62 protein-coding genes (2 of these 62 cut by a window edge) are annotated in these 57,671 nt (G+C 37.9%); 24 read left to right on the plus strand and 38 right to left on the minus strand.

Features of this window, described 5'->3' with window-relative positions; genetic code table 11:
- The 5 genes from ACNFU2_RS07765 to ACNFU2_RS07785 form a co-directional block, all read left to right on the plus strand.
- Nucleotides 1–363 carry the 3' portion of an Lrp/AsnC family transcriptional regulator gene (locus ACNFU2_RS07765; protein ID WP_172279344.1) on the plus strand. The gene continues 108 nt to the left of window position 1, outside the view, so only the last 363 of its 471 coding nucleotides appear in the window; its start codon lies beyond the left edge, outside the window; the stop codon is at nucleotides 361–363.
- A 277-nt stretch (nucleotides 364–640) separates the two neighbouring features.
- Complete coding sequence (locus ACNFU2_RS07770) at nucleotides 641–1,408, plus strand: methyltransferase domain-containing protein (RefSeq protein ID WP_418124536.1); 768 nt, start codon at nucleotides 641–643, stop codon at nucleotides 1,406–1,408.
- The gene (locus tag ACNFU2_RS07775) at nucleotides 1,392–1,865 is read left to right on the plus strand and encodes an N-acetyltransferase family protein (RefSeq protein WP_418124538.1); all 474 of its coding nucleotides are present in this window, start codon (nucleotides 1,392–1,394) and stop codon (nucleotides 1,863–1,865) included. Before ACNFU2_RS07770 ends, ACNFU2_RS07775 begins: the two co-directional genes overlap by 17 nt.
- Nucleotides 1,866–2,103: 238 nt before the next feature.
- Nucleotides 2,104–2,445 carry a hypothetical protein gene (locus tag ACNFU2_RS07780; protein WP_273648555.1) on the plus strand — a complete coding sequence of 114 codons (342 nt, stop codon included), beginning with the start codon at nucleotides 2,104–2,106 and terminating at the stop codon, nucleotides 2,443–2,445.
- Between the two features lie 291 nt (nucleotides 2,446–2,736).
- Nucleotides 2,737–3,909, plus strand: coding sequence for a T9SS type A sorting domain-containing protein (locus tag ACNFU2_RS07785; protein WP_273648556.1), 1,173 nt, complete (start codon nucleotides 2,737–2,739; stop codon nucleotides 3,907–3,909).
- 62 nt (nucleotides 3,910–3,971) lie between these two features.
- On the opposite strand, the gene ACNFU2_RS07790 is transcribed toward ACNFU2_RS07785, so the two are convergent.
- The 12 genes from ACNFU2_RS07790 to ACNFU2_RS07845 form a co-directional block, all read right to left on the minus strand.
- Nucleotides 3,972–6,185 (minus strand): DPP IV N-terminal domain-containing protein, encoded by a 2,214-nt coding sequence (locus ACNFU2_RS07790; RefSeq protein WP_418124540.1) that lies wholly within the window; start codon nucleotides 6,183–6,185, stop codon nucleotides 3,972–3,974.
- A gap of 44 nt (nucleotides 6,186–6,229) precedes the next feature.
- The gene (locus ACNFU2_RS07795; RefSeq protein WP_345987501.1) at nucleotides 6,230–6,664 is read right to left on the minus strand and encodes a MarR family winged helix-turn-helix transcriptional regulator; all 435 of its coding nucleotides are present in this window, start codon (nucleotides 6,662–6,664) and stop codon (nucleotides 6,230–6,232) included.
- Nucleotides 6,665–6,801: 137 nt separating this feature from the next.
- The gene (locus ACNFU2_RS07800) at nucleotides 6,802–8,007 is read right to left on the minus strand and encodes an FAD-dependent oxidoreductase (RefSeq protein WP_418124543.1); all 1,206 of its coding nucleotides are present in this window, start codon (nucleotides 8,005–8,007) and stop codon (nucleotides 6,802–6,804) included.
- 85 nt (nucleotides 8,008–8,092) lie between these two features.
- Nucleotides 8,093–8,947 carry a helix-turn-helix domain-containing protein gene (locus tag ACNFU2_RS07805; protein ID WP_418124544.1) on the minus strand — a complete coding sequence of 285 codons (855 nt, stop codon included), beginning with the start codon at nucleotides 8,945–8,947 and terminating at the stop codon, nucleotides 8,093–8,095.
- 74 nt (nucleotides 8,948–9,021) lie between these two features.
- Complete coding sequence (locus ACNFU2_RS07810) at nucleotides 9,022–9,342, minus strand: hypothetical protein (RefSeq protein ID WP_418124546.1); 321 nt, start codon at nucleotides 9,340–9,342, stop codon at nucleotides 9,022–9,024.
- A gap of 42 nt (nucleotides 9,343–9,384) precedes the next feature.
- On the minus strand, nucleotides 9,385–9,897 hold the full coding sequence (locus tag ACNFU2_RS07815) for a hypothetical protein (RefSeq protein WP_418124548.1): 513 nt from the start codon (nucleotides 9,895–9,897) through the stop codon (nucleotides 9,385–9,387).
- Between the two features lie 52 nt (nucleotides 9,898–9,949).
- Nucleotides 9,950–10,801, minus strand: a complete 852-nt coding sequence (locus tag ACNFU2_RS07820; protein ID WP_418124550.1) for a GIY-YIG nuclease family protein — start codon at nucleotides 10,799–10,801, stop codon at nucleotides 9,950–9,952.
- Nucleotides 10,802–10,884: 83 nt separating this feature from the next.
- Nucleotides 10,885–11,250, minus strand: a complete 366-nt coding sequence (locus tag ACNFU2_RS07825; protein WP_418124552.1) for a transcriptional regulator — start codon at nucleotides 11,248–11,250, stop codon at nucleotides 10,885–10,887.
- A gap of 95 nt (nucleotides 11,251–11,345) precedes the next feature.
- On the minus strand, nucleotides 11,346–12,965 hold the full coding sequence (locus ACNFU2_RS07830; protein ID WP_418124554.1) for a type I restriction-modification system subunit M: 1,620 nt from the start codon (nucleotides 12,963–12,965) through the stop codon (nucleotides 11,346–11,348).
- Nucleotides 12,966–12,967: 2 nt separating this feature from the next.
- The gene (locus ACNFU2_RS07835; protein ID WP_418124555.1) at nucleotides 12,968–14,041 is read right to left on the minus strand and encodes an AAA family ATPase; all 1,074 of its coding nucleotides are present in this window, start codon (nucleotides 14,039–14,041) and stop codon (nucleotides 12,968–12,970) included.
- Nucleotide 14,042: 1 nt separating this feature from the next.
- Nucleotides 14,043–15,251, minus strand: coding sequence for a restriction endonuclease subunit S (locus ACNFU2_RS07840; RefSeq protein WP_418124557.1), 1,209 nt, complete (start codon nucleotides 15,249–15,251; stop codon nucleotides 14,043–14,045).
- The gene (locus tag ACNFU2_RS07845) at nucleotides 15,244–18,261 is read right to left on the minus strand and encodes a type I restriction endonuclease subunit R (protein ID WP_418124559.1); all 3,018 of its coding nucleotides are present in this window, start codon (nucleotides 18,259–18,261) and stop codon (nucleotides 15,244–15,246) included. Before ACNFU2_RS07845 ends, ACNFU2_RS07840 begins: the two co-directional genes overlap by 8 nt.
- Nucleotides 18,262–19,061: 800 nt before the next feature.
- Between ACNFU2_RS07845 and ACNFU2_RS07850 the strand changes: the two genes are divergently transcribed.
- From ACNFU2_RS07850 to ACNFU2_RS07865, 4 genes are all read left to right on the plus strand, one after another.
- Nucleotides 19,062–19,766 carry a hypothetical protein gene (locus ACNFU2_RS07850; protein WP_418124561.1) on the plus strand — a complete coding sequence of 235 codons (705 nt, stop codon included), beginning with the start codon at nucleotides 19,062–19,064 and terminating at the stop codon, nucleotides 19,764–19,766.
- Nucleotides 19,753–20,397 carry a hypothetical protein gene (locus ACNFU2_RS07855; protein WP_418124563.1) on the plus strand — a complete coding sequence of 215 codons (645 nt, stop codon included), beginning with the start codon at nucleotides 19,753–19,755 and terminating at the stop codon, nucleotides 20,395–20,397. The genes ACNFU2_RS07850 and ACNFU2_RS07855 overlap by 14 nt, the downstream gene beginning before the upstream one ends.
- Complete coding sequence (locus ACNFU2_RS07860; RefSeq protein WP_418124564.1) at nucleotides 20,367–21,116, plus strand: sensor histidine kinase; 750 nt, start codon at nucleotides 20,367–20,369, stop codon at nucleotides 21,114–21,116. Before ACNFU2_RS07855 ends, ACNFU2_RS07860 begins: the two co-directional genes overlap by 31 nt.
- 267 nt (nucleotides 21,117–21,383) lie before the next feature.
- Nucleotides 21,384–22,064 (plus strand): response regulator, encoded by a 681-nt coding sequence (locus tag ACNFU2_RS07865; protein WP_418124566.1) that lies wholly within the window; start codon nucleotides 21,384–21,386, stop codon nucleotides 22,062–22,064.
- Nucleotides 22,065–22,249: 185 nt separating this feature from the next.
- Here the strand turns inward: ACNFU2_RS07865 and ACNFU2_RS07870 are convergent, their stop codons facing one another.
- The 13 genes from ACNFU2_RS07870 to ACNFU2_RS07930 form a co-directional block, all read right to left on the minus strand.
- The gene (locus ACNFU2_RS07870; protein WP_418124568.1) at nucleotides 22,250–22,936 is read right to left on the minus strand and encodes a hypothetical protein; all 687 of its coding nucleotides are present in this window, start codon (nucleotides 22,934–22,936) and stop codon (nucleotides 22,250–22,252) included.
- Between the two features lie 104 nt (nucleotides 22,937–23,040).
- Entirely contained in the window at nucleotides 23,041–23,307 is a 267-nt protein-coding gene (locus ACNFU2_RS07875) for a RebB family R body protein (RefSeq protein ID WP_034684388.1), read from the minus strand.
- A gap of 84 nt (nucleotides 23,308–23,391) precedes the next feature.
- Entirely contained in the window at nucleotides 23,392–23,661 is a 270-nt protein-coding gene (locus ACNFU2_RS07880; RefSeq protein ID WP_089027138.1) for a RebB family R body protein, read from the minus strand.
- 62 nt (nucleotides 23,662–23,723) lie between these two features.
- Nucleotides 23,724–23,993 (minus strand): RebB family R body protein, encoded by a 270-nt coding sequence (locus ACNFU2_RS07885; protein ID WP_172279382.1) that lies wholly within the window; start codon nucleotides 23,991–23,993, stop codon nucleotides 23,724–23,726.
- Nucleotides 23,994–24,079: 86 nt separating this feature from the next.
- On the minus strand, nucleotides 24,080–24,346 hold the full coding sequence (locus ACNFU2_RS07890) for a RebB family R body protein (RefSeq protein ID WP_172279385.1): 267 nt from the start codon (nucleotides 24,344–24,346) through the stop codon (nucleotides 24,080–24,082).
- An 83-nt stretch (nucleotides 24,347–24,429) separates the two neighbouring features.
- Nucleotides 24,430–24,699 carry a RebB family R body protein gene (locus ACNFU2_RS07895; protein ID WP_034684380.1) on the minus strand — a complete coding sequence of 90 codons (270 nt, stop codon included), beginning with the start codon at nucleotides 24,697–24,699 and terminating at the stop codon, nucleotides 24,430–24,432.
- Between the two features lie 616 nt (nucleotides 24,700–25,315).
- Nucleotides 25,316–25,558 (minus strand): RebB family R body protein, encoded by a 243-nt coding sequence (locus ACNFU2_RS07900; RefSeq protein WP_172279387.1) that lies wholly within the window; start codon nucleotides 25,556–25,558, stop codon nucleotides 25,316–25,318.
- 24 nt (nucleotides 25,559–25,582) lie between these two features.
- The gene (locus tag ACNFU2_RS07905; protein WP_418124572.1) at nucleotides 25,583–26,014 is read right to left on the minus strand and encodes a hypothetical protein; all 432 of its coding nucleotides are present in this window, start codon (nucleotides 26,012–26,014) and stop codon (nucleotides 25,583–25,585) included.
- 54 nt (nucleotides 26,015–26,068) lie between these two features.
- Nucleotides 26,069–26,878, minus strand: a complete 810-nt coding sequence (locus tag ACNFU2_RS07910) for a hypothetical protein (protein ID WP_273648573.1) — start codon at nucleotides 26,876–26,878, stop codon at nucleotides 26,069–26,071.
- Nucleotides 26,862–27,065, minus strand: coding sequence for a hypothetical protein (locus ACNFU2_RS07915; RefSeq protein WP_172279393.1), 204 nt, complete (start codon nucleotides 27,063–27,065; stop codon nucleotides 26,862–26,864). Before ACNFU2_RS07915 ends, ACNFU2_RS07910 begins: the two co-directional genes overlap by 17 nt.
- A 41-nt stretch (nucleotides 27,066–27,106) precedes the next feature.
- A complete protein-coding gene (locus ACNFU2_RS07920; protein WP_418124574.1) occupies nucleotides 27,107–27,634 on the minus strand; it encodes a hypothetical protein in 528 nt (175 codons plus the stop codon).
- Between the two features lie 17 nt (nucleotides 27,635–27,651).
- Nucleotides 27,652–27,867, minus strand: coding sequence for a RebB family R body protein (locus ACNFU2_RS07925; RefSeq protein ID WP_034684366.1), 216 nt, complete (start codon nucleotides 27,865–27,867; stop codon nucleotides 27,652–27,654).
- 336 nt (nucleotides 27,868–28,203) lie between these two features.
- Complete coding sequence (locus ACNFU2_RS07930) at nucleotides 28,204–28,377, minus strand: hypothetical protein (protein ID WP_418124577.1); 174 nt, start codon at nucleotides 28,375–28,377, stop codon at nucleotides 28,204–28,206.
- Nucleotides 28,378–28,417: 40 nt separating this feature from the next.
- Between ACNFU2_RS07930 and ACNFU2_RS07935 the strand changes: the two genes are divergently transcribed.
- The 9 genes from ACNFU2_RS07935 (at nucleotide 28,418) to ACNFU2_RS07975 (ending at nucleotide 36,726) form a co-directional block, all read left to right on the plus strand.
- The gene (locus ACNFU2_RS07935) at nucleotides 28,418–29,722 is read left to right on the plus strand and encodes a spondin domain-containing protein (protein ID WP_418124578.1); all 1,305 of its coding nucleotides are present in this window, start codon (nucleotides 28,418–28,420) and stop codon (nucleotides 29,720–29,722) included.
- Nucleotides 29,723–29,807: 85 nt separating this feature from the next.
- Nucleotides 29,808–30,494 (plus strand): peroxiredoxin-like family protein, encoded by a 687-nt coding sequence (locus ACNFU2_RS07940; protein ID WP_418124580.1) that lies wholly within the window; start codon nucleotides 29,808–29,810, stop codon nucleotides 30,492–30,494.
- Between the two features lie 2 nt (nucleotides 30,495–30,496).
- Nucleotides 30,497–30,958: a thioredoxin family protein gene (locus tag ACNFU2_RS07945; RefSeq protein ID WP_418124581.1), complete on the plus strand. Its 462-nt coding sequence runs from the start codon at nucleotides 30,497–30,499 to the stop codon at nucleotides 30,956–30,958.
- A gap of 63 nt (nucleotides 30,959–31,021) precedes the next feature.
- Nucleotides 31,022–31,861 (plus strand): AraC family transcriptional regulator, encoded by an 840-nt coding sequence (locus tag ACNFU2_RS07950; RefSeq protein WP_273648579.1) that lies wholly within the window; start codon nucleotides 31,022–31,024, stop codon nucleotides 31,859–31,861.
- Nucleotides 31,862–32,231: 370 nt separating this feature from the next.
- The gene (locus tag ACNFU2_RS07955; RefSeq protein ID WP_273648580.1) at nucleotides 32,232–32,642 is read left to right on the plus strand and encodes a hypothetical protein; all 411 of its coding nucleotides are present in this window, start codon (nucleotides 32,232–32,234) and stop codon (nucleotides 32,640–32,642) included.
- Between the two features lie 327 nt (nucleotides 32,643–32,969).
- Nucleotides 32,970–33,608, plus strand: a complete 639-nt coding sequence (locus ACNFU2_RS07960) for a hypothetical protein (protein WP_172279405.1) — start codon at nucleotides 32,970–32,972, stop codon at nucleotides 33,606–33,608.
- Entirely contained in the window at nucleotides 33,605–33,838 is a 234-nt protein-coding gene (locus tag ACNFU2_RS07965; protein WP_418124584.1) for a hypothetical protein, read from the plus strand. Before ACNFU2_RS07960 ends, ACNFU2_RS07965 begins: the two co-directional genes overlap by 4 nt.
- 487 nt (nucleotides 33,839–34,325) lie before the next feature.
- Nucleotides 34,326–35,603, plus strand: coding sequence for a hypothetical protein (locus ACNFU2_RS07970; RefSeq protein ID WP_306614795.1), 1,278 nt, complete (start codon nucleotides 34,326–34,328; stop codon nucleotides 35,601–35,603).
- A 100-nt stretch (nucleotides 35,604–35,703) separates the two neighbouring features.
- Nucleotides 35,704–36,726, plus strand: coding sequence for a hypothetical protein (locus tag ACNFU2_RS07975; protein ID WP_418124586.1), 1,023 nt, complete (start codon nucleotides 35,704–35,706; stop codon nucleotides 36,724–36,726).
- 83 nt (nucleotides 36,727–36,809) lie between these two features.
- Here the strand turns inward: ACNFU2_RS07975 and ACNFU2_RS07980 are convergent, their stop codons facing one another.
- The 9 genes from ACNFU2_RS07980 to ACNFU2_RS08020 all read right to left on the minus strand — a co-directional run bounded on the left by ACNFU2_RS07980 (nucleotide 36,810) and on the right by ACNFU2_RS08020 (nucleotide 46,581).
- Entirely contained in the window at nucleotides 36,810–37,712 is a 903-nt protein-coding gene (locus ACNFU2_RS07980; RefSeq protein ID WP_418124587.1) for a CPBP family intramembrane glutamic endopeptidase, read from the minus strand.
- 185 nt (nucleotides 37,713–37,897) lie between these two features.
- A complete protein-coding gene (gene glsA, locus ACNFU2_RS07985; RefSeq protein ID WP_418124589.1) occupies nucleotides 37,898–38,911 on the minus strand; it encodes a glutaminase A in 1,014 nt (337 codons plus the stop codon).
- Between the two features lie 13 nt (nucleotides 38,912–38,924).
- On the minus strand, nucleotides 38,925–39,470 hold the full coding sequence (locus ACNFU2_RS07990) for a hypothetical protein (RefSeq protein WP_418124591.1): 546 nt from the start codon (nucleotides 39,468–39,470) through the stop codon (nucleotides 38,925–38,927).
- A 249-nt stretch (nucleotides 39,471–39,719) separates the two neighbouring features.
- On the minus strand, nucleotides 39,720–42,515 hold the full coding sequence (locus ACNFU2_RS07995) for a hypothetical protein (RefSeq protein WP_418124592.1): 2,796 nt from the start codon (nucleotides 42,513–42,515) through the stop codon (nucleotides 39,720–39,722).
- Nucleotides 42,516–42,517: 2 nt separating this feature from the next.
- Nucleotides 42,518–43,546, minus strand: coding sequence for a hypothetical protein (locus ACNFU2_RS08000; protein ID WP_418124594.1), 1,029 nt, complete (start codon nucleotides 43,544–43,546; stop codon nucleotides 42,518–42,520).
- Nucleotides 43,536–44,342 carry a molecular chaperone gene (locus ACNFU2_RS08005; protein ID WP_418124596.1) on the minus strand — a complete coding sequence of 269 codons (807 nt, stop codon included), beginning with the start codon at nucleotides 44,340–44,342 and terminating at the stop codon, nucleotides 43,536–43,538. Before ACNFU2_RS08005 ends, ACNFU2_RS08000 begins: the two co-directional genes overlap by 11 nt.
- 77 nt (nucleotides 44,343–44,419) lie before the next feature.
- The gene (locus tag ACNFU2_RS08010; protein WP_172279425.1) at nucleotides 44,420–44,944 is read right to left on the minus strand and encodes a hypothetical protein; all 525 of its coding nucleotides are present in this window, start codon (nucleotides 44,942–44,944) and stop codon (nucleotides 44,420–44,422) included.
- A gap of 307 nt (nucleotides 44,945–45,251) precedes the next feature.
- The gene (locus ACNFU2_RS08015) at nucleotides 45,252–45,671 is read right to left on the minus strand and encodes a hypothetical protein (protein WP_172279427.1); all 420 of its coding nucleotides are present in this window, start codon (nucleotides 45,669–45,671) and stop codon (nucleotides 45,252–45,254) included.
- Nucleotides 45,672–45,750: 79 nt separating this feature from the next.
- A complete protein-coding gene (locus tag ACNFU2_RS08020; RefSeq protein ID WP_172279429.1) occupies nucleotides 45,751–46,581 on the minus strand; it encodes a helix-turn-helix domain-containing protein in 831 nt (276 codons plus the stop codon).
- Nucleotides 46,582–46,998: 417 nt separating this feature from the next.
- On the opposite strand from ACNFU2_RS08020, the gene ACNFU2_RS08025 reads away from it, so the two are divergent.
- On the plus strand, nucleotides 46,999–48,141 hold the full coding sequence (locus ACNFU2_RS08025) for a vWA domain-containing protein (protein ID WP_418124599.1): 1,143 nt from the start codon (nucleotides 46,999–47,001) through the stop codon (nucleotides 48,139–48,141).
- A 103-nt stretch (nucleotides 48,142–48,244) separates the two neighbouring features.
- A complete protein-coding gene (locus ACNFU2_RS08030) occupies nucleotides 48,245–49,699 on the plus strand; it encodes a sigma 54-interacting transcriptional regulator (protein ID WP_418124601.1) in 1,455 nt (484 codons plus the stop codon).
- A 71-nt stretch (nucleotides 49,700–49,770) separates the two neighbouring features.
- On the opposite strand, the gene ACNFU2_RS08035 is transcribed toward ACNFU2_RS08030, so the two are convergent.
- The 4 genes from ACNFU2_RS08035 to ACNFU2_RS08050 form a co-directional block, all read right to left on the minus strand.
- The gene (locus tag ACNFU2_RS08035; protein ID WP_273648595.1) at nucleotides 49,771–50,223 is read right to left on the minus strand and encodes a nuclear transport factor 2 family protein; all 453 of its coding nucleotides are present in this window, start codon (nucleotides 50,221–50,223) and stop codon (nucleotides 49,771–49,773) included.
- A gap of 139 nt (nucleotides 50,224–50,362) precedes the next feature.
- Nucleotides 50,363–53,236 carry a glycosyl hydrolase gene (locus tag ACNFU2_RS08040; RefSeq protein ID WP_418124603.1) on the minus strand — a complete coding sequence of 958 codons (2,874 nt, stop codon included), beginning with the start codon at nucleotides 53,234–53,236 and terminating at the stop codon, nucleotides 50,363–50,365.
- Between the two features lie 227 nt (nucleotides 53,237–53,463).
- On the minus strand, nucleotides 53,464–53,718 hold the full coding sequence (locus ACNFU2_RS08045) for a hypothetical protein (RefSeq protein WP_172279440.1): 255 nt from the start codon (nucleotides 53,716–53,718) through the stop codon (nucleotides 53,464–53,466).
- A 243-nt stretch (nucleotides 53,719–53,961) separates the two neighbouring features.
- The gene (locus ACNFU2_RS08050) at nucleotides 53,962–54,579 is read right to left on the minus strand and encodes a tyrosine-protein phosphatase (protein ID WP_273648597.1); all 618 of its coding nucleotides are present in this window, start codon (nucleotides 54,577–54,579) and stop codon (nucleotides 53,962–53,964) included.
- Nucleotides 54,580–54,875: 296 nt separating this feature from the next.
- Here ACNFU2_RS08050 and ACNFU2_RS08055 point away from each other — a divergent pair, with 296 nt between their 5' ends.
- The 4 genes from ACNFU2_RS08055 to ACNFU2_RS08070 form a co-directional block, all read left to right on the plus strand.
- Nucleotides 54,876–55,292, plus strand: coding sequence for an acyl-CoA thioesterase (locus ACNFU2_RS08055; protein ID WP_273648598.1), 417 nt, complete (start codon nucleotides 54,876–54,878; stop codon nucleotides 55,290–55,292).
- 149 nt (nucleotides 55,293–55,441) lie between these two features.
- Nucleotides 55,442–56,140 (plus strand): DUF1826 domain-containing protein, encoded by a 699-nt coding sequence (locus ACNFU2_RS08060; protein WP_273648599.1) that lies wholly within the window; start codon nucleotides 55,442–55,444, stop codon nucleotides 56,138–56,140.
- Between the two features lie 131 nt (nucleotides 56,141–56,271).
- The gene (locus ACNFU2_RS08065; protein ID WP_172279448.1) at nucleotides 56,272–56,739 is read left to right on the plus strand and encodes a cupin domain-containing protein; all 468 of its coding nucleotides are present in this window, start codon (nucleotides 56,272–56,274) and stop codon (nucleotides 56,737–56,739) included.
- 547 nt (nucleotides 56,740–57,286) lie between these two features.
- Nucleotides 57,287–57,671 carry the 5' portion of a nuclear transport factor 2 family protein gene (locus ACNFU2_RS08070; protein WP_172279450.1) on the plus strand. Its footprint extends 92 nt past the window's final position, so 385 of the gene's 477 nt are visible here — the first part of the coding sequence; the start codon lies at nucleotides 57,287–57,289; the stop codon falls past the right edge of the window.

Here is a 57,671-nt window from a genome sequence, read left to right on the forward strand (position 1 = left end):
AGTCCTACACCCACCCATGAACGGATTAAGCGTATGGAAAAATCAGGAATTATTAAGGAATATACCACTGTTTTAGACCGGAAAAAAGTCAACAAAGGGATGATGGTCATATGTATGATCGCTTTGAACGCCCATAATAAAAAGATGGCTACAAAATTCATCGAAGAGGTCTGCAAATTAAAAGAAGTTGTTGAGTTTTATAACATCAGTGGTGATTTTGATTTTATGCTGAAGATCCTGGCTCCCAATATGGATGAGTTTCATGAGTTTTTTGTGAATAAACTTTCGGAGATTGAAGGGATCGGGCAGACAAAAAGTATTTTTGTGATGAACAGTATTAAAGAAAGCACTCAGATCATTTAAAGTTTTGTAAGTACAAAGACATCCTTTTTTGAAGGTCAGGTTTTAAATTACAAGGTTTCAATCACCGGTACATGTATAGAAAAACACATTTTTTATAAAATACAGATCGCAATTAAAGCCATTCTTTACCACCTTTAAAATCTACACATAAAAATTCTATTTTAAAAAATACTATAATCAACGGTTTCCATTTTAATTTAAGAAAGTTTTAATCAAATTTATCTTCCCATTTAATCAGGAATAGCTAAATTCAGGTGATCAATTAAAAACATTTGTTATGCCTTGGAATCCTGACGTTTACAATCAATTTAAAAATATCCGTTTCAAACCTTTTTTCGACCTTGCGGAACTCATTACCGGGGAAACGCCGATGAAGGCCATAGATTTAGGTTGTGGGACGGGAGAACAAACGGCTATTCTCACAGAAAAATTTCCCCAAGCCGAGTTTATCGGAATCGACTCCTCTCCGGAAATGCTTGAAAAATCCAAGACCCTGGAAAATGACCGGCTTCATTTCAGAATGTCCACCACGGAAGAGATGCTCACGAGTGATGAAACCTGGGACCTTATTTTCAGCAATGCAGCCCTTCAATGGTCTGATGATCACCTTCAGTTATTCCCCAAGCTGATCTCAAAACTTAAAACAAACGGACAGCTCGCCATCCAGATGCCTTACCAACCGGGAAACACCCTGAATAAGATCTTAACGGCTCTTGCCGGAGAAGAACCTTTTAAAAGCTATTTACAGGGATGGAACCGGCCTTCTGCAGTGCTCACGATAGATGAATATGCTCAGATCTTATTCGAGAACGGAATTGAAGAGTTAAATCTTTCTCAAAAAGTGTATCCTATCATTGCGGAAGATCATGATACTTTGTTCAATTTTATTTCCGGTTCAGCTTTAATACCCTATCTGGAAAGGCTGGATGAAGAACAACAAAAAGAATTTACCCACGAGTTTAAAGCCCGCATTGCTACAAGTTTCCCCAAGCTTCCTGCCATTTATGCATTTAAAAGAATCTTACTCTATGGAAGAAAAAAATAACGAGCTCAATTTACGCAAAGTAACATTCGGCGATTTAAAGACGGTTATAGAAATGCTGGCTGATGATGTACTTGGAAAAAACAGAGAAGAAGTTTCGAATCCCCTGAACGAACAATATATCTCAGCCTTCAGAAGCATCGAACAAAACCCTTATCAGGATTTACTGGTTCTGGTCAATCGGGATGATGAGATCTTGGGAACCCTACAGGTCACGTACCTTCAATACCTCAACCACAAAGGAAATAAACGTGCATTAATCGAATCTGTGCGTATCCATTCGTCGATGCGGGGAAAGGGTTTGGGTGAAAAAATGTTTCACCTGGTGATTCAACGGGCTAAAGAAAACGGAGCTGATGTCGTACAGCTGATGTCGGATAAAACAAGAACTGAGGCACTCAGGTTTTATAAAAAGCTTGGATTCACCGCTTCCCACGAAGGCTTTAAAATGAAAATTTAAAATAAATCCGAAACTTTATAATTATCGTATATGCTTATGGGACACCGTATTAAAAAATAAATTAAATCAAAAGACAAAAATATTTTAAAACAGATGCAAGATTTTCGGATTACCGGATTTAAGATATAAACCAACTAATGTTACTTCGAAACCTGCTTTGGTATGGGCTTTGAACAAGAAAACAATATAATAAAAACAAGGTAAAAAACTTAAAATAATAACAAAAAGCTATCATACAATGAAAAAAATACTAGCATTAGCGATTTTAACATTAGGAATATTCAACATGAACAGTTGTACGGCAAAGCCATCCGCACAGTCAGGAGATCAGGAAAAAGATATGACGATCGAAGCAAAAGGAAAGATCACGAAAATTGAAAATGGAAAAGACGGCTATATGGCCACCATTCAGGATGCTGACGGGAAAGAATACGTGGCAACGATCAGTATTGTGAACCTTCAGAAAAGCGGCAGTACCTACAAACGTTATGAAGTAGGTGATTCGATCTATGTAAAAGGCCCTTCCTGGAAAGATGATCAGGGCAAAGTATATATCAAGGCTGAACAGCTTAAACAATAAAGCAACCATTTTTTTAATAATTCTCTATCATGATATCCTTCAAAAAAAATTTGAAGGATATTTTTTGATGATCAGATCCAGGCCAATACGTTCTACATAGTAAATATACAGATAATTAGATGACATAAATAAATAGAATAGATATTAACCATAATCCAACACAACCCTTTCAGTACTAGATTCCAAACACTTACACCTATAAAATACATCCCACAAAAGTGACTAAAATATTATTTATGCCATAATATTTCCTAAATTAGTGACAACTAATAACCATCAAAACTCAAATTTATGAGAACATCACTATTATGCGTGAAAAATAGCATAGCAGCGGCTATGGTATTTCTAACGGGTATGGCTGGCGCCCAACAATGGCTGGTCAATGGAAACAGCGGAATTGCACCCAACAATTACGTAGGCACCGTAGACAGCAGAATTCTGTATCTGAGAACAAACGGCGCCACTTCAAATCCCAATCAGGCACTTCTGAATGAATTCGGTTCGTTTATCGTAGAAACAACGAATAATACCAATGCCTCAAAAGCCAAAGGAAGCATTATTGCGGGAATATCCAATACTTTGGGAGGCCAGGCCGGCAGCAGCATTGTTGGTGGATGGACCAATAACCTCAGTAATGCGGGAGGAGCTAATATCGTAGGCGGACAGGATAATGCTGTTTTGAACAATGCCAGCAAATCGGTTGCACTGGGTTGGAAGAACATCATCAGGAACCATAATGAATTTGCACTCGGAGTGGGAATCGATCTTACCGAAGAGTATTCCGGAGGATTTGGAATCGACCTTGCAGCTACCGGTAACCGTTCATTCGTTATCGGAGCAGGAACCGGCGGAGCCAAGCTTACCAATACCATCCCCTATTCTATTATGCTGGGAATGTCCGGTAATTCAACAATGCTGATCAAAGACCAGAGTGTAGGAATACGGACCAACGCCCCTACAGCTAATTTCCATACCGTAGGAACCGTAAGGCTTCAGGATCTGCCCGTAGGAAGCGGACGCGCATTGGTTGTGGATTCTAACGGCAACGTCATGGTATCCAACTCAATTCTCTCCAGAACGGCCCCTTCTGATGAAACTGTTCAAAAGCTTGAAGACCGTATCAAAACCCTTGAAAATACTGTTGAAGAACTCAAGCAACTTCTTGTAAGCAAAAATACCATCACTGATATTTCCCTTTCGGATACCCCTTTCCTGGGGCAAAATGTCCCTAACCCGGCAAAGAATGAAACAAGTATCCGGTATTTTTTACCTCACCATATAAAAACCGCTTCACTGGACATCTACAATATTTCCGGACAGCTTATTAAATCTGTTCCTCTTCGTGAGAAAGGAAACGGGACGATACGACTTTCCGGGTCAGAACTTCAGTCCGGCACTTATGTGTATAAAATGACAGCAGACGGCAAAGTAACTGATGCCAAAAAGCTTATCATACAGGATTAAATTCTTGATATATTTTTTTCAAAAAAGCGGTCGCTGAGGTCATGCCTTCAACGACCGTTTTTCTATTTCTCTGTATTTTTCAGATTTTCTTCGAAATACCGTCGGATTGCATCATTTACGTAGTCTTCATTTTCTATATCATGTCCTTTTCCGGGAACCAGGATGAGGTCATACCTTTTTCCGGCTTTCGTTAGCGCATCAATCATCCGGATGGTTGTTGAAAGCGGGGCATTTATATCGCTTGTTCCATGTATAAGAAGCAATTTACCTTTAAGGTTTGCGGCATGATGGGTATTCGTTCCCCATTCGTATCCTTCTTTATTATCTTCCGGCAGTCCCATATAAGGTTCATTAATTTCTGCGCCTTCTGTCAGTTCACCCGGTGCCGAAGCAATGCCGACCTTGTACAGGTCAGGCGCCATCTGCATAGCCCGGATGGCAAAATAGCCTCCCCATGAATGGCCGCAAATACCAACACGCTTCATGTCCATATAGGAATATTTTTCCCCAAGCTGCCTGAAAACAGCCACACGATCTGCAATTTCATATCTTCCGATATTCCTGTAAACAGCATCCTGGAAAGCTTTGCTTCTTTCAACCGTTCCTCTTGTGTCCATCATTACTGTGATATATCCCAGCTGAGCCAATGCCTGTGCCTGAACCGAAAGTGATGTTGTAGGCCCGAACCGATGCGGTACAATATTGATAAAAGGGCCGGCATACACCATTTCTACGACAGGATACTTTTTAGATGGATCGAAATCATAAGGTTTGTACATGATTCCATAAAGATCCGTAATTCCGTCAGCTGCCTTAGCTTTAAAAATTTCAGGAGCCCTGAACCCTATATTTTGCAGCTTGGTGATATCAGCCTGATGAACCTGTTGCAACCACTTTCCATCCGTCGTCCTGAGCTCAACGGCGGGAGCTGTATCCGGAGAGGAATGGGTATCCAGAAAATATTTCCCGGAAGGTGAAAACTGGGAATAGGTATGGATCCCGGGAGCGGGCGTTAATCTTTTACCATTTTTTCCGTTAAGACCGACGCGATATACATTGGTAGAATACACTTCTTTTTCGGCATTCGCCGTGAAGTAAATCAGTCCTGATTTTTCATTCGTTCTGATCACTCCGGTGACCGGAAAATTTCCTGATGTCAGCTGGCGGACTAGTTTTCCATCCATACTATACAGGTAAAGATGTCTCCATCCGTCACGTTCCGACATCCATATAAAAGAAGGGCGCTCCTTCAAAAGGGTGACCTGACGTTTCCAGTTGCCGGTCAGGAAATCCAACCCGGATACAAAGGTTTTAGCCTCTTCGCTCAGAATTGTCCTGCCTGCTCCGGTGTCAGGATTCGTGGCCAGAAACTCCAGTTTTTTCCCAAGACGGTCCAGGCGCATAAAAAGAATTTCTGAACCCTCCTGTGTCCATCCTACCGGAAATACATATTGGGGAATGCCGGAACCTTCTTTTATGGTAATGCTGTTTCCGGAATCAATGTCCAGTACATAAAGTTCGGGAATTTCAATAGCCCCGCCTGTCTTTGCATACACAGTGTATGTCACAGATTCCTCAGGTTCCGAATAATCTATGACAGGCAAGTGATGAACCTTCCTGCCATCAGACCTCTTCAACAGCAGCCTTTTACCGTCTTTTGACCAGCACCCATTCTCGACGGTCCAGGGATAATCATCCGTTCCGCCGGTAGTAAGCTGTTGTTCTTTGTGGCCGGAATGGCTAATCAGCCAGATATTGTGATCTTTCATAATAACAGATTGTTTTCCGTCGGGCGACATAATGCCTGCCAATGGCTGTCTTACTTCTTCCTTTCCGTCAATTTTTAAGATCTTGTAATCTCTCAGGTACAGCCTAAACTTTTTATGTTCAACAAAAAATTCCGCAGCATTATCATCCTGTACAAGAACAAAATCACTGAACGGTAACCCCTTATTTTCCGGTTCCTTATCTAACCATGGAGTGAGTGCTTTCCTTAAACGGCCCTGATCAAAAAAAGGACGCTTTGTATTGTGTTCCGGATCCACTTCATAGACCACTGTATTTTCAGGAGTTCCCACCGCAAACCAGAAGCGGCTTCCATCCTTGTACCAATGCGGAATAATGTAGGTATCCCGGATCAGGGAATGGAACTTCAGATAATTCCGGTAACGGCCCTTGCTCGTTATGGTATCACTCACCTGTGCATGAGCAAAGGAAACCAGAAAAACGATCATAAGACCCACCTTCAGGATAGCATGTTTACACGAAATTTTCATGGAATGGATTTTTATGTGGAACCTTACAACTCATCTGTACTGTTTCAGCTTCTGCAATTAGCTGTAATCTTATTAACAAGCTTTCTCAGCAGTTCAATCTCCTCCGGAGAAATGCCTTCAACTGCTTTTTTCCTGTTTGCATTCACAATGGGCTGAATATCGTTTAAAATATCTTTTCCCTCCCCGGTAAGGATGAGGTTAAACCGTCGTCTGTCTTCTTCAAAAGAATCTCTTTTCAAAAAATTCCTTTTCACTAATAGCTCGATAATGCGGGTTACCGAAGCATGATCCTTAAAAGCCCGCCTCGCAATATCTTTCTGGGCAATTCCCGGATTTTCATTAATTATACTCAGGACCAGTCCCTGATCGATCGTAATGTCAAATCCCCTGTCATTGATCTGCTTCTGGGCAAACTGACGATAAGATTTGATCGATTCCTCTATGCTGTAAAAAATAGTATGTTCCGATTGAGCCATCATTAATTATTTAATTGATATAAATATAATTGATATATCAAATATATAAATAAAATGAATACCAGGTAAAAAAATATATAAAAATTTAAAAGCCTGCAGAGGCAGGCTTTATACTGGGTTTATTATTATTCTTTTCGGGATTATTTTTCATTCACCGGGTTTCCATACAATACTTCTCCACCTTCAAGAGACATGATAATGGCTTCGTTGCTGTATATTCTCATTGCATCTTCATAGTTTTCAATCGCTAAGGCAAACTCTGTATTGCCGAAAACGGCTTCACTGATATTCGCGGTCAATAATGCGGCATCCCTGAATGCTGTATTGGCTCCTACTCCGCCGGCGGGGCTCATCGCATGCACGGCATCCCCTAAAGCCGTAACATTCCCGGACACCCATTTTTCTTTAGGCAATGAAGATCTGATCGGGCCCATGACTAAAGACTGCTGATCCCCGAAGTCCAGGAGGGCTTTTAATTGGGGGTGCCAATTATCGGTAACCCTTCGAATATGATTAAAAATCTCCTGTGAAGAAAGCGTATAGAAATCCTGCAAAGGCCATCCAAAAGCAGCCGGCTTTCCGATAAAGGCCCAATAGAAATAATCCTGCAACGGACTTAATGCATCCCATGAACTATTGAGTTTCGAAAAATCAAACTGCATCGCATCGGCAATTAATGAAAACTGATCTCCAAGAATCACAGAAGTCCCGGTCCGCAATTCAGCAGCAATTGCTTCGCGGTTGTCATCCGTTAGGAACGTCCTTCCGTAGATGGTTATATTTCCGGTATTTACTTTTTGGTCTCCGCAACATTCAATCCCGATCCGGGAATTTACGCCATCTGCGGCGATAACGAGATCAGCAGTATAAGTGCTTCCGTCAGCAAAAGAAAGCAATACTTCCCCGCTTTCCAGCTTGCGATAATCTGTTACCGCTTTTCCAAAATGAATCTGCTCTTCCAGGCCCTGGACCAATATTTCCCGTAAAGTCAGCCGGTTGGGCTTCAGATCGGGAACTTCCCGGATGCCGTCACTCCAGGAATCTACCAGGTCTTTTCCTGTTTTTTCAAGATGGGAAGTAAAAACTTTCAGTCCTTTGGTACGCGCGGCACAAGTTTTCATAAATAGCTGATACAGCGATTCCGGAAGACAATCTTCCAGTGCCTGCCTGCCCTGCTCATTGATCCTGATCCGGTATCCCTGGGTTCGTGTGTTCATCGCTTCGTCCTTTTCAAAAAGGACACATTGGATTCCTTTCTTTTTCAGTCCCTGGGCCAGGCATAAACCTCCTAATCCTGCACCTGCAATAGCAATTCGTATTTGCTTCTGTGCCGGTATTCTATTCATTGTATATCCATGATTCATCGTTCTCGTTTTTTGATGATTGACGGATACAAAATTATCGGGTAATAAAGGGGATTCCTATAGAGGATTAATGGTCTTTATGAGACAAATCTTTGTGATGGGACCTGAACTGAAGGGCAGTCATCCCTGTTCCTTTTTTGAAAAACCTAGAAAAATAAACAGGATCATCATAGCCTAATTCAACCGCGATCTGCTTAACGCTCATTTTGGTATAAAACAAAAGCCGGCGGGCTTCCAGCAACACCTCCTGCTGGATCCAGTAGCTGGCAGGATAGCCGGTTACTTCTTTGATCGCTTCGTTCAGATAAAGGGGTGTAATGACAAGGGATTGTGCATATTGCTGTACCTGCTTGATCTTTTTAAAATTTTCTTTCACCAGTTTTTTGAACTGCCGGGTAATGGTATACTTCTGTCCGGTACTGGTCTGCTCCGAAACCTGAAATTTCATGATCTGGGAAACCATCATTCCAATAACCGATTCTACCAAAGACTGTTTCACGGAAACCGTATGCAAGCTATCTGTTTCATCAATCTTTTCGAGTATTGCCGGAATATCAAAGACGACATCCCTTTCACTAACCTCCACCGATTGGCGGATCCACTGATAGGTTTCCAGAACTTCCCGGTAATGCTGAGGAATGGCTCCTATATCTACAAACAAAAACCTACCTTCCGTATCCTGCTGATGCACATACCGGTGAATCTGTCCCGGAGCTACAAAACACAGGAAAGCTCCCTTCAAATCCAAAGTGTTGAAATCTACTTCAAGGGTAAAATCCCCTTTTTGCTGAAGGATAAACATATAATGATCGTCCCGGTGAATTCCGGTTTCCTTTTCAGATAAAACGGACAAAGGCATCAGCTTTATTCCAAAATCCTGCAGCTGGCGGTGATGAAGCGATATGTTGGAGTACTTTTCCAAGGGATCGGGTTGTGAAACTAAAGATAGTAATTATTAGAATAGATCCGGTTTTTTATGAATACAAATATAACAGATCATTCTTTGCTGATCACATGATCAAACAAAAGCTCAGCCACATCTTTATCACTCAACTCCTGAGAATCCCTGATTTCCTTAAGCACATTCAAAAAATAAGGAAACCCAAATAAGCTGTAATACCTTATCCCATCTTTCACAAACTCCAGACTTCCTTCTGTCGTCTCAATTTCGAAAAATGCCAGGTTATTGTTCAGCTCTAAAGGCTGCTCCATATAAACTTCGATTGCTTCGGAAGTCTGATCCAATGATTGTTCCTGACAAAAGTCTTTATAGGATCCTCCCTGGCGGAAGTAGTTGATTAATTCTTGTAGATTCATGTGGTTTCTTTATTTCATTTTCTAAATATTTCTAAATATTATCTACTGGCTACATAATATTGGCCATCCTATATTTGCTCTATGTAACTGTTCTAAATATGTTCTAAAAAGCTTTGAGTTATGATAGTTAGGAATACTAGATGCATACAAATATTCAAACCACCACCTATAGTTTCTTAACTCTTCAAATTCAAAAATATTAAGACATCCTGTTCCTTTACTTCCAATAAAATGTTCTTTGCAACGTTGTCTTAGAAAAGCTTGGTGTCCAGTATAAACAACATATCCGTTCTCTAAATCTTCAGGTATAATTAAGGAACCTAATTCTAGAGATTCTTTTATCTTCTTTTGAAAATTATAATAAGCTTTATCCACTCTTTCGCCAAATTGAGAAAGTATTGAAATTGGCGTGTTGGTTCTTATTTGATAGATTCCCGGAACTCTTCCTATTTCTAGAAGTGTTTCAAAAATAGTATTGAAAAAAATTTCTTTGGAAACCCATTCATTTTCTGCTTTTACTAGTAAGATATCTAGAATTAGTTGATTGTTACTCATTAAATATTTAATTGATAGTAGGGGATATTTAAATCAAATTTCAAAAAATAAATTATAAAGTCTCCAAAGATTTTAATTGAATTCCTTCTTCTGTTTTCCATTCTAAAGGACCACTTGCAGACCTGGCTAATGTAGCTGCCGCAGCTCTTGAAGATGAGGTAAAAATGTAATCTTTCGTTAATTTATAAAAATCACCTTCTATTTGTAGTAATCCTTCCATTAACATATCCCTCCTTTCAGCCGAGATACTATTTGTCAAGGAAGGTTGTTCTGTCATCATCAAAAGAGAATCTTTATACATAATAAAACCTTCTGTTGATGGACTTCCTTTACTATTCGCCCCTGCTCCATTTTTGCAAAAGAAAATTTGAGGTGTAGCTCTTCCCTGTTCAACTGTTTCTTCTAATGATTCAAATATTTTGTATCCTAATGACGCTGTCAACACTTTAATGTTAGATAAGAACTCTTCTAATTCTGCTTGCTCTGCTTCTGACAATTCTGGCCGGGTAGGCGTATTTTGATTAATATTATAACGTCCCGCATTTATAGCTAAATTGTATAAATGATTTTCTAAGTACTTTACACTAGCCTTATTTAGGTATTTATCTTTACTGCCAAAGAAAACTACTTCATTCCAAAAATCAGTAGTAGCAATATGTTGAGATAAACGGCTTGCCATAATTTCAGCTTCACCAATATAAGCAGTGTCTTCATTATTTTCTCCCTTCCCAAGCAATACATATACACCCTGTTTCTGGAATTCCGGGCGATTACTGTATTCTCTTATCTTAATACGTGGTACCTTAATCCCAATACCCGTCCAATTACTAAGTTCTGCAGTAGTAAGTCCATTAGTAGTACCATCTACTAAAAATAGCCGAATGGTTTTGCCAAATGTGTTCATAATTATAGTTTTTATAAATAAAAAATACTGCCTCACTGAGGCAATATTTATTTTTATATTCTATTCTTTAAAATAAGAATAAATTATTTTTCTGATTTTAATTTCTCAACTTCCTGTTTCAAAGTTTCAACCTGTTCTTTCAAGAGTTTAATGTAATCCTGTAGATTATCCATTACCTGATTAGGAACATTATAGTAATTGCAGTGAATATTTGCAGTAGCATTATCACTAAAGTTATCATTATTTTGTACTACTGCTGCAACCCTTTCTTCTTTAATTTCCTCTACCGGAACGTCTAACGCTTTTGCCAACTTCTCCCATTCATCATCAAATATTCTTACATCGCCGCTCTCCTTTCTACAATAATTAGAAACATCCGTAGACAGGATATTAGACATATATTCCTGAGTGTATCCTCTTTTCTTTCTTAGACTTCTTAGTTTTTCCATAATGATGGGGTTGTGTGTTTTTACAAATATAAAGAAAATATGATATTTCATTAAATAATTACAGTGACCTTGGAAATAAAAAATTTTCTAGCTTTTTAAATGAGAGGAAGCCCTAACTCTTTCAAAAACGCATTATGTTTTTCTGTAGCTTCTTTAATCTTTTTGTTGATATCAATTAGATTATCATTTACTTTTTTCAAGTCAATTTTTTCTTCAGCTATCGCAGTACTTACATATCTTGATATATTCAGATTATAGTCATTCTTTTCTATTTCACCCATGGAGACTTTTCTTGAATAACGTTCAATATCTACACGGTTTTTATAGGTATCTACAATTCTTTCTATATCTTCCTCACGTAAATGATTCTGCTTTTTTCCTTTCTCAAAATTCCCATCAGCACTTGCATTGATAAAAAGTACGTCATCATATTTCTTACATTTTTTCAGTATTAAAATACAAACTGGAATTCCTGTAGAAAAGAATAAATTAGAAGGTAATCCAATTACGGTATCTACATTATTATCTTTTAATAGTTTGGTACGAATTCTTTGTTCTGCACCTCCTCTAAATAAAACCCCATGTGGTAAAATGATTGCCATTGTTCCATCTTGACTCAAAAAATGAAGACCATGCAATAAGAAAGAAAAATCAGCCGCAGATTTCGGTGCAAGACCATAATTCTTAAAACGGAAATCGTCTGCTGTTGTTTCATTGGGCTCCCAACTTAAACTAAATGGGGGATTAGCAACAATCGCATCAAACTCCATTTTTTTTGCTGGATTCATTTCATTAAGAATATCCCAGTCATTAAGCAAGGTATCACCATGATGAATATCAAATTCAGTATCTTTTACACCATGAAGAAGCATATTCATTCTTGCAAGGTTGTAGGTCGTTATATTCTTCTCCTGTCCGTAAATTTTACCTATCTGCCCATCATTTTCATCTTTTAATTGTTTTTTTACGTTAAGCAACAATGAGCCTGAACCACAAGCAAAATCTAAAACCTTATCTAATTTGTTTTTAGGTCCTGTTTTAGGATCCTGGCTATCTAATATTACAATTTTTGAAAGAATATCGGAAATTCTTTGTGGGGTATAAAACTCACCTGCTTTTTTACCTGACCCAGCAGCAAATTGACCAATTAAATATTCATATGCATCACCTAGAATATCAGTTTTGGTAGAGAACTTGGCAATACCTTCTGATATTTTTGAGATAATTGTACATAACTTCTTATTTCTATCAGTAGGTGTTTTTCCTAGTTTTTCAGAATTCAGATTAATTTCAGAGAATAGTCCCTGAAAAGTGCTTTCAAATGATTGATTTTCAATATAACGAAATCCTTCATCTAATGTTTTTAGAAGATCAGTGTGATGAGTCCTCGCCATTTCAGCGATATTGCTCCATAAATGATTAGGTTCAATTACATAATGCACTTTGCGACGCATCTGTTTTTCGAAATCTTTTACATCTTCCTTATTATTTTGATACCACACTGATAAAGCAGTTCGGTTATCATCTGCTGCCAATTTTGGATAATCTGAACCCAATTCTTTTTTTGCAGCAGTTTCATAATTATCTGATAAATAACGCAAAAAAAGGAATGAAAGCATATAATCTCTAAAATCATCAGCATTCATTGCACCTCTTAATTGATCTGCTATTTCCCAAAGGGTTTTCCCTAATTGTTGTTGTTCTTTTAGTGTCATTCTTAGAATTTAAATTTATATTTAAGAATAATTTTTTCTAAAATATCTTTAAAGAGATTTTCTTCATATTCTGACATTTTATTTGATTGTGTTTTGTAGGAATCTTTATGCGACAAGGAATGAATTCTGTCTCCAATTATATTAGGATCCTCGTCTAATTCTATCTGACTTAATGAATATCCTATTCCCCCTTTCCCTAAAAATGATGATATGTTTTCAAGAAGCTGCCTTAAAAGAACAAAATGATATGAAAATAATTCTGTTCTGGCTGCTTGATCTAAAGTTTTAAGCAAATGAAGATGAAATAGAAAGGCACCACCTTTCTTATTTAACATTAATTCCCCTTTTGCGTTTCTTTCAAGCAAAAAAATAGCTGTATCAGATTTGTACTTATCACTTTTTTGACCTTTCATCATTCTGTCTGCAAGAATTGAAAATAAACCAATATGGTGAGTCGTGAGAATAATTTTCTTTTTAGGATAAGTATCATTAATTAATTTTGTAATTGATTCTGCTGTTGTAAAGATATTATGTTCATCCATGCTAGAAACAGGATCATCAATAAAAAAATGTGCATCTTGTTCTTCAGACCAAGAGTCTGTTTCAAAAAGTGCTAAGAAAAAACACCATATGAATATTCTTTCTTCCCCTCTTGATATTTTTATTGGTTCTTCGGTGTCTTCATTTACATAAAAAGTAATTGATTGTATTCCCTTCTCTCTATCTCCATCTTCATATATATTAAGTTTAAATTTATACCTTGGATGATAAAGAGATAATTTTTCTTCAAGTAAATCGGAGTCTAATAATAGAGAGTGATATTTATTTAACGAACTATAAATAATATCAAGCTTTATATTTTCATTATTGTGCTCTTCATCATTATCCCACACAAATAGATCTTCACTATAAGCATTATAATACACCCCAGAATGATTACCATCATTATTTTCTTTTGTTATGTCTTTAAAGGCTACGGATAATTTTGTTTTTCCAGTTGCATTAAAAGCATAAATCAAACATATAGTTTCTGGAATTTCACTTATTTGAATCGCTATTTCTTTGATATTCTTCATTTTAGTTTTTTACTTTAGGAAATAATCTTTGCATTAATCCTTTTTTATGATCTTTTAGTTGTTCTATTTTATCAGTTTGTGAGGAAATTAAATCATCTATAGATGATAAACATTCTGCTATTTTTTGTTGTTCTTTCTGATTTTGTGGTAAAGGTATTGGAATAATATCCAATTTTCCTCGATTAAGTTTAGGCTGAGCAGCTCCAGTTAGAAAATCTTGAATATTAATAGAATTAATATATTTCTCCACTAAAACGTGAGTGTTGTAATTCTGAAATTTTAAAACATGAGCATGATTATTAACCCAAGTTTTATCCTTTATTGTAAAAGCAATTGGATAATTTCTGTCAATTAAATTAGCACCATCTTCAGATATACATAATAAGGTTTCATTAAAAATATGATCTTTAACATAATCAATTATACCAGATGCTCCATAGTAAGGAATACTTCCTTTTTCTCTTTGATTTGATGTGATAGGAATTCTTTTTGAATCTAAATTCTCTGCTAATTTTCCCAATGTTATTAGCTTCCAATCCCCATCATTCACAAACTCTGGAAAACGAAATTTTGGAACCGTTTCTCCTTCCTGTGGGAAGAGATTTTGTAATAATCCTTTTTTATGATTTTTGAGGGCTTCTAATTTATCATTGTGTGATGTAATTAATTCATCTAAAGATGATAAGCAATCTGCTATTTTTTGTTGTTCTGATTTTTGTGGAGCTGATGCAATTATTTTAGTAATTTCATTCTTCCCAATTTCAGGAAATGTTGATCCTGAAGAACGTTTTATTAATTCTTTCTTATTAAATTTTAACCAATAGTACCAAAATACATTAATTTGATCTTTATTTACAACAAGTGATTGAAATCCTTGATTAGTTGTACAAGGACTTATTGAAATCCCAACATCTCCTATAGTTGCTCTTGTAGTAATAAGTAATGCTCCTATAGGAAGAAGTTTAGCTGAAGAATTTTGTAATCCTTTCAATGTAATTTTTCTTTTGCTATCAACTAAATTTCTATTTTTAACTTCTGTCGGAGTATACCATAAAATTTCTCCATCCCAATAGTCTTCTATTGTTGTATCTGGAGTACCTCCACCAATAAACTTTCCAATTTCTCCCAACTTTTTCTGTTCCCATTCACCATTATTTTTAAACTCAGGAAATCGTAACTCCGGCACCAATTTATTTTCTGTCTTATTCATATGCTGTCAATCCTGATATTTCTCGCCCTTGGGCTAATTTTTTTAATTGTGGGATAAGGTCTTCCATCAATGCTAATTCTTTTACACGGCGTTCTTTCCAGCTTAATTCTAATGGTTCTAAGAGATCCGTTAGTTTTTCTCCATCAAAAATCATTCGGCTGATAATATCATCTGTAAAGGTTTTTAAATATGCTGTTTCTAAACCATGTTTATGAGCAATAGTTGCAAGTTCTTTAGCGTTCTTTTCAACTTTAAAAATCTCGTAACCTTGTTTTAATTGCTTTTCATCTTGTCCCTGTTCCCAATCTAATCCGTTGATGTAATCTGTCAAATCTTCCTTTTCATCCATCAGGTTAGAACTGGAGCTTAGCAATTTTATCAATTGCTCTTTGGTCATTTTCTGCTTTTTAGACTTAGGATCTGTATTATCAGCGATTAATCCCATAATGTAATCGTAATCTATCAATGCAGAAGCAAATAGAACAAATTCAAAATCTAATTGTTGAATTCCCAAAGGAGCATTTTCACCTTCTTTTTGCTGTATTTCCCTCAATTGTTTAGCAGTTTCCAGATAAGAAGCGCGATAAGAACGTAAAGTATCTTCCGGTAAGATTGTTTGGATTAATTCTTTCTGTTCTGCATCTAAATCAGTATACTGATCGAGTTGAGTTCTTAATCGTTGAACTTCTTTGAAGTTTTTTACAAAATTAATACGAGCAGCATCCCCTTTTAAATTATATACTTCTTGTGGCTCATTCACCAGATTTTGGCTTTCCATAAAAATGCCCATCGCTTCTACAGCTTTTTGATATTTTTCTATGATAACAGGGGCAGGATCTACTAACCAAATTTCTCTTGATTTACTTTCATTACCTTCTCCTGAGAAAAGTTCAATGGCTTTATTAACTTGCTGTTGCTGTGAACGGAAATCTAAAATGTTACCATATGGTTTGGTATCATTCAAAACTCTGTTTGTTCTCGAAAAAGCTTGTATTAAGCCATGATATCTCAGATTTTTATCAACATATAATGTATTGAGATATTTGGAATCAAAACCTGTAAGGAGCATATCTACGACAATCACAATATCAATTTTGTTCTTGTGAGGATAGTCTTTATTGCTATACTTATGATCTTTGATGCGGGTTTGTACATTTTGATAATAGCTATCAAATTCATTAATGCTGTGATTAGTACCATATTGTTTATTATAATCAGCAATAATGTTCATCAAAGCTTTTTTCTTTTCCTCAGGATTTATTTGATTATCAGCTTTTTCCTGTTCCAGGTCTTCCTGCAGTTGTTTTACATCTGCAGCATTCTTTTGGCTTTGCTGATCTCCACTTTTTGCAATTAGTTGAGCTGGTGGCGAGAAAACACAGACAATGTTCAACGGAATATAATCAGGATTCTCTGCTTTTTTCTTTTCCTGTAATGTTTTAAATATATTATAATATTCAATTGCATTATTAATAGAAGATGTTGCAAGAATAGCATTAAATCTTTTGTAATGTGTTGCAGCATCATGTTTTTCCAAAATAGCTTCTGCTACAGCCTGTTGAGCAATAGCTTCGCCAGGTTTAGCATTTGCAGTTCCTTGTCCTTTGTAAAAATCAATATGAAAACGCAATACATTTCTGTCTTCTATTGCATTGGTAATGGTGTAAGGATGTAAAAGTTTCTGAAAAATATCTTCAGTTGTTTTATAGGAAGCTAATTCACCATCTACTTTTTTATAAGTGGAGTTATCATCAAAAATTGGTGTTCCGGTAAATCCAAATAACTGAGCATTTGGGAAAAATTCTTTAATAGCCTTATGATTGTCTCCAAATTGAGAACGATGACACTCATCAAAAATAAAAACAATTCTTTTATTTTTTAAGGGTTCTAATCGCTCTTTATAAGTTTGGCCATTTTCTTTTCTGAAATTTCCATCAAGTGCCAGACCTAATTTTTGAATGGTTGTTACAATTACCTTATCAGAATAATCATTCGATAGTAACCTTCTTACTAAAGTTTCCGTATTGGTATTTTCTTCAACACTACCTTCTTGAAATTTATTAAACTCCTCACGAGTCTGGCGATCAAGATCCTTTCTATCGACTACAAATAAACATTTTTCTACATCTGGATTATCTTTAAGAAGAGTAGAGGCTTTAAACGATGTAAGTGTTTTTCCACTTCCTGTTGTATGCCAAATGTAACCATTGCCTCGGTTCTGCTCAATACAGTTTACAATAGCTTTTACTGCATAAATCTGATAAGGGCGCATTACTAAAAGCTTTTGTTCGCTTTCTACCAGCACCATATATTTGCTAATCATTTCACCCAGTGTGCATTTAGATAGAAATTTATCTGAAAAGTCATCTAAGTGGGTAATCTTCTTATTATTTTCATCAGCAAACTGATAAACAGGGAGAAACTGTTCATCTGCATTAAATGCAAAGTGTTGATTTCTATTATTCGAAAAATAATAAGTATTGGTTTTATTACTGACAATAAATAGTTGCATGAAACAAAGCAGGGAATTGGTATAGCCATTTCCAGGATCATTTTTATAATCCACAATTTGCTGCATTGCCTTCCTTGGAGTAATGTCCAGAGTTTTCAATTCAATCTGAACTACAGGAATACCATTAATAAGAATAATAACATCATAACGATGGTTACTATTATCAGTATCCATTCTCAGTTGATTGATTACTTCAAATTCATTTTTGCACCAATCCTTAATATTCACTAATGTGTAATGAAGTGGCGTTCCATCTTCACGTTGGAAATATTGCTGTTCCCGTAATAGTTTGGAGGCAGCAAAGACATCAGGATTTACAATCTCATCTCTTAATCTTGCAAACTCTGCCTCACTTAGCCTCACACGGTTTAAAGCTTCAAATTTTTCACGAAAGTTTTTTTCAAGACTTTCTTTATCTCGAATATCTTGTCGATAAATATATTTTAAATCTGAAAGTTTAGTGATGAAACTTTCTTCTATATGGTTTTCTCGTGTCATTATTATGGAATGATAATAATAGTTTAAACCCCAAAGATACGTTAAATTTATAGAAGGATTGACTCTTGATGAGCTTACTCTTACTGTTTTTGAACTATGATAAATTTATTATTAAAACTATAAATTGCTCTTTATTTTTAATAGATAATAATTACATTAAAAGACATCTTTTTATTGCAAAAGCAATCGTAAAAATAACAAGTAAAAAATATTAGACCAATTACTCATCCCTACATCCTACACTGTGTATCTATACCTTGATGACTTGTCATATGTGCTGGTACATTTTATTGATTTTGATTATTAATAGCAATAATTTCTTAAAAAAACTCTGATCGTTGATCTTAGCAGGTTAAAGTTGGTATACATGATCCATATAGTATTGTTCTTGATATTTATAGTTTTGAGAAAACTTTACTGATAAAAGCTAACTTCATTTTCCAACAAACTTTCACCCACCATCAGTTCACTCCAGGGTATTCCTAACAAATGTACTCAACAAAACAGGAACAGCAATCCGTAGAAAAACTGATTTTTTCAGAAAGAAAACAACCTCTTTAGCTGAAAAACAATTAAAAAAACAAAAATAATTCACATTACAGCCGGAATTCTCAATATTTACAAACAATTATATATCAATACATTAATCAACACAACACCGTTCTCAAAGCTACCTCATTCGACCGGTAATTCACAATCCGGCAACACAATTTCTCCTATTTCTTACCCGCGTGATTTAAAAACCATTTTTTTTGTAAATTTCAAAAATAATTTATTATTATTTACAAATAACTAATACCATGACAACTGAAAGTATTTACCAATCCATTAAAAAATGGAAAACTTTAATTGACGCTTACAAGAGCGGAATTGACGGAAGCGAGGCGGAAATCCTGGGCTATCTCAATCAAGGCACCCACTTTTCGGTTTCCGGAAAGGAGATCGACCAATGGAAAATTAATCTTGGAAATTCAGAAGACCCAAAGGTCCATGCGTACCTGGGTATTGATGAGGACCGGCTTAAGTTCTTCCTGATCGATTCCGAAAGCGATAAGACCTCAGATTTCACTGATATTGTCATCAGGGAGTTCACCCGCGATTCCCCCAATGTCACCGTACAAAACACCACCAACCTGGAAATTGATCCGCCGATCACTTCGGAATCAGCGATCAACCGCAATTTCAGATGGAATATGTATTGTACGACATGGCTGAAGGCCCAGAAAGTTCAGGACTTCGTCCAGATAGTAGCAATCCCGTTTGCAGATTTTGACCGCCTGGGACTGGATGGTGATCAATCCGGCACCTGTTTCTTCGGACTTACGGATGATCCTGAGAATGCCTCTGTCTTCGCCTATCATGTTGAGATCATTACCGTAAGAGACCTTACGATCAGCGAAATGAGTAAAACCGCAGAGAACTACTCTACTCCGCGACCTCCGTTTACTGCTGCTGACCCTGTTGACAATTACCAACTTTTGAAAAAAAGCGGTGCTTTCTTATAATGACCTATCCCTCTGTTTACAGGTACTGATCAACCTCACCCTATTCACCGGGCTGATCCTATTGGTAAGAAGGGGGATAACCTCCAAGGAAGCGATCCTGCTATTCCTGCTGGGTGAACTGGCCCTGGAACTGACGGACCTCGTGGACCGCCTGCTGAAATTAAACACACTGAACACCTACAACTATGCATTGAGCCAGTCTTTTGGCCTTATAATGCTCACCGAGATCTACAGCAAATACTGTATCAAGCTTCCCCAACCGCTCAGGTGGATGATCTACCTCTATGCTGCGGTATTCCTGGTCATCAATATCGTGAATGTCCGGGACCATACACCAGCTACCTTTTATTCCAACATCATCAGCAGTATTATCATCTGTAGTTTTGCGGCAGCGTATTTTGTGAAGGTATTGAAAAGAGGGAGGGTAGAAAAAAGCGTGTTGATCTTCAACATCTCTGTTTTTCTTTTTTTTTCTGTTGAATGCCTGATCTCCACGACTTTTGATTTCCTGATCAGCAATCACCTGGAATGGGTGGCTCCGATCTGGCTTTTCAGAGGGATCCTGTTATGGTGTTTTTATCTTGCTCTTATTAATCTGGGATGTTGCAGTGGGAAAATCCGGGCCTGGTAGTTGAATGGATATGGATTGGCATTGGTTTATTCCTTTTAACAACAATACTGATCACCGTATTGGTGGTGAACTACCTGAAAAGCATCAGAAAAAGCAGGCAGAAAGTAATGCAGCTCGTCCGCAACACCCAGACGGAATGCTGGGAAAACACCCTGCACATCCAGGAAAAGGACCGGGAACGTCTTGCGGAAGAACTTCATGATAACATAATCTCCAACCTGAACCTGATCCGCCTGAACATCAATCATAAAAACAGGGATGAACTGAACCTGGATCTGAAACAGTCGATGCAGCTGATCCGGGAATTATCCCACAACCTGACGCCTCCGGATCTGGGGGAGATTACGTTAACGGATCTGATCGCCGATTACCTGGACCAGATCAGTAAAACCATAGAGATCGATTACCGTCACAGGGTTACCGATGCATCGATCAGCAGTCCGGTAAAATTAAATATGTTCAGGATCGTCCAGGAGCTGGTCACCAATACTTTAAAACATGCCAATGCCACCAGGATTGATGTATCACTAAGGATATCCCTGGAATACCTGATGCTGACCATAGAGGACAACGGAAACGGATTCCGCCAGGAAAACAATTACAACGGGATCGGCCTCAGAAATATCCAGTCCAGGGCACAAAAGATCAGCGCAGCGTATAAGCTGAAGTCGAAACCGGAAAAAGGGACAAAGTTTATAGCGTGTATGATGATAGAGTGATGAGAGTTCTAAGGTTGGAGGGTTTGAGAGTTTGGGGGTTTGAGGGTTTGAGGGTTTGGGGGTTTTGGAGATGGCGGGTGAGAGAGTGAGGAAAAGTGGAAAATTGAAAGTGGAAAACTGTGAAAAGGCAGAATTGCTGAAGGGCTAAAAAGCGGAAACGTGAAATCGTAAAATTGTAAAATGGCGGAAAAGCAAAGGGGCGAAATGACTGAAAGAGGAAAAAGCAAACTCGCCTATTTGCTCATTTGCCTAAATAAAAATGAAAAAATGAAAAACTTAAAAATTAAAATTGGTATCGTAGATGATGACCTGTTGTTTGTACAACTTTTAAAAAACTACATCGATCAGGATGATCGTTATGAAGTGGTAATGACCTCAACAAGTGGTCATCATTTTCTGAATGAAACGAACCTTGATCTGCCGGACGTCCTTTTGCTGGACCTCAGAATGGCTAACGGGGACGGTATTGAAGTCATGTCCGCCCTGCCACAAAAGGAGGCGGAGGTAAAAATCATTGTCCTTTCCAGCTTTTACCGCCGGTCATTTATGGGACAAATGCTGAAAATGGGAGCCCATGCTTTTTTATCCAAGGAAATTGAGCTTGATGAGCTTTTAAAGGTGATTGATGCAGTGCATCATCATGGCCATTATTTTTCCGATGAACAGGTGGATGTGATGCGCGGACAGCTGTCCAATAAGCTTCCGGAGTTTCATGCCTACTCTAAAGACGATCTTACGGAAAGGGAAATTGATGTATTGCGATTGGTTTGCCAGCAGCTCAGCACCAAAGAAATTGCAGATCATTTATTCATCTCTCCCAAAACAGTGGAGACCCACAAAACCAACCTGATGATCAAAACCAGTGTGAAGAATATGGCCGGGCTGGTGATCTATGCGGTACAGAATAATTTTGTGAATGCTCACGAGATCGTACTGCTGGATAAATAGCTGGAAAACGGTGGTTGAGAGTTGAGAGTTGATGAGTGATAATTGATGAGTGATGATTGATACTGAAGAGAATACAAATTTGTGAGGGTTATTTTTACCGGTTATACAATTTGTATTCTTTTTCAGTATTATCTGTTTTGAAAGATCATTTTTGAAATTTGCCCTGAAATTATATTGCAGGAGCACTAATTCCTGATTTCTTCAACCGTATGCTTTATACGGGGAAGGTTACGGTATTCTCTGTATGCTTCTATATTGGCTCTTCCCATATTCGGAAATACCCAGCTTCCAAAACCTTGATTTATCGTAGAAAAATTATTGTATCCACCTCCTTCAAGGATAACATATGTATTCCCGTCATTCTCATCTACAAATGCCAGATCCAAATACCCTTCACTGAAAACGTGTCCCGGCTCAGCATAATTTCTCATCGTCATGTTTTCATCATCATGAGTCATTCTTACCTGTCCGCCGAACATAGCCGTTGTGACTACGTTCTGACCTCTTCTTCCCATGAATACCCCTCCTTCCCCTCTCATCGCACCGGGTACTGTTTGCCCTACAAAATTCTTTGAATGTTCAAAAAGCAAACGTGCATTCAAATCGTAATCAGTAGGTCCTGCCAGTATTTTAAATTTAAATTTATGCTCGTCGTAACAGATCTTCCAGCTCAGGGCTCTCCCCAGAATACGGAAAGGTTCTATGAACGGTGATCCTATTCTTCCTGCGGGTGATACAATCTGATCAACAAAACGAAGTTGAGGGGCAAATTGCGGCAAACGCAAGATGTGTCTGTACACCGGTGTTGCATTATCCCAACGGACGCGCATAGCTCTTGTTACCAGCACCACTCCATCTTTTAAAAATCCCATATTAATTTTATTTTAGGTTATTAAGATTTTATCCTATTAAAAAAATCAGGGAGAATCAATAAAGCATTCTCCCTGAACAATATAATTCTAAAAACACGCTCTGATTAAGATGGATTCAGCATCTTAGCGATGGAAATAGCATCCGCTACGGTATCCACGCTATAGATCTGCATCACGCCTTGTGTAGTCGCTGCCTGACCTAGGATGTTCTGTTGATTTTGCGTATTTACTGCATTTTCAAACATGATCCCGGTAGAGTGCGCTGCTGTCTGATACACATTCCCTAAAGCGATAGCCGGAGCTTCTGCCACTACTTTTACGTTGGACTGCGTTACAGCATCTGTGATTTGTTCATTAACTACTGTTGCCATAATGATAATTGTTATTAGATTTTATACGGCCGGACTCTCCAGTCGTGGTTGTATTGTGTTTCCCGCTATTGCAGAAATGAGGTATTAAGATCCTGCGTTAAGCATTTGAGCAATAGAAATTGCATCTGCTACGGTATCCATGCTGTAGATCTGCATCACCCCTTGTGTTGTTGCAGCCTGTCCTAAAATATTTTGCTGGTTTTGGTTATTTACCGCATTTTCGAACATGATCCCGGTTGAATGCGCCGCCGTTTGATATACATTTCCTAAAGCGATTGCCGGAGCTTCTGCTACTACCTTTACGTTGGACTGGGTTACTGCGTCTGTAATTTGTTCATTAACTACTGTTGCCATAATGATTGATGTTGATTAGAGTTTTAAAAATGATCAGTCGATCCGATCATGGTTATTGATTTTTAAGAGTTCGGGTTAAGCATTCTTGCAATAGAGATTGCGTCCGCTACGGTATCCAGGCTATAGATCTGCATTACACCTTGTGTAGTGGCCGCCTGTCCTAAAATATTTTGCTGATTTTGATTATTTACTGCATTCTCAAACATGATTCCTGTTGAATGCGCCGCTGTCTGGTATACATTCCCTAAAGCGATTGCCGGAGCTTCTGCCACTACTTTTACGTTCGTTTGCGTTACCGCGTCCGTGATTTGTTCGTTAACTACTGTTGCCATATTATTAATTTTTAATTTGATTTTGAATAACAACCGGATGATCCGGTTGTTACAAGGTTATATTTTACTTTTACGCGTGGGAGCTTTTATGCCGGATTCAGCATCTTTGCAATAGAAAGAGCATCTGCAATGGTATCTATACTATAGATCCTCATTACGCCCTGCGTATTAGCCGCCTGTCCTAAAATATTTTGCTGATTTTGCGTATTCACCGCATTTTCAAACATAATTCCCGTCGAGTGAGCGGCAGTCTGATACACATTACCCAAAGCCATAGCCGGAGATTCCGCCACTACTTTCACATTCGCCTGGGTAACGGCATCCGTAATTTGTTCATTAACTACTGTTGCCATAATGATTGTTGTTGATTAGAGTTTTCTTTAACCTGATATTCCGGTTATGGTTATCATTTTTCTACTAAAGCAGAAACAGGTTATTAAGAATTAGGATTCAACATTCTTGCAATAGAGATCGCATCTGCTACGGTATCCAGGCTATAGATCTGCATTACTCCCTGAGTAGTTGCTGCCTGTCCTAAAATATTCTGTTGGTTTTGCGTGTTCACCGCATTTTCAAACATGATTCCCGTAGAGTGAGCCGCAGTCTGATAAACATTACCCAAAGCCATTGCAGGAGCTTCTCCTACTACTTTTACATTCGATTGAGTAACCGCATCTGTGATTTGTGAATTAACTGTTGTTGCCATAATTGTAATTTGTTTTTTTTGAGATTTAAATCCCGGTTAATAATTATTTGATTGTTAAACTAGTTTTCTGTTTCTTTTGATCTTTGCGATCTTTTTTTTCCTATCTCACCGATCAGACAGATGGAGCAGATCTTTTGATTATCTGCTATACCTGCTGAATCAACAAGAGCTTTACAATCACCATTTGTGATGAATCTTATCTGCATTATCCGCGAAACCGGCAGAAATTAAAATTCTGTGTTGGTTTGATAAACACGTGGGTACTAACTATCACGACCTGATGTGTTTTTTATATTACTTTTATTTTTTTCCGCGGATCTTGCGGACGGGGCAGATAGTATATATACATTGTTATTTTAAAAAAAGGATGCGGTCCCTTCTTTGGTTCTTACCTCTATATGAAAGAAACCATTCTTCTCCTGCAGGCTGTTGTACAGTGTTTACATTTTGAGCGAGAGATTGCATTTCCACATGATATTTGCTCTTTGGGGGCATCGGCAACATTCTAAAAGCGGGTGGGAGGATGAAAAATTTTGACTAATATATATGTTGAGGTCACCAGCTTTTATTTCTGCAGGGAAGAAAACCGCATCCGTAATCTGAGTATTCAGACTGATCAGAAATTAAAACGTCCTTTTCTGAAATTCAGCAGCTCTTTTTTTAATTTCCGGGAGCCGATTTTTTTAATTCCCATAACTGAATTGCTTAAACCGATCAGGGCATCCCTTTGTTGGTGCGATACAGATTGCTCGTACATCAATCCTGTAGAGTGCGCATTCACCTGCATAGATATCGCCGTAGGTACAGTGGGAGCCATTCCTACAACTTCCAAATTGATTTCATTTTGATTGTGTATCATAACTATTAATTTTTGGTTATTTGATTATTTACGGATATTGGCAAATCTTGCCTGCAGCTTGGTCATCCTTTCGGCGATCTTCAGTTCTTTCTCTTTTAATTTTCCTGTGGAAGCCTCCTGAAGTTTTTTCAGCTGTTCTTCATAGGTCATCGCAACCGGATTTCCTGTGGCCGGCGCTGCAGCCTGATAAGCCTGCTGCTGTTTAACCGCTTCCTCAAGCTTTTCCAGCAAAGGAGCTAAAGATTTCAACGTTTCCTTGGTTGCTTTCTCCTTGATGTAATTAATGATCTCATCCTCGTTCGTGATCACGAAAGGCATTAAGTCTTCTTCCACAATTTCCGGCTCAATGGTCTGTATAGATTCGATGATTTCTACAGGTTCAGTTTCTATCGGAACCGGGGCAGGATCAGGGATACGCGCAGGTTTGGAAGACCTGTGATTGATTCTTCTTCGCATAGGTATTATTTTTTGATGGTGAGTGAAAAGAGACAGCCGCGCAGGAATGATCTCCTACAGCAAATAGCCGAGAAAAGCGCCTGCAGTCGTCCAGTCCCTGTTAAGGTCCAGAATCACATTGGCTCCGATAATTTCCAGGGCAATACATCCCGTGATCGCACACGCTGTCATCATTTCCTTGATCTGGTCGTTGGGAAGGCTCAGGATATAGTCGTCCGGAATTACCGGCGGCTTGCCATGCACGGGAACAGCTTCATTAAGGATAATATCAAGGATTTCCTGGAAATAATGAGCCATCAGTTTGGATCCCTGGAATTCCAGCTCCCTTTTTAATTCTATAATTTCCTCCGGAGTCACCAGGTTAGCAATTGCGTTCACATCTACATCATGCACTGAATAAAGGGCTTCACCTGTATTGGATGCGGTGATCGTAATATCGGTCTTGAGAACACATTTCGATTTTTCAAGATTAATGGTAAGAAGCCTGGAATCTACTTCCGGTTCGGTAATATCTGCCAGGGTGCTCAGAGGAAGGATCCTTATATTACAGAAAAAAGTCTGATTTTCTTCCAGTTTGATCATCACCACTACAATTCCGGTCGCTTTGTCTTTAGGTTCGATAACAAACGACTGATAGTTGTTGGTTCTTTTGCCTTTCATACTAATGACCGGCCTTACCGTAGGCTGAATGGTGACATTGGAGGTTTGCAGACCGAATATATCACGATCGCTGTTATTTTCCGGCTTCTTTACGCTGAAATAGGCATTGTCATCCGTTCTGGTAAGATAAAGGCTTTCATTCAGCTCCCTGAGGGTACGCAGGTTTAAAACCTTCGCTGGTTTTGGTTCAATTGAATAATTCATCTCTTATTTTTTTAAGTTTTTCGATTAGTTTTGTTAGTATAGTTTTTTTGGTGTGTTCACTGATGTGTTGTTCAACAGGAACTACCGCTTCTTTGATTTCCGGTTTTACTAATGGCTCCGTTAATTTTATAGATTTCAGCACAACTCCCCCTCCCTGCTCGTCAGCCACGGTAAAGTTCTTTTTCATAGGATCTTCCGGTATCGGGGTTTCTTCCGCTGCCGGCAGCGTTACTCGTTTTTTTTTTCGGGATCCTCACTTTCCACGGTTACATCTGCCAAAGGGGGAAGGTCTGTGTTTCCGTTTGAAAAAGGAGTAATGTTGCTGTTGTAAATGGTCCCGGAGAGCTTTGTCTTAGCTTCTGCATAATCACTTACTATTTTAAAAAGGTCCTTCATCATTGCATTTCCGTTTCCTCCTGCCGGATCATATTCCGGCACTTCCATATCTTCATCATCTTCTTCCTTTGGATTCTTTTTTTTCCCGCCGGGATAGTAATTTCCATATGTTAAATAATTGAAAGCCAGTTTACTCAAAGCTACCAGACCCACCTGTTCAAATCCTTTTAAAAATGACTGTAAATCCTGCACCATCATCCCGGTCGACTGATCAATCATTATTTTCGCAGCGCCTAACATCGGGTCGGTAGGTGGCGGCGATAAAACTTCTGTGTTCACAAACACTACTGCTTTCTCCTCCGGAGTGGTAGGATCAGCTTTTGCAGCTTTTTTTGTTGCATCTTTATCATTCTCAGCCATGGTTGTAAGGTTTTAGGTTATCCTTTTAAAATCTTTATGGCATCCGCAACAATCGCAGGGTTTAATTGATTCAGGTTCTGCTGATTGGATACCGAGTTCTGGATAGAAATCCCGCTGGCGTGTGTGGCCATCTGATAAAGCATACTCATGGCCTGTGCCGGAGACTCACCAAGCACGGTAACATTCGTCTGCGTAACTGCATCTGTAGTCTGGTTGTTTACTGTATCTGCCATATTTTTCGTTTAAATGGTTATTTTAGTTTTAGTTTTTTTTGACATTCTATAAGATTTCTCTCATCTCCATTCAGTCTTTTGTTTTATATTGCGATTGAAATGGTAAGTACTTCGTTACTTTCTCTCTTTTGTCTGATACAAATTTCATAAACTAAAAGAAGTCATCGTTCAGGGAAAAAACTGATTTTTAAAAATGAGGGAATTCTCCTAAAGGTGAAATTAAAAGCAGAATACATTGCATAAAAAGCCCTTCCTATAAGCCTTTTGATACTGTTTTAGAATTATAAAGTTCTTTGAAAACATTTAAAAAATTTCAATTTTAATAGTAAAATCCATTTAATTTCTTTCTTCAGGATTTATTAACCGGTATTCAGGATGAAGATTCTTAATTACACATCTGTATTTTTTACCTCCTGTTCTCCATGTATAATAACCGACACCAAATACACTTCGGGAAATATCGTCAACACCGCGGGAAATGCAGGTACCACTTCTGAACGGATGTCCCAATATCTTTGCTTTGTAATTTAAAATACTTAAGCAAATGAAAATGAATAAATTAAAATCCAGTTGGCTGACATTAGCTGCAATACCTTTGGTCCTGCTTTCGTGCAATGACAATGATGACAGCCCTATGGAAAATGGAATGCCATCAACGATCACAGTTGAAAATATTCTGGACTCAAGACCCTTGGTGGAATCCGGAACGTTTAAAAACAATGGAGCCTCACCGGTTATTATGCCCGGAGAATCTATCTCTTTCCAGTTTTCTGCTGCTAAAGGACAAGCTTTAAGCTTTGCTACGATGTACGGCTGGTCCAACGACCTTTTTTTTGCACCGGAAAATCCAGGAATCAAATTATATCAGGATAACGGCACTCCTGTAGAAGGGGATGTTTCGGCCCAGATCAAATTATGGGATAACGGAACAAGAATCAACCAGACACCGGGAGCAACCCTAATGCATCCGGGAACGGCAGAGACGACCGCTAAAAACATCACGGAAGTAGCAGGAACAGATGCCCAGGGACACACCTATGCACCGGCTTCTTCTTTAATGAAAGTATCCTTACATTACGATGGAAACTCAACGTTCACGGTAACAATTGCCAATACATCCGGAAATACCACCAATCCTACTCCATTCAGTCCCGGCGTCTGGGCCATCTCTTACATTGCAGGAGGGAATCTTCTGAATCCGGAGCCCCTTTATAAAAAAGGAATGCCATCCGTTAACGGGCTAACCAAAATCGCAGAAGCCGGTGATCCTACTGATCTCGGAAATTACATCAAGGGACAAACCGGAATTTTCACTCCTCTTTCCCCTATTCTTGTAGTCGTTTACAATGGTATAGACAATCCGATCTACAAAAACGGAGAAAATGACAGAGGACAGGGATTAAAAGAACTGGCACAAAAAGGAGATGCAAGTATTTTGGCAGGATATCTGAAAAATGTGCCCGGCGTTAAACAAGTCTATGTTTTAGCAGCAGCTGGTTCAACCGTATTATTGCCTAAAATAGGTGGACAAGCAGGCGGGAAAGTTTCCCAGCAGCTGAATGTATCACCAGGCGATAAAATTGCAGTCGCTACCATGTACGGCTTCTCTAATGACTGGTTCTTTGCGACCAAAGGAAGTGGTGTGGATGCTACGCAAAAAGGTGATATTTCAGCTTCAATAGCTCTGTATGATAATGGAACAGCCCTCAACCAGTTTCCGGGTGCAGGTATAACGCAATTCAACCTGGCAGGTACTCCGCTTACGGAAAGTAAACCAATACAGGAAGTACCTAATCCGAATGCATTTACAACCTTACCATCGATTTCCAATATCATTAAGGTAACCCTGCAATAGATTGAGCTCTTAGAAGAAATAAAAATCAATAAAAATTGGACACTTAAAGGTGTCCAATTTTCCCAATTAAAAAAAATAATCCAACGTGAAAAATTTAATACAGCGTACGATCATATCAGGAACATTAGGCTCATTGTTCTTTCTTATCCCTTCATCATTCCATGCACAGAAACAACAGAATCACATGGAAATGACGGAAAGTGAAATGCAATCACCCGCTTACACCATTCCTCAAAAACCTGAAGATATCAGTCCCCTACTTAATGGAGAAAAAATTCCTGTAGCCACTTTACCGGACGCAAACGGAAAGCGTTTCGATCTCAATGCTGCAGTATTCCAAAAACCGACTGTCCTGATATTTTACAGAGGAGGCTGGTGCCCTTATTGCTCCAAGCAGCTTTCAGGATTACAGGAAATTGCACCCGATCTTGAAAAAACCGGATATCAGATCATCGCGATCAGTACGGACCAGCCTGAAGGACTTATGCAGTCTGCCACTAAGGAAAAATTAAGCTATACCCTATTATCAGATGCAGACCTGAAGCTTTCCAAACAGTTCGGGATTGCTTTTAAGGCACCGAAAGGATATTGGGAAATGCTTCCGAAAACGACAGGTGGAAAGAATACCGAACTGCTACTTCCCGTGCCATCCGTGTTTATTTTAGACAGAAAAGGAACTATTCATTTTGAATATATAAATCCCGACTTTAAACAGCGGCTTAATCCCGAACTATTAAGATCAGCAGCCCATCACCTTATAAACGATTTATAGACATGATTACCCATAAAAAATATCAATTACTCTACAGCCTTCTGGCCTTCTTATTCACGGTAAACTTTTATACGGCTCAACAAAAAACAGCCAAAGCCAACATTTCTCCGGAAGAAATCAATTTCAGAAACATCAGCTGGAAAGAAGTCAGTGCCGAAGCAAAGAAAAGTGGTAAAACCATTTTTGTAGATGCTTACACAAGCTGGTGTGGTCCGTGTAAGCTATTAAAATCAAAGACTTTCAAAGATAAGATGGCAGCCGGCTATTTTAACAGAAATTTCATCAATTATACAATTGATATGGAAAAAGGAGAAGGTATTGAACTGGCAAAGGACTGGAAAGTAAACTCTTATCCTTCATTACTGTTTTTCGATCCTAATGGCAAGCTTGTGCTGAGGCAAATAGGATATGTAGATGGTAAAGGCCTTATAGAATTAGGAAAGGAAGCATTAGAAAAAAAATAATTAATTTTAGTAACCAGGATTACCTATATAAACCGAGTACTGACATTATAATGTAAAGATAAAATGATCCGGAAATACGAAGACAAATCTACCCTCGCCCGTTTTATTATGCATATCAATAACGAGGAATTAAAAGGGATCGGATTGCGAAATGGCTCACCAGTTCCTATCAACACATTTGTTTACAACAAAGGCGAGGCACAAACTGTGACCATAGATGAAATAGAATATACGCTGCCGGAAGGTTGTATTTTACCATTGGTAGCCAGTTTACATTTTGTTTTCGAACGTCCGGATCAGCTCGTTGCGTGGCAGTTCAACCGTGAATTTTACTGCATTGTAGATCACGATGCTGAGGTGGGCTGCGTAGGATTTCTTTTTTATGGAATACAACATCCGATGTTTATCCGGCTGAATCCTTCCGAAAAAAGGGCGATGCTTCAGCTCGAAAAACTATTTCAGGAAGAATGGGAATCTACAGATAACTTCCAGGGGGAAATGTTGCGAACACTCCTCAAACAGCTTATTATTAAAACAACCCGGATTGCAAAACAGCAATCTGAAAGTTATCAGTTGTTTCCCGATGAAAAAATGGATTTGGTAAGGAAATTCATGCTGGTTCTTGAAGCGCACTTCAAGCAGGAACACGGTGTCAATTTTTATGCAGCAGCCCTCCACAAATCTCCCAAAACACTAAGCAACATCTTTGCTATCCTGAAACAACCCGCACCGTCAAAGATTATACAGAGCAGAATTATCCTGGAAGCTAAACGTTATCTTCATTATTCAGATAAATCCGTAAAAGAAATAGCCTATGAACTCGGATTTGAAAGTTCAGCTCATTTCAGCCGTTTTTTTAAAATGTACTCCGGAAAAAATGCTTCCGAGTTCAGAAATTCTTAAGAAATATTCTTTTCTTCTTCTCAAATCTCCCGAAATGCCTTCTATCAGGGCAATCATCATTTATATCTCTAGCCATTCAGTTTTGTCGGTACTTTTATGCTTTGGATGAATACCATTTTCCCACTGGAAAAATCCTCATTTTAAAATATCACAAAGTAGAGAATTAAAAATAAAATAATGCCTATTTTAACCTGAAAAACATAGAGTTACGAACCGCCCGCCATATAAAAAATATTTTCCATTAAAGTTTTACAATTTAACATATTGTAAATAAAATAATCTTATTATTTTTACAAAATAAACAAATTTTTAAGATTAATTAATAAAAACAAACATGGTCGTAACTAATCGAAAAAAAGTCATTTTCAAGATGAGAATTCTGATGGCTTTATTGATAATTGATGTATTCTTAGCCATTGCCGGCTACATCCTAAAATCATTTATGGAAGAAAGTATTTTATGGACAATACTGTCTGCTTCTCTTGTTGTATTCGTGCTGACTTTAACCAGTATCATCAGGTTAAGAGTCTTTCATTTTGAAAACACCGGAGCTGTCTTTTCAATTAAATATTATCATCCGCTGAAAAAAGGAGTCATATTCCCTAGTGTTGATTATCCGGTCAACCGTCTTCGTGCATTTAAAATTGAAGAATCCTTAATGGCAAAAAAGATTGTAATCGAAGTCAACAGCCAGCAGAAAGAATCTCCGGTTCGCATTAAAGTGAAGGCATCCAATATCAGCGACAAGGATTATCACCGTATGATCAAATCATTTGCATAAATATCCCAAACGACTATCAATTTGCACAAATAGAGATGTGAAAAACATAGCAAATACATCTTTTAACGCATTTAACCCTACAATATATGGCATAAAACTACACTTTTAATTCCCTTACTGTAATTCAGAAAAATCATTAATATTACAATACACCATATTAATCCTCAATAAAAACTAAACAATACATGTAAATATTCATCAATAAACAGACAACAGTTAAACAAATATAAATTTTAATTTTTTTTTAATTTTTTTCATTCTATTCATTTTGTGCTGAACAATTAGATTTGCGGTGTCAAAAAAATTAAAACTATTAAATTCAAAATTATGAGAAAAGCATTTCTATTTGTATTTGCGCTGGCAACTCTGGGATTAACATCATGTGGACAGGATGAAGAAAATGTACAACAAAAAGAAAACAAGGTCGTAAAGAATGATCTTAGTGCCAAATTTAAGGCTTACATTCAATCTAAAATAGGAGATAAAAAAACATCTAGAGTTATAGACTCTACTATTTATGATACGGATAATGTGTATTATAACAAGGAAGTAGATGCTTATTATTTTCTGCAGAGGGATTTCAATTTTGATTCCAAAGAAGAGCAAATGGCCATATTTGCAGTTCCTGATGATCAGGGAAATTTCGGAGGAATTTTAGAAACAGGAATGAGTAAGGTAGATGATGAAAACTTTACCGTTAAGTATTATGATGGTGAGGAGTTAATCAATTCTGTAGATTACGTTTTAAATAAACAGGAAGGGCGCATCTATTTCAGAAATGTTCAGGATCTGAGCACATCCGGCACAACAAGCAGAGGATGTGGGCAGGCAGTAGCTAATTGCATTGCGGGGACTTATGTGAACCACGGCTGGATGAGTGTAACACTGTGGGTTGAAACAGCCTTTATTCCGCAGACTTCTATTGCAGTTACGGCGGCTTGTGCCATCAAAAATTGTTCACTATGAAAAATGCATTAGTTTATTATATTGTTATATTGATGCCTCTGTTAGGACTTCTTTTTATCAGCAGCTTAAATTCTGTCTATTTTGTAATTTACCTCTTCGTTTACGTCATGATTTACAGACCTGTCGTTGATATTGCACGTTTGAAAGAAAAAAACATTCATGTAGCGTCCATCAAATCACTGATTCCGTTTTATTTACACGTGAAATATTTCAAGCAATTATATACTTAGTATAACATCCCATTAATAAGCTAACAAACATAAAAGCAGGTTTTAAAAAGCCTGCTTTTTCATGTACTATTATACCAAATCGATTAGGTAAGATTACCTATTCTGTAAATCGCATGCAAAGTATGGGGTAAGTATTTGTACGGAAAGTTATATTTGGTTATTTCTACTCTAAAATTCATCTCTTTTTGTTTGTTACTTTGAGCTGTTCATCCGGAATAAGACAAAAATGGTAAGAATCCATACATGCTCCTCTCATGCGCGTATGCTCTTCCATTAATACCCTTTTCAATCATATCATTTATACCCGTAAGGTGAGCTTCACAGCTCATCTTTTTTGTTTTAAACACATTATTATATGCATCCATATAATCAATCAGGGTATACCCCCAATTTCTAAAAATGGGTATTTACTCTCTTTTACAGGCTCACTATTCCTTCGAACTTTGTGATGTAAATAAGATCATTGATCATCACCAAATTATACAAAATGCTAAATTACCAGAAACTATTAGAACCGGGCGAGAAAAAAGAGATATTACCTTTAAAGGCTTATGAGTATGGGATAAAAGTAATGCATCTTCTGCCCAGAGATTTAAATATAACCTATCTTCAGGAAACGTTTAATGAATGGATACGGTCTGAGCCATGGCAACTGCCTTCAGGAATCATGCTTGGCTCCGTAAAACCCTCGATCGGATTAGACGACGACCAGCCAAAAGCTTACTGGAAATCATTTCCGGACAAGCCATCTTTTTACAGGCAGCTCATTTACGATTCACATCCTTCTTTGCGGAAAAATAAGCAAAAGGAAACAGAGCTCGCCATAAAAATTTTAAGTAATGAGAAAATTGCTGCCGTTCTCAATGAATTACGAAGGGCCATAGCAGCTGAATTATGGAAAAAAGAAAGTATTAGTGGAAAGCTAAGTTATTACCTGACCACAAACCCTATTGCCAACCTGCTCCCGAATATGGGCGGCAGCTACAACCTTGCCAATTCCTATCCAAGATTACGGACCGAACCTACCATAGATAATATTGGAAGCATACAACCACTATTAGAAATGATGTTCATAAAAACAGACAGGATCAGTCTGGCTTTTTCAGAAAAGGATTTTACCGTGAGTGAAAATATTGCTATCCTTCATGATATTAAAGAACTGTTTAGCCCCCGGGGAAACAGCAGAGCGCTACCTACGGCACATCCTGTCTTAATCCCACATCCTTACCAGGGTAAAAACAGCCCACCCAGACCCATGAGATGGGAATTAAATGAGGATTTTGATTACGAACGCGTAGCAGTACTCCAAAAGAATCTTACTCCTTTTTCAAAAGACCCGAAAAAACACAAAGGAGAAATCAAATGGGATCAGGGAAGATTAGGAGCAGGAACAAGGAACGAAGCTTCGCCGGACACTATAATGGCAAGAAGAGCAAGAATGCCTATTGAAACAGGCCGTTCCCATACGGCTGCAAGACTCTTTGAAATGGTTTCTCTTTTAAAACCTGCATCAAACGCTTCAATAGAAGAACATAAACTTTTCAAAAGGAGAATACAGGCAATAGCCTATGGAATATTCGCTTATTGGAACGCACCAAACGAATATGGCGGTTATCCTAAAAGTCTTACCCCGATTCATACCTATCATGAAGTCATGGATCCTGCAGAAGATTACGCACCCGGAATATACAGTCAGCCATTTTCCTATGAAGACCTGAAGGATTATCTGCAAAAATCAAGCAGCCATGGCTACGCAAGACTTTAGAAAATGAGATAAGCCAGATTGTAAATTTATTAATTACACATGCGTATACCTACTGGTGACCTTTCTTCAGCATTTATACAACAACCTAAATAACTATATCATGAAATTAAGCAACGAAGAAGTGGCCTTACACGATAAAATGGCCGAAAAATTACCCGAACTTATTGAAGAATATTTCCAGAGACCTGAAATAACCTCGGTTGGGGTTTCTCTGAAAACCGTTAACGACAGCCTTACCAAAACACTGAGCTATACCTTTGGAGTGAAAAATAAACTCCCTTTATCTGAGGTTTCACAGGCTATTCCCCTGACCATCTTTGGGTGCCCTACAGATGTTATTGAACTGGAAGTAGATCCTGAACCTTTATCTTATGAAGTAACCGAAGTAACCACCCGCAATGAAAAAACAGATCCCCTGATCGGTGGAATCAGTATCTCAGCCAATGGGACACTCAGACAAAATGGTAAAAAAATGGCAGGCAGTGGTACTTTGGGGGTAATGGTAAAAAAGGGACCCGACGAACATCCATATATGCTGACATGCGCCCATGTTCTTGCGGGTGTCGGTACCGAATTGGATTCTGATGTTTGCCAACAGTCTAAATGGAGAACCGCTTTAAATTACTGCCACAACTGTGCAACTCTCAAGGATTATTATTATGAAAATGTTCTGGTACCACGCGGAGACTTCAAAACGATCAATGTTTGGTTAGACGGTGCCATTGCCAGAAAAGGAAAAGACAGAAATGCCACGATAGGAAAAGTATTTGGAGCAGAGGAAATCATTAGTGGATTTGCAAAGATCGATGCACTTCTTATCGGTAAGGAAGTTCGCAAAAGTGGAATTACCAGTGATATCACCACCGGAAATATCACAAGCATTACAACCTCTCTAAGGCTAACAGATTTTAACGGAGATCAGGTCATTGCCAATAACCTGGTCATGGTTCAGGGAGATTCAGGACTCTTTTCAAAACCGGGAGACTCCGGATCTGCTATTTTTACTACCGGAGACGATCCTCAATTGGTGGGTATACTAGGAGGAGCAACACTGACCGGAAGCCCGACTTATGCATCTGCAGCGGATGCTATTCTAAGCAAATGGCAGGACTTAAGCTTTTAGCAAAACAAATTCAAAATTAAACACTGCCCTGAAAATAATCAGGGCAGTGTTTTTTATTCTATTGATCATTTCACCGGGAATGATCAGGAAATCCCAGATGAAATGATTTCATTCTTTTCCTGCTTTGGCAGCTCTTTTCGCTTTCTCCAGAAGAAATAAGCAACCACCACCGTAGCAAGCGGTACCGCAATACCAAATTCATCAATATAATAATTGGTGTTCCCATTATCCACTGTAAGAGGTGTGAAAATAGATTGTATAAAGAGATTATGGCTGGCATGCATAATGGCTGCCGACCAGAGGCTTCCCGACTTCAACCGGATCCATGTAAAGATAAAGCAGCTTGCAAATATCATAACGGTAAAACAGACAAGTGCCAACCATTTAGGCCCTCCTGTATTGTAATTTGAAAAGAGCAACAATGGATAGTGATAGAATGACCAGATCAGTCCCATCCAGAGTGAAGTAGCGGTATAGGAATTGATTTTTGCCAGCTGAGGAGTGAGAAATCCCCTCCATCCGATCTCTTCACCTAAAGCAGAACCGACAGATCGCACCATTCCAAAACTGCTCATCAACAGGATATACAAGACGAGAACCGCTCCATCTGGCAGGTCCCAGCCCATCCCTTTTCCTGTTTCCTCTATAAACTGGTGATTATAAAAACCTCCTGCCCCGCTGATCCAGATGATCACGTAGGGCACAAACGAATATAAAAACGGAATTCCGTACGCCAGCAACTGGTATTTTGTAAGCCCCCATTTCCAGCCCAGTGATGAAATGGGAATACCACGTAAACGACATGTAAGTAAGGCAGCGATAGCCGGACACCACATAACAATGGTAGCATAAGATATGATTCCTCCGCCTAATTTACCTGTACGGATGCACATATAATAAACCGGCAAACAGAATAGAAGGGTAAATCCAAGATAAGTAAGGATGTTTTTCCTGATGGAGGACGTGGTGTTGAAAGTATTTTTCATAAACAAATTGGGAATAGGTTAAAAAATGACTCCCACACCATAGACCATACTCATGATGAATCACTTAGATAAAATTACACCTATTTTCTATATTCCAATGAATATTTTTTGATATAAATACAATCAGAGTTGAATACAAATCAATGTATTGATGATAGGCCATTCAATACATAATAAAATATTTTTTAAAATATACTGAGATGATATTGCTTCACCAGATCCAAAATCATATGATAACCCGCCAATGAGTTACCATGCTGATCCAAGGCAGGACTGAAAACCCCGATACCCATTTTTCCGGGAACGCTTATCGCGATACCTCCCCCAACTCCTGATTTACTTGGCAAACCTACGGTTCTTGCATATTCCCCACTGAATTCATACATCCCTGCAATAAGCATTTGGGATTCTATCAACTGGGCTATCTCTGCATTTTTATATTGAGAATCACCATCAAAACGAACACATCCGTTCGCAAAGAAATATCCTATTTTGGCAAGATCTTCTGCTGTGAGTTCGATGGAGCATTGTTTGAAGTAATTATCAAGCTGATCTTCATTTCCTGAAATCAACCCGTTATTTTTCATCAGATAAAACATTCCACGGTTACGGTGACCTGTAGATCTTTCCGATTCATACACGGATTTATTATAGTCCAGTGTCTGATTTCTGGTAATGTACCGAACCATGTCTAAAATCTTAAGAAAAGGTTTCTCTCCATCCCCGGAAATTAAAGAAGTCGTAAGAATGGCTCCTGCATTCATCATAGGATTAAGAGGTTTTCCAGATGTTTCCAGATTGGAAAAGGAATTAAAGGGCTGACTTGTCCCGAAATATCCCATCTTATCAAAAACATGAGCTTCTCCCTTTTCACTAACTGCAATCATTAATGCTATGATTTTAGAGATACTCTGCATGGTAAATTTCTTGCCTACATCACCCACATTCAATACTTTTCCGTTTTTTCCGACGATGGATAAAGCAATAGACTGCGCATCCATTTTTCCCAATTCGGGAATGTAGTTTGCTACTTTTCCCTGTGTATAAAACGATCTGTTCTTTTCTAAAATATGGGTGAGATCTTTTTCTGAAATGGTGGAAATATCTTCCGTTTTCTGGGCATTTGCACCGATGTGTAAAGAAAAGAAAAGGGCAAGAAAAATTCCCTTTCCGGGAATTAAAGAACTATTTATTTTCATATCCTGAAAAACCTTATTTTACTTTTTCCAAAAGATATAGTTTAGCTCCGGTAAATGCCAGTTTAGGCATCAGATTTCCTTCCAGAACCATTGTTTTATTATTCACGTCAATAACTGAGATATAATTATTGGAATTATATTCTATATAATTTTCTTTTTCTTTAGTTACAGGATTTTTCCCGAATTCCATTGAATATTTCACCCAGTCTTCCTTCTCAGAGCTGCAGTGTACCGGCTGAAACTTAGATTTTTTAGCCTTGAAAATAATCTGATCAAAACCATCTGTACATTCTGATGTAAATGAGCTTTCAGGATTCTGATCTTTTGAAAAGTCTTCAAAAGAACCTTTGTAAACCCCTACTACTTTCCAGGTACCATCCATACGGTCTTCATCAATCTTTCCTTTTGCTTTGCTCACTGCCCAGCTGATTCCGTTTACTGTTCCTTTTACCGCTTTGTAGCTTACATTTACAGCTCCCTTCACCACTTTTGCCGCAGTAGAAACGACACAAGAATTGAGTACAAGAACCGCTGAAGCCAGAAATATTACTTTTTTCATCATGCTATTTTTATTGTTCACAAAGATAGTATTTTTAGAAAAAAGACCTCCGGGAAAAACTATCAGGATTGTTGTTCTATCAAATTTAATGATTTTCTATTCTTCTCCGGAACTATTGACATCTTTTAAAAATTCCCTTTACACTTACTTAAATCAATTATCATATTGTCTCGTATTGTCTTTCTCAGACATTATTTGTAAGCTTAAAATTAAAGAAGAAAACCCTACAATGGGTAGTTGATCACAAATTTAATTCCCAAACTTTTTAACCCTGATGTTTTTTTCTTTCACCTTAATAATGAACGGTTCCAGACTAACGATCTTTCCTGCCTCCACTGTAAAATCAGCGGTCATTCGTTCACAATAAGTATTGGCGGGCAATGAATTCCCATTAAGTTCGATCCTGTAACTTCCTGATTCAAGAAAAGAAATAAATTCTCCGTTATCATCAGTCATTACCCGTTGCAGGAACTGATCATTATGAATTATATTAAGAATAATCCCTCCGATTTTAGGACTGAATTCTAAAGCTGTTTTTGCATCAAACTGATAGATAACTTTTCCTTTCGAAGTCCCATTCTGATGAAGAGGAATTTCCAGGGAATAATGGTGTTTATCCACCTCAAATGATGCCTCATCATAGTACCAGCCTTGCTGGATAATCTGTTTTAAAGCATACTTTCCAAAAGGAATTGATTGATACCTGATATTCCCTTCTTGATCTGTTTTGAATGAAATATTATTCAGCATAATTAAATAATCGTTTGCCTCCTGATCCTCCCCATCATATACATTGTTATTATTACGGTCATAATAGACAAATGCTTTTATTTCTCCTTTTTTTCCGGGATTCAGTGTACTGGTCTGAAAATTTATGGTAACACCTGCCTCGATCGTTAAAAGGTTATTGGTAAAATGGTTAGAAGAATAGTTAAACCATGAAGAGTTGAGATAAAGCCCGTAGCGTTCCTTAGAATATTTCAGGTTGACAAAACCGGATGGCGACCTTCCATATAAAACATCATGGGTATAAGATACTCCTGAACTTATATTTACTTTTTCCCGGAAAAGATTTTTATTGACAAAAGCAGAAAGAGAAAGCTTTTCATAGGGAGTATTTACATTCATCATTTTTGAAAAAGCATATTCTGAAAGAAAATAGCTTCCATATTGGTACGTACAATTTACATTAAGCCACTTATAATTGTAGTTCCCATTAATTTTCATCTGATAATCCGGGTGATCTGCATTAGGGTAATTAACAAGTCCGGTCTCAATCCCAATAATGGAAGAATGCTTTTTATCCGGACTTAACCACGTTATGTATTCAGTAAGCCTCTGTGCTTTCAGCTGTTTTGATTCCTGGTTACCCGGAACATTAAAAAAGTTATTATAGGAATTGGACTTTTCTTCCTGATACTGATATCCTACCCCTAACGCAAAATTACCTTTTTTAGGAAAATTGATTCCGGTATCCACTCTTATATTATCAGACTGCATGGCTGTATTATAAAAATAAAATTTAGGAGAAAAATCAGACACCGTTATATTAGCATACACATAATGATCGGTAAAAATATGGGTGGAAAAATTCTGCTGAATCTGTAGCATTCCCCTCCTGTTTCCAGGATAATAATCGGTACTGTAAAAATAATTTCCGTTCAGGTTCACCTTCTTTATCCTTCCTGAATACTGAGACTCCAGTGCTAAAGAAGGCTTAGTAGTATTGATATCTTCATAAAAGCTAAGTCCACTGTACATTTTAGCATTCATTTTCCAGTCCTGATTGAAAGCATATTGTACATCTGTACCTGCAAGATGATGCCTTGCTTTGTCATAAGGATCGTTTCTGAAAATATAAGTTCCCGATATGCTTCGAGATGCATTTTGTGCTCCCAGGGTTCCTCTGGTATAAAAACCATAGCCGTTTTTTAAAAATGAATTCCTTTCAATCAGACTAAAGCTTTGATCTACAAAACCTACCTCTATTTTCTTATCTTTATCAGAAGATGTAAATGCATACTCTGCTCCTCTTCCAAAGAGGGAGAGTTCAAGTAATTTGCTCATGTTACCCAGGGTAAATTCATTATTTTCCCGATGGTATGATATATAAGTATTATTTACAACGGGATCACTATGATTGTTCATTGCATAGATGTTCCCTCTTATATAGAGATATCCCGAAGGAAGATTAAAGCCTCCCGACCCGATCATCTGGTACATATTCAGGTTTTCACCCACACGCCTGTAACTGGCTGTAATACTGTTCTTACTGAAATTTGAGAAAATATCGGTTTCCCTGTCCTCATAACGTTGGGTGGAAGATATATTCTGAACCGAAACAGAAGTATTTCCGAATATTTCCTTATCCGGCTCTCTGAAGCCTGCAATCTGGACTGTAAATTGTGGGCTTCGCATCAACACTTTAGAAGGGAAAAAACGAAACACAAATACTGAATCTTTCTGTACTTCAATGGTACCGCTTTTTTCGATAAAAATACTTCCCTGTGAAACTTCCGGAATTTTAAATACCAGCGTGACGTTTTGCCTTTTATTACCAAGATTAGAAACCCTTGCTTTCACTTCTACAGAATCATTTACATTATTCATATAAACGACCGGGTTTTCGGGAGTGATCCGCATCATATTATTTTCGGACACCACGTACGGTATCTCCTGCTTTGCGATCACAAAATTTTGTCCATCTGTAAGTTTACATAGAATATGAGATTCTCCGGCAACAACATTGTTATTTACCAGGATCTTTACCGGCAGATATAAATTTTCACCCGGCTTCATATGTACTTCCGTTTTGCCAGGTGAGATGTTCCTGAACCCTGAAGGCGTGGTGATTTCAACCTTCCCGCTGAATGGATCGTTTCCGGTATTTTTTACCACTACAATAAGATCTATTATATTCCCTTTATCCGCCCTGGATTCATTACGGATCTCCAAAATAACCCCTGCATTATTCTGTGCGGAAATCAAAACAGCAATAAGTATCAAAAAAACAGAAAATGTCCTTTTGAAAAGATTATATAGCATGGTTATTGAGGAATTATCTCGTATTGAATTGTGGTGGTATATTCTTCCGATCTGGCATTAATCAACCGTTCATCATTAGCATTCGTGGAATATCTGATATCGTAATAAACATTAGAGCCTTTTGTAGAGCCTCCCGTTGCGATCAGTTGAGGTGTGGCACTTAAAGTAACCGGATATACATTTCCTTTATTATCTGCAACAGGCGTAAGACCCATTTTAACGGTTCCCAGAGGAATCGTATTCCCTGTCGGAGAATTAAACTGCCCCTGAAGAGACTTCATCCTGATCTGATAATTCGTATTACTGCTTACAATCAAAGCATTGGTATACAATACACTCACGCCTTTTATGTAATCTTCCATACTTTTAAACTCCAGCGATCCATTGGTTGCATTCGCAGAAAATTTTAGTGAAAGTTCCGGAACTTCCGTTGGGGTTCCTGAAAGAACACCGATCTGAAACTGGAAATTATGATCCGTTTTCCCTATGATATTATTGTATTGATCATAGGCAGTGAACTGTACAGGTGCCGTAAAAGTGATCCATGAAGGGTAATTTCCAAGGTAAGATCCTCCCGCTACATTCAGGCTGTATTTCACCTGAAGATTATAATATCCGTTGGGCTGTACAGGCTGATTATTCAATGGTGCATTGGACTGGGGGATTAAAAAAACCTCCTGTCCTTCCTGAAGAAAAACATGTAAAGGCATTCCGATCTGGGGAATCGTGGGAACAGGTCCGGGATAGGCCTGACCTGAGGAAGATACCGGCTGAAAAGAAATTTTATTGGCAGGCATTACATATTTTCCGTCATTGGAAGTAATGGGTTGCTTTAGTCTCATGGATACCCTCCAATGAGGAATATTGAATTTACCATTCCCTGCCAAAGTAAAAGTATAGGCATCCGGATTGGTATTACCGCCATAAGAATTGATCTGTAAATAGCTGTTTATCCATGAAGTATATGTTACTTGCGAAAAACAACCCACAGAAATCAGCACAAAGAAGAGGACGAGCTTTTTACTTTTCATAAGTGAAGCTTAGCTCTCCCAGTTCAAGATTGTTACTGTCCCCATAATCGATCATTACAGAAGCAGTGTATTTTCCTTTTTCAAGGGTGGAAGGCAAAGAAATATTCATTTCCCTCTTATTTCCCGGCATTGTATAAAAGATAACAGGATCAAGTGCCGTTTTCTTACCGTTTTCCACATTCACAAGGTCCGTATATACTTTTCCGTCAATCCACACATCTCCCTGGTTTTCAAAAAACAGATCCAGCCTGTTGCTCAATTTCCCGTAGACAAGATTCTGAATTTCAATTTTTTTAGTCCCCGGTAATGGCAGCTTATGAAAAAGCTTTATTCCGGATCGTATGCTGACCTTTATATGAGCCCCCTTACTATCTACATCATCCACAGGATTCATTTGACTGACATACAACACTGCAGTATGAGCTTTTAAATTATCCGATAAGATGGTGGGAGCAGTAATGGTAACATCAATGTCTTTTTTTTCGCCGGGAGCGAGCGTAAAATAATTTTCTTCTTTTTTCACAGACACCCAGCTTGCACAGGATGCAGGTCTTGTATTGGCTCCATAGGTCATATTTTCCCCTTTTTCATCATACTCCCAATCACCGAGGCTTATGGCCAGATCCAGAGAGTTCTTTGCGCTTACATTCGTTACAGTTACTTTTTGAGTATTGCTATGTCCCGGGTCAGATTCGAAATACAGCCGTGGTGGAGATACAGAAACTCCTGTTTGTGCAAAAATTGTAGAAAACAAGGCACAGAACAAGGAGCAAAAGAAGAAAGAAAATTTTTTCATTACAGATACTTCATATTAAGAATAAAGTGCAGCAATAGACCTGCAACACTTTATCCTGTAATCGTATTTACATTATCTTATTGGGAAATAATAGTATACGTTAGCTCTGTAGTGTATACTGTAGGATCCTGACCCGCGATATAATTATCAAGATATGCGTTAGCTCCGGCACCTTTGTATTCAATATTGATTTTCTTATCCACTCCTCCGTTAGAAGATGTTACCAATGTTGTTTCATTCGCTGATAGCTGCACATTTTGTGCATATTGAGCTCCGTTTACTGCCTCAGAACCGGCACTTGCTTTGATCTGAATGGTATTGGCCTGGATATTTTTACCCGCATTCTGTAAAGCAGCATTGGCACTTTTTACTTTTACCTGAAATCCACCGGTGCTGTAGATGCTCAAGTGATCTGCATTCACAGAAGAAACTCCGTTTACGTAATCGTCTTTGGTTACATAGTCTAGGTTAACAACCTTCTGTGCATTATTCACAACAAGGGTCTGAATAGGCTTCAGTCTTACGTTTAGGGTTACATTCTGTTGAGCTTTCAATGTTGCAAATCCTACTAAAGCAAAACAAGCTAAGACACATTTCTTCATAGTTTAAAATGATGTTTGTATTAATTTTTAAAATTCGCTGCAAATGTATAGAGAAAGAAAGCCTGCATTCTTGTGAAAAAACACTTATAACTTGTAATTTTATGTAGTGAATTATTCACAAAAAGAATTAGCCTTTTATGAAAAAATCATAAAAAGCGTCGAATCATATAACGATAGAACCGCTATTCCGTAAAAGCGCTATTATTTTAATCTCAAATAATTCACTTTTATATACATATCGGTAAAAAAGGCATTTTAAAAAAATACCATATATTCAGTAGTAATTTTCACAAGTCTTATTAAAATTTTACTGAGAAATTAGCGTAAGCACGACGTGATCAGCTTTAAAACCCGAGTCACAACCTGATTTTTTTAGTACAGCTTCTAATTTCTCATGTATTTTATAAACTTTCTGAATTACTCCCTTTTGACGATCAATCAGATTATGTTCTTTGTAACAGTTATCATTGTTTTTAAGATTTGCACTATCCTCATTAAAGGTCTCATGATGTACTTTTACTTCAAAACCTGAGGGACTCGATACGGTCACGGATTTAAATTCCGGTAATCGAGACGTTGTTGCTCCGGAATCTTCTTCATCATTATTGATAGAAAATATCTGTGCCGGATACAACCGTACATTTAATCTCAAAGCATCAGAATTCTGAGCAAAAGATTTTGCACAAGCAAAAAATAAAACAATTAATAAAAACCATTTAAAAAGCATATTGCCTGGATTTTTCACCAATCGGTTACATAGGTAAATATACAATAAATTCTATACCCACCTACAATAAATTCGATAATTATTTCATTTCGGAGGGATTTTTACCGGTATGTTTTTTGATAAAGTTGCTGAAATTCCCTTCATCGCTGAAACCCAGCTCATAAGAAACTTCGGAAATCGTACAATTGGAAAACTTCAGGGCTTTTATACATTCGTTCACCAGTTTTTCAATGATCACCTGTTTTGCAGTTTTTCCCAGCATGTATTCAGTCATCTCCGTCAATCTCCTTGAAGATATACTGAGTTCATTGGCATAGTAAGAAACCTTTTTTGCCGTTTTATAATCCCTTTGCAAAATCACTTTAAACCGATTGACATAATACATATAATCGAATTTGAAATCATTTTTTATTTCTTCGGTAGGAATATGTAAGAAGGCATCCAGTATAAGCCTTTCAATGGCATTATGGGCGGCGGAAATATATAAGCTTTTATCTTTACGCTGAAAGCTTTCCATTCTTTCCATGAATACCACACGCATCTGTTCTATATTGATAAAAGGAGCAACAAAAACATCTGAATTATAGTTAAAGAAAAGCTGGGAGTTGATAAACAGGCTGTCTTTTGTTGACCTTTCATAAAAGGTTGAAGAAAATACGATCGCGAAGACATCGGATCTTTTTGTCTTGCCAAAAACGATTTTCTTCTGGGGACCTACAAATGCAATATTACCGGCTTTAATGCCGTACGCAACATCTTCCACCGTTAATGTAATATCTTCTAAAACAATATAAATACAAAAGTATTCCAGCGTGTTCATCTCCCTTTTGTTGTTATTTCTTTTTATGATATAATCCAACCGGTTGATACTAAACCCATTATCTTTTAACTGATCCGTTATTATATACATATTCCTCCCAATTCTGTAAACGAAAAATTCCTTTTAAATAAAACGAATATATAGATATAAAAATTTTGCCAAAATGGCTTTATAAAAGGAAAAATTATTAAAAATAATTTATTATAATTTAGTATATCATTACAATATCCATTAAAAACTTTCTGCAAATCAAAAGGGAAGCACGAAAATATCTGTATCGATTATATTTTCATTGCTTATCAAAGCCATTAGTATTTTCTATTTTCCAACAGGTATGTTGAAATGATATTTTCATAACTTGTAGTTTTTTAAATTCAATAAAAAATTAAGGAATATTGCAAATACATTTCGCTTTGATTCAGGACTGAAACAATTACTTGGTTCATTTATTACATTACAATTTTACTAAACAAAAAAAAGCAGTTAACCGAAAAACCGCAATGTCTTATGACAAACAAATATTTAAATTTTCAAAAAGGTTTTACTTTCAGTAAACATATTCCGGAAGAAACATCAGATTTTGACCGGGTCTTTGATGTTTTTAAGGATCTGCTCACCCACACTTCCGGAGATATCGAGGAAGCCTTTCACTGGCTTGATCTTCTCGATAAGGAGTATGATATTTTCAATGATGAATATACGCTTCAGGACTTTGAGGAAGATCTGAAAAAGCGCGGGTACATCAAAGAGGAAGATGATCCGAAAGACGGCAATACAGGATCCGGTAAAGGGAAAAATATATTAACCGCCAAATTAGAGTCTGCATTAAGAGAATATGCACTGGACCAGATTTTCGGTAAACTAAAGAAAACGGGAATCGGAAATCACCGCACTTCAAAAACGGGAATCGGTGATGAAAAAGATGGTGAGAACCGATCTTACCAATATGGAGACGAACTATCTTTGGTTAATATGACGGAGAGCTTAAAAAATGCACAGATCAATAATGGCATTTCTGATTTACGCATGACGGAAGATGACCTCATCGTAGAGGAAACAAAACATAAAGCTCAAATGAGCACCGTATTGATGATTGACATCAGCCATTCCATGGTTTTATACGGTGAAGACCGCATCACTCCTGCCAAAAAAGTAGCCATGGCATTAGTTGAGCTGATCAATAGAAAATACCCTAAGGATTCTATTGACATTATCGTGTTTGGTAATGAAGGCTGGCCTATTAAGATCAAAGATCTTCCTTATTTAAAAGTGGGACCGTATCATACCAATACGGTGGCAGGTCTGGAGCTTGCGATGGATATTCTTCGCAGAAAAAGAAATACCAATAAACAGATTTTCATGATCACCGACGGAAAACCGAGCTGCATTCAGCTTCCTAGCGGTGAGTTCTATATGAATAGTGTTGGTCTTGACGAAAAAATAGTTACACAATGCCTGCATAAAGCGGCCCAGGCCCGAAAGCTGAAAATTCCCATTACAACCTTTATGATTGCCCAGGATCCCTATCTCCGTAAATTTGTGGAAGTATTTACAGCACAGAATAAAGGGAAGGCGTTTCTTACAGGCTTGTCTGGTTTGGGGCAGATGATTTTTGAAGATTATGAAAAAAACAGGATAAGGAGAATATAGTTTGATGCTAGATTTTAGATTTTAGATCTTAGAATTTAGAGGTTAGATATATAGATTCTCATCCTTTTATTACAGTATATAGATTATTTATTTAAAAGAAACAATGAAAAACGATATTACATTCAAAGAGTTAAAAGATTCCGGATATACCCATAAAACGATTAGTCAAGAGATTCAGGCGAACCTTATTGCCAGGATTAAAGCTAAAGAACCCGTATTTAAAGGGTTACTGGGTTACGAAGACACCGTAATCCCTCAATTGAAGAAAGCCATTCTAGCAGGACACCATATTAACTTACTGGGCTTACGCGGACAGGCAAAAACAAGAATTGCGAGAAGCATGGTAGACCTTCTGGATGAATACATGCCTGTTGTAAAAGGATCTGAAATTAATGACAGTCCATTTCATCCGATCTCGAAATTTGCCAGAGACCTTATTGATGAATTGGGAGACAACACCCCTATTTCATGGGTACACCGCTCAGACCGTTTTTTTGAAAAACTGGCCACACCGGATGTAAATGTTGCCGACTTAATCGGAGACATCGATCCGATTAAAGCTGCCACCCTGAAGCTTCCATATTCTGACGAACGCGTGCTGCATTACGGAATGATTCCGCGTGCCAACCGTTCGATATTTGTTCTCAATGAGCTCCCTGATTTACAGGCCCGCATCCAGGTTTCGTTATTTAATATCTTACAGGAAGGAGATATTCAGATCAGAGGGTTTCAGTTGAGAATGCCTCTTGATATTCAGTTTGTATTTACTGCAAACCCTGAAGACTATACTAACAGGGGAAGCATTGTAACTCCTCTTAAAGACAGGATCGGTTCGCAGATCTTCACCCATTATCCCCGAACCATTGATCTTGCCCGTCAAATTACGGAGCAGGAAGCTCTTATATCACCTGAAGACAAATCAAGGATACAGGTTCCGGGTCTTGCAAAAGATTTATTGGAAGGTGTTGCCTTTGCAGCACGTGACAGTGAATATGTGGATGAAAAAAGCGGGGTAAGTGCCAGATTGACCATCAGTGCAATGGAAAACCTTGTGGCTGCCGCAAAACTGCGCTTAATAGAAACCGATGCAGAAAAAACAACGGTTCGCCTGCTTGATTTTATGTCTATCATTCCATCGATCACAGGGAAAATCGAACTTGTGTATGAAGGGGAGCAGGAAGGAGCAGATTATGTAGCGAAAATATTAATCGACAGAGCCGTGATGGTACAGTTTGAATCGATTTTCCCACGCATTTCAAAGCTGGAGAAAGAGGGCATCAAAACTCCTTATACGGACCTGATCAAATGGTTCAACAAAAATCAGCTGGAACTGAACTACACGGATACGGATGAAGAGTTCTATTCCAAGCTTAACAGTATTGCTCCTCTGGTGCAGGTGGTTGAGGAAAACGCCTCCGAATTAAGTGAAGAAGATCAGAACTTCTGTAAGGAGCTTGTTTTATGGGCGCTTACCATTAACAAAAAACTGGACAAATCTGAAAATCAGACTGCCTTTACTTTTGATTCTTCAGGGGTAAGCCCTTTTTTCCGTAACTAAAGCTTTAGCTTATTCATCTTAAGATAAGCGTATCAATAATAAATCCTCCGTTTCGGAGGATTTTTTTATGATCAGTTCTTTTCGATGACAAATGCTTTCAATTCTGCCATCTTTCCATCACGGAATCGCCAAACATCACAATAAGAATAGTCAACAATTTTCCCTTCTTTATTCTTCATGCTTATTCTTCCTATAGCCACCACATAATCATTTTCGGCTACTAATTTTTCTACTTTAAATTCAGGTGGTTCTGTATAAGCAACTGCCATATATTTTCGCACTTCTTCCTTTCCTTTCAAAACCTGTTCACCTACAAATGTCCACTGTGTATCATCGGTACAGTAGGAAAGAAAACCTTCATAATCTCCTTTAGCGATAGCTAGATTTGCTTTTTCAAGTACTGTTTTATTGTCCATATTCAAATTACTTTTAAAACGATGCTCTGATAAATAATAAGGTGACCGGACAGCAGATAAAAAATCAGTTGATCCCATCATCAATAATGTTATAAATACTATTTTCATGCCTATATTGCTTTAGATCAGGATATTCCTGAACTCATCACAGACAAAGGTAAAACAGAGATTCGGGATCATGAATAAGAAAGGCTAAATGTAAGATACTAACAATAATGTAAGGAACAGACTTATGCTCCCGTAGGTCTCAGTAAATCGTTACAGGTCCTGCCAGCCCCAAAGATTGCAGGGGCTGGTCTTTCTTTTTCTGGTTGGTCCAGTACTGAGCCACTTCATTATCTTTAAGCGTTTTCATATAGTTTACCATAACGGTAATGACCTTAATTTCGATTTCATTTTCACCGATATGGAGCAAGCCATCGAGAGCATACACCCTTCGGCCGAACCATTGGGTTCCGGCTTCTGTTCCATTCACCTTTACTTCACAGATTCCATATACACTTCCAAGATTCAGGAAATCCTTGGTATCATGATCTCCAAGTTGAAATGTAGTACGGTAAACTACAGTTCCGGCAAAATGACTGTAAGAAGACAGCTCCTTAAGATCAGTAAGACGATCCAGCTTTTCTTTGTTGACGGTCCCGTCATAATGCCTGAACTCCACATCCCATCCAGTGCTCAGTTCTTTTACTTGAGTTCCTGTTAACGGATGAGCTTTCCACATGGTTCCTTTTCTATGATGATCAAAAACAATCAGTTTTGAGTCTGCAGGACCTAAATTTATATGAAAAAGCCCCTCTTCTACTGCCAGCTTATTTCTCCTGCCTGTTGTCGCATCCCACAACCACGCCTGTTTACGCTTAATGATCTCCTGATCAAATTGAATATCCAGTGAAGCACTATGCCTGCTGCTCGAATTGGTCAGTAAGAATAGCTCTGCATCTGTTGTCTGATAACGCACTTGAGTTATAAAGGACTCAGGTTTCCGGATTTTCATATAGGGCTTTAGGCTGTATTTCTCCTGTACGGTTTTATACCACCCTGAAAAGTCAGCCGTAGGTTTATGCAATACAATGAAACGGTCAGGATAAGCCTCCATCTTTCTCACCCATTCCTTCACTTCCTGATCTCTTTTTTCATAATTATTCCAACCCGTTGATCTTTCGGGAACCGTTTCAATGCAAAAGACTCTTCCACCCTCCCTTATAAAATCATACAGTTTGCTTGCTGTGGCTGTATCCAAACTATGCACTTCAATTAAAAAAAGAGTATGGTATTTTCTGCTTCCATACGTAAGGAATCCTTTTTTTACTTCCGAGTCTTGGATCACACGTTCGGAAACATAATCACAAGCGTTACCATTCTGATGAATGGATTCCCAGATCAAAGCCTGATATGCCGGCGATACGATAACCGGAAAAGGTTCCATCTGGGCACCGTATTCCGACCACTGATCAGCAAAGGGAGCTAACAGCCCAATGTCGGCAAACATGGTAGCCTGCTGCAATACCGCCGATAACCGGGCACGATAATCTGTGTAATGTTTAAAATAAGGCCACATCGTGTTCTTTTCATTAAAATATCCACCATAGGTAATCCAGCCTGGAAAAGCTGCTTCCGGCGGAGAATAGTTAAATCCATGAAAAACGGGATTTGTAACTCCCGATATCGTGCTCTGATCCCCCGCTATTTTGAAAATTTCCAGAGACTCATTGAACACCATGTCAGTATTGGTAAGCTCTTCGGAACTGATCAGTTTTTTATTCTTCAGATGGGCTGCAGAAGAAACCAACTTATTGATCATCGTGTTTCCCCTGCCAAGATGCCAGGGATATTGTGTGAATTTCTCTTCACTGATATCTTCTCCGATACCGTATTTCAGCCAGGTTTCACATTCTGGAATATCAATTTCAAAACTTCCTTCCAATGGAAAATAGCCTCTTCCATAGGCCTGCGCTCTCGATTGTATTTTATTCTCTTTGCACCAGTCTACATAGGGAGTAACAAACCTTTCTTCAAAAAGCTCTGCTTTGGTAAGCTCAAAATCATACCGCATACGGTCTGTCATTTTTTTGAACACTTCGCCCGTCTTTACGGGATATTGGATATTCTGCCCCGTGGTATTTCCCATTGCTCCAATTTTAAATAATACAAAGGGCAAATAAGGATAAATATCATATCCTCTCCTTCTTTTAAACTCTGTGATCATATCCTCACTCCAGTTGGCCCCCTCTATTTCCAGACTATCCACAAAGAAAGAGCGGACATAGCCTGCAAGAGGTCCTGTTTTTCGCTGAATGCTATCACTCATCCTGTTGAGGTATTTTTTCACGGCAGCAGAATTATAATGATTCAGAACGGGTCCCATCCCACCCGGCGCCCCCTGGATCACCCGCATAAAGCGTTCTATTTTCACCAATCCATAAACCGCATAATTACCTTTGGGTATAGAAACTTTTATCATTCCGCTTTTAATCTGATCCGAAAGATCCATCATTTCGTCTATCCTATTGAGCGGATCCGGCACAAGTTTTACGTCCAGCATTTCCATCGTCCTTCCGCTGTATGGGCTGGTAATCGCCGGATCGGCTTCTTTATAAAGATCAAAAAGAGAAAATTCCGTGGTAAGAGGACCCTTTAATTTTTTTACGGCGATCACCACTATTTGTGAGCATTCTTCTTTTTCTAAAAAATCGCCACCCATGGGAAAACCCGTACCCACCAATATATCACAGGTCATCTCCAGAGATTTAGCTTCTTCCAGCGTAAATTTCAATAAGTCTATCCATTCGTCACTTAGCCAATCAATACTTTGCTTCCCCATGTCATCCGTACGCGAAGGAAATGATATCGGATTGATCTCAACCCCTCCTATTCCCGCATCCTTTAAAATCCTGAGCTCCCTGGCAAGTTCTGATCTTTCAATCTTATTGCCATTCCACCACCAACGTACAAATGGGCGGTACCGATTTTCCGGATTACTGAAAACTTCAAACAGTGATTTACCTGACCGTAAATGTTCTTCCCGCAACATGGCACTGGCGTAGGATGGTAGTATATTCGCAAGAACCAAGCCGGATGCAGCAACTGAACACTGTTTCAAAAATTCTCTTCTTTCCATGGAGCGGTTTTATATTAAAATTACACCGGTGTAATGACTACATAGGCTATGTCCTGTTTATGAGAGAGCAGGATTATCAAATTTAAAAGATTTGCCTATAATATAACAGTTTTGTAAAAAATAATAAAAGAGGATATCTCTGGAGATATCCTCTTTTATACTTCACCTTTCCGGTGTAACATCCGATAAATACTAATTTTAATCAAGCTGATCTAGATTCTGTTTAATTACCACGGGGCACCATTTCGGGCACATAAAGTAGAGCACTCTTCAAGTCCTCCCGGATCAGATGGTGAGCTGGGTTGATTTGAGGCCCAAGCTACACAGCAATTAAAACAAACATCATAACTATCATTGGACCAGTCATCACAAATCCCACCACCAACGGCTTTTTTTGCGCCTGTTACATTTTTCAATTTAGTTCTGCTAAGTAATTTTGCATTTTTCATATTAAAAGATTTAGTGTTATGCCATTCAATCATGCAAGAACGGCTTTTGCAATCAGTGATTATATCTATATTTTTTAAATATCATCCTTCCTATTTAGCCCTTTGGTAGGGTTTTAATAACTCTTTCAACGAATGTATTTATAAAATACTTCTTAAAATTGTAAAAATGTAACTTACAAATAAAAAATCCAGGAAAGTGATTCCCTGGATTAATTTATAGGTTAGGATTACAGTATAATGAAATACTGACTTTTTATGTTTTAAATCAGAAACTAATTAGTTAAATACCTGTCCTTTGATGTAATCAACATCCACATCCCTGATATAATCGATAAGATTGGTATATTGGGAATGGAAATGGTAGCCTCCTTCTGTCATTTCTTCAGTGGCATCCTCTTTACTCCAGTTCTGGAAAATAATACGGTACATCGCCATCGTAACACCGGTTCTGTCACTACCATGAGCACAATGCACATCAATAGGTTTCGGGGCGGTTCTTATTATGCGCAAAGCTTTAATGATCTCAACATCTGATACGGATGAAGCATTCATGGGAACATTATACAGGTTACCTGCATAGTTAGTTCCTCCCACATGATCTGTATGACCTTCCCTCAGGTTAAGTATCGAAGCAATATGTTTTTGCTCAAGAAAATTAAAGCCCGCATTGTCAGGCTGCTCACTTCTATACACATCATTATTTACTTTATACAGATTATCAAAAGGAGAACCTGAAACTTTTTGAGCCCAGGTCTGGGGCCTTGAGGTTTTGGATGTGACGGACAAGTTGGAACTTTGGAAAACATTGCCCGATTTTACCAGTGCATCATCAGAATTTTCAGGAGCACAAGCCAGTGTACTTAATGCTAGCAGGATAAAAATTGCTTTTTTCATGTTTTATTTTTATTATTAAAATGATCTGTTTATTGGCTACCATCATGACGTGACCGGAATTCCAATGGTAAGGAATCTTCAACGATCTGTCATATATTATAGGAAATAAGCGGGTACAATCGGGATGAAATAATGGAAACAAAAGTATAAATAAATCACAATATATCAACACATAGAGAAATATAATACATTAAAATATTATTAAATTTTCTTTGTGTAGGTTAAGATCTCTTCGTTCAATTTTGATTTGGCGCCAATTATAATTAGCTTTATGTATTAAATATAGAATTATCATTATGAAATATTCAAAAGAATATGTGACTAAAGAAGAGCACATTGATGTACAGGGAATTATGGACGGTTTATATTATCCGTTTTATATGGAATATTGCAGACACCAGTATATTGATGAGGTTTTGGGGTTTAACCTTGAAAATGAAGCAAAAAATGGGGTTAATATGGTATTATCAGGATACACGATCAGTTTTCTCAGGTCTCTGAAAAAAGGAGATACCTTTACGGTAACCTGTGAACTGTTCAGGGATAAAGGTGACGCTCCTAAGATTCATTTTAAGCAATCCATTATCCTGAATGGTAAGGTGACGACAAAAGCAACTTTTACCGGAACTTGTGTGCCTTCAACCGGTGGCAGGCCTTTTCTTCCTGAATCTTTAAAAGCACTTATTGAAGAGGCACCTGTTTTGGAAGACTAGTGTCTTTTCCATCACATTATAAAAAGCAGGTATAAAAACCTGCTTTTCAATTTTCATATCCAGTCCTGTTGAAGACAAGTCAATTTAAAGTTATCTCCAATTCCTTACTTTTGTAAAGTATTAAACGGCTTAACAGTTTATTCCATCATATGAATCCTATATTTTCCAGCAGCAAACAAATTGAAGTGGTATCTTCCTTTTCAGAACTCATCGATACCGATTTTTACGGAACTATGAATGCAATCTGCTGGCACAGGAATTTAACCGGAGACTTTAAAGAAATTGTCTCTAAGCTTCATTTAAAAGATCATATTACGGAAGTTTCCACTGACGATCTTTTGGCATTACCACTTTCAGAAAAAGGAATTACTGCGAGGGAAACGATTCTCAATGATTTACGTTTATTGGAAGACTTCGGAGCATTGCCTTCCCTCAACCTGCTTAAAAATTATGACCGGGACGAAGAACTGGATTTCATCTCAACCGATGTATATTCATATCATGTAGACCGCTCCCCCATCGGCACCGATACTTTTTTGTGTACTTATCACGGGGCTCCCAGTGAAATTATACCCAATGACCAGGTGGAGCAAAAGATTCTGATCCCCGAGATCAGGGAAAAGCTTAGAAAATTACATAACGGTCCGGAAGCAGAATTTGAAGATTTCCTGAAAGAATACTTCTTCGACCTGCACTATCAGCCAAAGATTAATGCTGAACCGGTCAGTCTCGGATCAGGGCATCTTTGGCGACTGGCAGTAGATCATCCGGAACAAAAAGTTCTTCCTTGTGTTCACAGGGCCCCCATTGAAAAAGATGGCGAATACCGCTTACTTCTTATTTGCTGAAAACGTTATTGATATTGACGAATCTCTTTTTATGATCCGGAACATATAATGATACATACTGAATTGCTTGCAATGCTGCTTAATTTTTGGTACCTTGAAATCCTATTTTATCCATTAATCATGACCTCACAATGGCCGATACCGTAATACTATCTGAAGGAGCAGAATTTGACCACGTTATACAAGAAGTTTCAAAGTATATCCACCTGTATGTAATGGCATTCCAAAAAGATGAAAGAACCATTACCCGCGTTGATAAACGTGAAGGTATGTATGGCGGAAAAGGAACCGTTTATATGTTACAAATGTTCGGCGATAAAGAGCTAGCCAATAATCGCCTGGCTGCTTATATGGTCTTGCTGAACAAAGGAGACGAATCCGGATATCATAGCCACCATGCAAGAAATGAAGAAGAACTTTATGTCGTTGTTCATGGAACAGGAGAATACCGGGAAAGAACAGGAACTCACGGACCCGAGCGTAAAAAAACACTTCAGAAAGGTGATATTACAGCCATCAGTTCAATAGGTTATCATTCCATCGAAAACACAGGCGATGAACCTTTGATCATGTTTGTTATTACGACTAACAATCCCTAGATCAATGTGCTAAAGCCGGAAATTCCTCCTATGATCAGTAATAGGAACTATACTCTTTTCTTCTTTACAAATACAAACTCCAGAAAGCAGAAAAACTTGCCAATATTTTTATAATATCGGACTCAGTATTCCCTTGGCTATATTTAAAATACCATCTATTTCCTTTTGCATAATCATTTTCTCGAATTATTTTCCAAATGATCTACCATGATTTGGGATCATATTACACCAGCACAACTAATACAGTACAAACGGTTTTGTTCACCAATTTATTTCCTATATTTTTGGTATATGCCTGTCATTATGCTATCAATACCTTATTCTATTTCGTAGAATTACTTACTTACATTACAGATGAAATTGGTAAAAGAAATTACTTCTGACACAAAATTGGAGATTTATAATACTATTATCAATTGTTTTTATCTCTTTCTCTAAACAAAAGGTTCAGTGATATAATCAATGTAACTGGTATACTTTATTATACTGGTAACAAAAGTATATCATTTTTACTATAAATTTGTCTGAGAATTATAAAATATAAACAATGAATATAACACATTTAGAAAAATTAACAATCACAGACGATATAAGAACAGTCATGGCAAAATATGTCCGTCATGCCGACAGCAAAAACTTCACTGAACTTGCAAATTTATTTACGGAGAATGGAATATTTACTCCATTAGATGTTAACGGTGAAACACTCGTCCAAATGGCAGGGAGAAGAGAAATAGAAAATAAGATTTCGGAAAGTGTGGGAAATGCGACAGCAATTCATCATTTATTTTCTTTTGAAATAGACATCGAATCTAAAGAAATGGTCCATGCAGTATTTTCTATGGAAGATCATCTCATAAGACCGGAAAATGAAGAAAATATATTATTGAAAGACAGCAATGTACCAGTATTTAGAACATTACATGGTTTTG

Origin of the sequence: Chryseobacterium sp. PTM-20240506 (assembly GCF_048296755.1) — a bacterium.
GTDB lineage: Bacteria > Bacteroidota > Bacteroidia > Flavobacteriales > Weeksellaceae > Chryseobacterium > Chryseobacterium proteolyticum.

Bases quoted from the DNA above. Each gene is read 5' to 3' on its own strand.
- ACNFU2_RS08045 (WP_172279440.1), bottom strand. From the start codon at position 53,718: ATGATTGAATGGCATAACACTAAATCTTTTAATATGAAAAATGCAAAA.
- ACNFU2_RS07995 (WP_418124592.1), bottom strand. From the start codon at position 42,515: ATGCTATATAATCTTTTCAAAAGGACATTTTCTGTTTTTTTGATACTT.
- ACNFU2_RS07980 (WP_418124587.1), bottom strand. From the start codon at position 37,712: ATGAAAAATACTTTCAACACCACGTCCTCCATCAGGAAAAACATCCTT.
- ACNFU2_RS08040 (WP_418124603.1), bottom strand. From the start codon at position 53,236: ATGGAAAGAAGAGAATTTTTGAAACAGTGTTCAGTTGCTGCATCCGGC.
- ACNFU2_RS07925 (WP_034684366.1), bottom strand. From the start codon at position 27,867: ATGGCAGATACAGTAAACAACCAGACTACAGATGCAGTTACGCAGACG.
- ACNFU2_RS07875 (WP_034684388.1), bottom strand. From the start codon at position 23,307: ATGGCAACAGTAGTTAATGAACAAATCACAGATGCTGTAACGCAGTCC.
- ACNFU2_RS07965 (WP_418124584.1), top strand. From the start codon at position 33,605: ATGAAAAATGCATTAGTTTATTATATTGTTATATTGATGCCTCTGTTA.
- ACNFU2_RS08060 (WP_273648599.1), top strand. From the start codon at position 55,442: ATGAATCCTATATTTTCCAGCAGCAAACAAATTGAAGTGGTATCTTCC.
- ACNFU2_RS07785 (WP_273648556.1), top strand. From the start codon at position 2,737: ATGAGAACATCACTATTATGCGTGAAAAATAGCATAGCAGCGGCTATG.
- ACNFU2_RS07890 (WP_172279385.1), bottom strand. From the start codon at position 24,346: ATGGCAACAGTAGTTAATGAACAAATTACGGATGCCGTTACCCAGGCG.
- ACNFU2_RS08065 (WP_172279448.1), top strand. From the start codon at position 56,272: ATGGCCGATACCGTAATACTATCTGAAGGAGCAGAATTTGACCACGTT.
- ACNFU2_RS07920 (WP_418124574.1), bottom strand. From the start codon at position 27,634: ATGGCTGAGAATGATAAAGATGCAACAAAAAAAGCTGCAAAAGCTGAT.
- ACNFU2_RS07800 (WP_418124543.1), bottom strand. From the start codon at position 8,007: ATGAATAGAATACCGGCACAGAAGCAAATACGAATTGCTATTGCAGGT.
- ACNFU2_RS07825 (WP_418124552.1), bottom strand. From the start codon at position 11,250: ATGGAAAAACTAAGAAGTCTAAGAAAGAAAAGAGGATACACTCAGGAA.
- ACNFU2_RS07795 (WP_345987501.1), bottom strand. From the start codon at position 6,664: ATGATGGCTCAATCGGAACATACTATTTTTTACAGCATAGAGGAATCG.
- ACNFU2_RS07830 (WP_418124554.1), bottom strand. From the start codon at position 12,965: ATGACACTAAAAGAACAACAACAATTAGGGAAAACCCTTTGGGAAATA.
- ACNFU2_RS07790 (WP_418124540.1), bottom strand. From the start codon at position 6,185: ATGAAAATTTCGTGTAAACATGCTATCCTGAAGGTGGGTCTTATGATC.
- ACNFU2_RS07895 (WP_034684380.1), bottom strand. From the start codon at position 24,699: ATGGCAACAACAGTTAATTCACAAATCACAGATGCGGTTACTCAATCG.
- ACNFU2_RS07835 (WP_418124555.1), bottom strand. From the start codon at position 14,041: ATGAAGAATATCAAAGAAATAGCGATTCAAATAAGTGAAATTCCAGAA.
- ACNFU2_RS08010 (WP_172279425.1), bottom strand. From the start codon at position 44,944: ATGAAGAAATGTGTCTTAGCTTGTTTTGCTTTAGTAGGATTTGCAACA.
- ACNFU2_RS08025 (WP_418124599.1), top strand. From the start codon at position 46,999: ATGACAAACAAATATTTAAATTTTCAAAAAGGTTTTACTTTCAGTAAA.
- ACNFU2_RS07900 (WP_172279387.1), bottom strand. From the start codon at position 25,558: ATGATACACAATCAAAATGAAATCAATTTGGAAGTTGTAGGAATGGCT.
- ACNFU2_RS07990 (WP_418124591.1), bottom strand. From the start codon at position 39,470: ATGAAAAAAGTAATATTTCTGGCTTCAGCGGTTCTTGTACTCAATTCT.
- ACNFU2_RS07770 (WP_418124536.1), top strand. From the start codon at position 641: ATGCCTTGGAATCCTGACGTTTACAATCAATTTAAAAATATCCGTTTC.
- ACNFU2_RS08020 (WP_172279429.1), bottom strand. From the start codon at position 46,581: ATGTATATAATAACGGATCAGTTAAAAGATAATGGGTTTAGTATCAAC.
- ACNFU2_RS08055 (WP_273648598.1), top strand. From the start codon at position 54,876: ATGAAATATTCAAAAGAATATGTGACTAAAGAAGAGCACATTGATGTA.
- ACNFU2_RS07870 (WP_418124568.1), bottom strand. From the start codon at position 22,936: ATGGGATTTTTAAAAGATGGAGTGGTGCTGGTAACAAGAGCTATGCGC.
- ACNFU2_RS07960 (WP_172279405.1), top strand. From the start codon at position 32,970: ATGAGAAAAGCATTTCTATTTGTATTTGCGCTGGCAACTCTGGGATTA.
- ACNFU2_RS08005 (WP_418124596.1), bottom strand. From the start codon at position 44,342: ATGAAAAAATTTTCTTTCTTCTTTTGCTCCTTGTTCTGTGCCTTGTTT.
- ACNFU2_RS07840 (WP_418124557.1), bottom strand. From the start codon at position 15,251: ATGAATAAGACAGAAAATAAATTGGTGCCGGAGTTACGATTTCCTGAG.
- ACNFU2_RS08015 (WP_172279427.1), bottom strand. From the start codon at position 45,671: ATGCTTTTTAAATGGTTTTTATTAATTGTTTTATTTTTTGCTTGTGCA.
- ACNFU2_RS07935 (WP_418124578.1), top strand. From the start codon at position 28,418: ATGAATAAATTAAAATCCAGTTGGCTGACATTAGCTGCAATACCTTTG.
- ACNFU2_RS08035 (WP_273648595.1), bottom strand. From the start codon at position 50,223: ATGAAAATAGTATTTATAACATTATTGATGATGGGATCAACTGATTTT.
- ACNFU2_RS07970 (WP_306614795.1), top strand. From the start codon at position 34,326: ATGCTAAATTACCAGAAACTATTAGAACCGGGCGAGAAAAAAGAGATA.
- ACNFU2_RS07860 (WP_418124564.1), top strand. From the start codon at position 20,367: ATGTTGCAGTGGGAAAATCCGGGCCTGGTAGTTGAATGGATATGGATT.
- ACNFU2_RS07865 (WP_418124566.1), top strand. From the start codon at position 21,384: ATGAAAAACTTAAAAATTAAAATTGGTATCGTAGATGATGACCTGTTG.
- ACNFU2_RS07885 (WP_172279382.1), bottom strand. From the start codon at position 23,993: ATGGCAACAGTAGTTAACGAACAAATCACGGACGCGGTAACGCAAACG.
- ACNFU2_RS08030 (WP_418124601.1), top strand. From the start codon at position 48,245: ATGAAAAACGATATTACATTCAAAGAGTTAAAAGATTCCGGATATACC.
- ACNFU2_RS07845 (WP_418124559.1), bottom strand. From the start codon at position 18,261: ATGACACGAGAAAACCATATAGAAGAAAGTTTCATCACTAAACTTTCA.
- ACNFU2_RS07850 (WP_418124561.1), top strand. From the start codon at position 19,062: ATGACAACTGAAAGTATTTACCAATCCATTAAAAAATGGAAAACTTTA.
- ACNFU2_RS07815 (WP_418124548.1), bottom strand. From the start codon at position 9,897: ATGAGTAACAATCAACTAATTCTAGATATCTTACTAGTAAAAGCAGAA.
- ACNFU2_RS07780 (WP_273648555.1), top strand. From the start codon at position 2,104: ATGAAAAAAATACTAGCATTAGCGATTTTAACATTAGGAATATTCAAC.
- ACNFU2_RS07905 (WP_418124572.1), bottom strand. From the start codon at position 26,014: ATGCGAAGAAGAATCAATCACAGGTCTTCCAAACCTGCGCGTATCCCT.
- ACNFU2_RS07810 (WP_418124546.1), bottom strand. From the start codon at position 9,342: ATGAATCTACAAGAATTAATCAACTACTTCCGCCAGGGAGGATCCTAT.
- ACNFU2_RS08000 (WP_418124594.1), bottom strand. From the start codon at position 43,546: ATGAAAAGTAAAAAGCTCGTCCTCTTCTTTGTGCTGATTTCTGTGGGT.
- ACNFU2_RS07775 (WP_418124538.1), top strand. From the start codon at position 1,392: ATGGAAGAAAAAAATAACGAGCTCAATTTACGCAAAGTAACATTCGGC.
- ACNFU2_RS07880 (WP_089027138.1), bottom strand. From the start codon at position 23,661: ATGGCAACAGTAGTTAATGAACAAATTACAGACGCAGTAACCCAGTCC.
- ACNFU2_RS07820 (WP_418124550.1), bottom strand. From the start codon at position 10,801: ATGAACACATTTGGCAAAACCATTCGGCTATTTTTAGTAGATGGTACT.
- ACNFU2_RS07950 (WP_273648579.1), top strand. From the start codon at position 31,022: ATGATCCGGAAATACGAAGACAAATCTACCCTCGCCCGTTTTATTATG.
- ACNFU2_RS08050 (WP_273648597.1), bottom strand. From the start codon at position 54,579: ATGAAAAAAGCAATTTTTATCCTGCTAGCATTAAGTACACTGGCTTGT.
- ACNFU2_RS07975 (WP_418124586.1), top strand. From the start codon at position 35,704: ATGAAATTAAGCAACGAAGAAGTGGCCTTACACGATAAAATGGCCGAA.
- ACNFU2_RS07910 (WP_273648573.1), bottom strand. From the start codon at position 26,878: ATGAATTATTCAATTGAACCAAAACCAGCGAAGGTTTTAAACCTGCGT.
- ACNFU2_RS07915 (WP_172279393.1), bottom strand. From the start codon at position 27,065: ATGAAAAAGAACTTTACCGTGGCTGACGAGCAGGGAGGGGGAGTTGTG.
- ACNFU2_RS07955 (WP_273648580.1), top strand. From the start codon at position 32,232: ATGAGAATTCTGATGGCTTTATTGATAATTGATGTATTCTTAGCCATT.
- ACNFU2_RS07945 (WP_418124581.1), top strand. From the start codon at position 30,497: ATGATTACCCATAAAAAATATCAATTACTCTACAGCCTTCTGGCCTTC.
- glsA (WP_418124589.1), bottom strand. From the start codon at position 38,911: ATGAAAATAAATAGTTCTTTAATTCCCGGAAAGGGAATTTTTCTTGCC.